The sequence below is a fragment of the Pseudomonas chlororaphis genome (assembly GCF_001921865.1).
In the GTDB taxonomy this organism is placed as follows: Bacteria; Pseudomonadota; Gammaproteobacteria; order Pseudomonadales; family Pseudomonadaceae; genus Aquipseudomonas; species Aquipseudomonas chlororaphis_D.
In genome coordinates, this window is sequence record NZ_MSCT01000025.1 from 56,565 (window position 1) to 111,546 (window position 54,982).

At 64.7% G+C, this 54,982-nt stretch carries 56 protein-coding genes (2 of these 56 only partly in view); 26 read left to right on the forward strand and 30 right to left on the reverse strand.

Going from position 1 to position 54,982, the window contains the following annotated elements; all coding sequences use genetic code 11:
* From BTN82_RS29725 to BTN82_RS29755, 7 genes are all read left to right on the forward strand, one after another.
* A protein-coding gene (locus tag BTN82_RS29725) for a heavy metal translocating P-type ATPase (RefSeq protein ID WP_075122565.1) crosses the window boundary here: on the forward strand, positions 1–419 show its 3' portion. It extends 1,951 nt beyond the left edge of the window; the window shows 419 of its 2,370 coding nt (coding positions 1,952–2,370); its start codon lies off the left edge, out of view; it ends in the stop codon at positions 417–419.
* A 16-nt stretch (positions 420–435) separates the two neighbouring features.
* A complete protein-coding gene (locus BTN82_RS29730; RefSeq protein ID WP_075122566.1) occupies positions 436–1,299 on the forward strand; it encodes a LysR family transcriptional regulator in 864 nt (287 codons plus the stop codon).
* Between the two features lie 290 nt (positions 1,300–1,589).
* Positions 1,590–2,666 (forward strand): putative 2-aminoethylphosphonate ABC transporter ATP-binding protein, encoded by a 1,077-nt coding sequence (locus BTN82_RS29735; protein ID WP_075122567.1) that lies wholly within the window; start codon positions 1,590–1,592, stop codon positions 2,664–2,666.
* Position 2,667: 1 nt separating this feature from the next.
* Complete coding sequence (locus BTN82_RS29740; protein ID WP_075122568.1) at positions 2,668–4,392, forward strand: putative 2-aminoethylphosphonate ABC transporter permease subunit; 1,725 nt, start codon at positions 2,668–2,670, stop codon at positions 4,390–4,392.
* Positions 4,393–4,435: 43 nt separating this feature from the next.
* Positions 4,436–5,461 (forward strand): putative 2-aminoethylphosphonate ABC transporter substrate-binding protein, encoded by a 1,026-nt coding sequence (locus BTN82_RS29745; RefSeq protein ID WP_075122569.1) that lies wholly within the window; start codon positions 4,436–4,438, stop codon positions 5,459–5,461.
* Between the two features lie 108 nt (positions 5,462–5,569).
* On the forward strand, positions 5,570–6,703 hold the full coding sequence (locus tag BTN82_RS29750; protein WP_075122570.1) for a TIGR03364 family FAD-dependent oxidoreductase: 1,134 nt from the start codon (positions 5,570–5,572) through the stop codon (positions 6,701–6,703).
* Positions 6,703–7,257 (forward strand): phosphonate degradation HD-domain oxygenase, encoded by a 555-nt coding sequence (locus tag BTN82_RS29755; protein ID WP_075122571.1) that lies wholly within the window; start codon positions 6,703–6,705, stop codon positions 7,255–7,257. The genes BTN82_RS29750 and BTN82_RS29755 overlap by 1 nt, the downstream gene beginning before the upstream one ends.
* Before the next feature lie 98 nt (positions 7,258–7,355).
* Here the strand turns inward: BTN82_RS29755 and BTN82_RS29760 are convergent, their stop codons facing one another.
* Both BTN82_RS29760 and BTN82_RS29765 read right to left on the reverse strand, forming a co-directional pair.
* Positions 7,356–8,744, reverse strand: a complete 1,389-nt coding sequence (locus BTN82_RS29760; protein WP_075122572.1) for a GTPase/DUF3482 domain-containing protein — start codon at positions 8,742–8,744, stop codon at positions 7,356–7,358.
* On the reverse strand, positions 8,737–10,116 hold the full coding sequence (locus tag BTN82_RS29765) for a DUF2868 domain-containing protein (protein WP_075122573.1): 1,380 nt from the start codon (positions 10,114–10,116) through the stop codon (positions 8,737–8,739). The genes BTN82_RS29760 and BTN82_RS29765 overlap by 8 nt, the downstream gene beginning before the upstream one ends.
* Before the next feature lie 96 nt (positions 10,117–10,212).
* Between BTN82_RS29765 and BTN82_RS29770 the strand changes: the two genes are divergently transcribed.
* Positions 10,213–10,725, forward strand: coding sequence for a dihydrofolate reductase (locus tag BTN82_RS29770; protein ID WP_075122574.1), 513 nt, complete (start codon positions 10,213–10,215; stop codon positions 10,723–10,725).
* A 91-nt stretch (positions 10,726–10,816) separates the two neighbouring features.
* On the opposite strand, the gene BTN82_RS29775 is transcribed toward BTN82_RS29770, so the two are convergent.
* Complete coding sequence (locus BTN82_RS29775; RefSeq protein WP_075122575.1) at positions 10,817–12,208, reverse strand: L-cystine transporter; 1,392 nt, start codon at positions 12,206–12,208, stop codon at positions 10,817–10,819.
* A gap of 241 nt (positions 12,209–12,449) precedes the next feature.
* Here BTN82_RS29775 and BTN82_RS29780 point away from each other — a divergent pair, with 241 nt between their 5' ends.
* The 4 genes from BTN82_RS29780 (at position 12,450) to BTN82_RS29795 (ending at position 17,748) form a co-directional block, all read left to right on the forward strand.
* The gene (locus BTN82_RS29780) at positions 12,450–13,505 is read left to right on the forward strand and encodes a phosphorylcholine phosphatase (RefSeq protein WP_075122576.1); all 1,056 of its coding nucleotides are present in this window, start codon (positions 12,450–12,452) and stop codon (positions 13,503–13,505) included.
* 141 nt (positions 13,506–13,646) lie between these two features.
* The gene (locus tag BTN82_RS29785; protein WP_075122577.1) at positions 13,647–14,180 is read left to right on the forward strand and encodes an RNA polymerase sigma factor; all 534 of its coding nucleotides are present in this window, start codon (positions 13,647–13,649) and stop codon (positions 14,178–14,180) included.
* Between the two features lie 29 nt (positions 14,181–14,209).
* Positions 14,210–15,169 (forward strand): FecR family protein, encoded by a 960-nt coding sequence (locus tag BTN82_RS29790; protein WP_075122578.1) that lies wholly within the window; start codon positions 14,210–14,212, stop codon positions 15,167–15,169.
* A 131-nt stretch (positions 15,170–15,300) separates the two neighbouring features.
* Positions 15,301–17,748: a TonB-dependent siderophore receptor gene (locus tag BTN82_RS29795; RefSeq protein WP_075122579.1), complete on the forward strand. Its 2,448-nt coding sequence runs from the start codon at positions 15,301–15,303 to the stop codon at positions 17,746–17,748.
* Positions 17,749–17,808: 60 nt separating this feature from the next.
* Here BTN82_RS29795 and ilvD read toward each other — a convergent pair whose 3' ends face one another.
* The 3 genes from ilvD to BTN82_RS29810 all read right to left on the reverse strand — a co-directional run bounded on the left by ilvD (position 17,809) and on the right by BTN82_RS29810 (position 21,870).
* Positions 17,809–19,650, reverse strand: a complete 1,842-nt coding sequence (gene ilvD / locus BTN82_RS29800; RefSeq protein ID WP_075122580.1) for a dihydroxy-acid dehydratase — start codon at positions 19,648–19,650, stop codon at positions 17,809–17,811.
* A gap of 340 nt (positions 19,651–19,990) precedes the next feature.
* Positions 19,991–20,449 (reverse strand): REP-associated tyrosine transposase, encoded by a 459-nt coding sequence (locus BTN82_RS29805; protein ID WP_075122581.1) that lies wholly within the window; start codon positions 20,447–20,449, stop codon positions 19,991–19,993.
* Positions 20,450–20,673: 224 nt separating this feature from the next.
* On the reverse strand, positions 20,674–21,870 hold the full coding sequence (locus BTN82_RS29810; RefSeq protein WP_075122582.1) for a class I SAM-dependent rRNA methyltransferase: 1,197 nt from the start codon (positions 21,868–21,870) through the stop codon (positions 20,674–20,676).
* Positions 21,871–22,113: 243 nt separating this feature from the next.
* Between BTN82_RS29810 and BTN82_RS29815 the strand changes: the two genes are divergently transcribed.
* Entirely contained in the window at positions 22,114–22,926 is an 813-nt protein-coding gene (locus tag BTN82_RS29815) for an HDOD domain-containing protein (protein WP_186828476.1), read from the forward strand.
* 33 nt (positions 22,927–22,959) lie between these two features.
* On the forward strand, positions 22,960–23,772 hold the full coding sequence (gene mutM, locus BTN82_RS29820) for a bifunctional DNA-formamidopyrimidine glycosylase/DNA-(apurinic or apyrimidinic site) lyase (protein WP_075122584.1): 813 nt from the start codon (positions 22,960–22,962) through the stop codon (positions 23,770–23,772).
* Positions 23,773–23,879: 107 nt separating this feature from the next.
* Here mutM and BTN82_RS29825 read toward each other — a convergent pair whose 3' ends face one another.
* The 5 genes from BTN82_RS29825 to BTN82_RS29845 all read right to left on the reverse strand — a co-directional run bounded on the left by BTN82_RS29825 (position 23,880) and on the right by BTN82_RS29845 (position 28,628).
* The gene (locus BTN82_RS29825; protein ID WP_011064042.1) at positions 23,880–24,131 is read right to left on the reverse strand and encodes a YfhL family 4Fe-4S dicluster ferredoxin; all 252 of its coding nucleotides are present in this window, start codon (positions 24,129–24,131) and stop codon (positions 23,880–23,882) included.
* A gap of 159 nt (positions 24,132–24,290) precedes the next feature.
* Positions 24,291–24,770: a pantetheine-phosphate adenylyltransferase gene (gene coaD, locus BTN82_RS29830; RefSeq protein ID WP_007953414.1), complete on the reverse strand. Its 480-nt coding sequence runs from the start codon at positions 24,768–24,770 to the stop codon at positions 24,291–24,293.
* A gap of 115 nt (positions 24,771–24,885) precedes the next feature.
* Positions 24,886–26,481, reverse strand: a complete 1,596-nt coding sequence (locus BTN82_RS29835; protein WP_075122585.1) for a GMC family oxidoreductase — start codon at positions 26,479–26,481, stop codon at positions 24,886–24,888.
* Between the two features lie 143 nt (positions 26,482–26,624).
* A complete protein-coding gene (locus tag BTN82_RS29840) occupies positions 26,625–27,170 on the reverse strand; it encodes a twin-arginine translocation pathway signal protein (RefSeq protein ID WP_075122586.1) in 546 nt (181 codons plus the stop codon).
* Positions 27,171–27,197: 27 nt separating this feature from the next.
* Entirely contained in the window at positions 27,198–28,628 is a 1,431-nt protein-coding gene (locus BTN82_RS29845) for a coniferyl aldehyde dehydrogenase (protein ID WP_075122587.1), read from the reverse strand.
* A 147-nt stretch (positions 28,629–28,775) separates the two neighbouring features.
* Here BTN82_RS29845 and BTN82_RS29850 point away from each other — a divergent pair, with 147 nt between their 5' ends.
* Positions 28,776–29,450, forward strand: a complete 675-nt coding sequence (locus BTN82_RS29850; protein WP_075122588.1) for a TetR/AcrR family transcriptional regulator — start codon at positions 28,776–28,778, stop codon at positions 29,448–29,450.
* Positions 29,451–29,484: 34 nt separating this feature from the next.
* Positions 29,485–30,339: a sulfurtransferase gene (locus BTN82_RS29855; RefSeq protein ID WP_075122589.1), complete on the forward strand. Its 855-nt coding sequence runs from the start codon at positions 29,485–29,487 to the stop codon at positions 30,337–30,339.
* A 145-nt stretch (positions 30,340–30,484) separates the two neighbouring features.
* On the opposite strand, the gene BTN82_RS29860 is transcribed toward BTN82_RS29855, so the two are convergent.
* The 5 genes from BTN82_RS29860 to BTN82_RS29880 all read right to left on the reverse strand — a co-directional run bounded on the left by BTN82_RS29860 (position 30,485) and on the right by BTN82_RS29880 (position 35,841).
* Positions 30,485–31,318: an AraC family transcriptional regulator gene (locus BTN82_RS29860; protein ID WP_075122590.1), complete on the reverse strand. Its 834-nt coding sequence runs from the start codon at positions 31,316–31,318 to the stop codon at positions 30,485–30,487.
* The gene (locus BTN82_RS29865) at positions 31,315–32,319 is read right to left on the reverse strand and encodes a hydrolase (RefSeq protein ID WP_075122591.1); all 1,005 of its coding nucleotides are present in this window, start codon (positions 32,317–32,319) and stop codon (positions 31,315–31,317) included. Before BTN82_RS29865 ends, BTN82_RS29860 begins: the two co-directional genes overlap by 4 nt.
* Positions 32,320–32,382: 63 nt before the next feature.
* Positions 32,383–33,003 carry a 16S rRNA (guanine(966)-N(2))-methyltransferase RsmD gene (gene rsmD / locus BTN82_RS29870; protein ID WP_075122592.1) on the reverse strand — a complete coding sequence of 207 codons (621 nt, stop codon included), beginning with the start codon at positions 33,001–33,003 and terminating at the stop codon, positions 32,383–32,385.
* A complete protein-coding gene (locus tag BTN82_RS29875; RefSeq protein WP_075122593.1) occupies positions 33,003–34,493 on the reverse strand; it encodes a M16 family metallopeptidase in 1,491 nt (496 codons plus the stop codon). Before BTN82_RS29875 ends, rsmD begins: the two co-directional genes overlap by 1 nt.
* Entirely contained in the window at positions 34,486–35,841 is a 1,356-nt protein-coding gene (locus tag BTN82_RS29880; protein ID WP_075122594.1) for a M16 family metallopeptidase, read from the reverse strand. The genes BTN82_RS29875 and BTN82_RS29880 overlap by 8 nt, the downstream gene beginning before the upstream one ends.
* 358 nt (positions 35,842–36,199) lie before the next feature.
* Here BTN82_RS29880 and ftsY point away from each other — a divergent pair, with 358 nt between their 5' ends.
* The 4 genes from ftsY to rpoH all read left to right on the forward strand — a co-directional run bounded on the left by ftsY (position 36,200) and on the right by rpoH (position 40,428).
* Positions 36,200–37,771 carry a signal recognition particle-docking protein FtsY gene (gene ftsY / locus BTN82_RS29885; protein ID WP_075122595.1) on the forward strand — a complete coding sequence of 524 codons (1,572 nt, stop codon included), beginning with the start codon at positions 36,200–36,202 and terminating at the stop codon, positions 37,769–37,771.
* Entirely contained in the window at positions 37,768–38,439 is a 672-nt protein-coding gene (gene ftsE / locus BTN82_RS29890; protein WP_003229148.1) for a cell division ATP-binding protein FtsE, read from the forward strand. Before ftsY ends, ftsE begins: the two co-directional genes overlap by 4 nt.
* Positions 38,436–39,458: a permease-like cell division protein FtsX gene (ftsX, locus tag BTN82_RS29895; protein WP_075122596.1), complete on the forward strand. Its 1,023-nt coding sequence runs from the start codon at positions 38,436–38,438 to the stop codon at positions 39,456–39,458. The genes ftsE and ftsX overlap by 4 nt, the downstream gene beginning before the upstream one ends.
* A gap of 115 nt (positions 39,459–39,573) precedes the next feature.
* On the forward strand, positions 39,574–40,428 hold the full coding sequence (rpoH, locus tag BTN82_RS29900; RefSeq protein WP_075122597.1) for an RNA polymerase sigma factor RpoH: 855 nt from the start codon (positions 39,574–39,576) through the stop codon (positions 40,426–40,428).
* A 136-nt stretch (positions 40,429–40,564) separates the two neighbouring features.
* Here the strand turns inward: rpoH and mtgA are convergent, their stop codons facing one another.
* The gene (mtgA, locus tag BTN82_RS29905; protein ID WP_075122718.1) at positions 40,565–41,287 is read right to left on the reverse strand and encodes a monofunctional biosynthetic peptidoglycan transglycosylase; all 723 of its coding nucleotides are present in this window, start codon (positions 41,285–41,287) and stop codon (positions 40,565–40,567) included.
* 73 nt (positions 41,288–41,360) lie between these two features.
* On the opposite strand from mtgA, the gene BTN82_RS29910 reads away from it, so the two are divergent.
* From BTN82_RS29910 to trmB, 4 genes are all read left to right on the forward strand, one after another.
* Positions 41,361–41,732: a DUF423 domain-containing protein gene (locus BTN82_RS29910; RefSeq protein ID WP_075122598.1), complete on the forward strand. Its 372-nt coding sequence runs from the start codon at positions 41,361–41,363 to the stop codon at positions 41,730–41,732.
* Between the two features lie 79 nt (positions 41,733–41,811).
* Entirely contained in the window at positions 41,812–42,012 is a 201-nt protein-coding gene (gene thiS, locus BTN82_RS29915; RefSeq protein WP_186828475.1) for a sulfur carrier protein ThiS, read from the forward strand.
* A gap of 127 nt (positions 42,013–42,139) precedes the next feature.
* Complete coding sequence (locus BTN82_RS29920) at positions 42,140–42,934, forward strand: thiazole synthase (RefSeq protein WP_007921204.1); 795 nt, start codon at positions 42,140–42,142, stop codon at positions 42,932–42,934.
* A 9-nt stretch (positions 42,935–42,943) separates the two neighbouring features.
* Positions 42,944–43,669, forward strand: a complete 726-nt coding sequence (trmB, locus tag BTN82_RS29925; protein WP_075122599.1) for a tRNA (guanosine(46)-N7)-methyltransferase TrmB — start codon at positions 42,944–42,946, stop codon at positions 43,667–43,669.
* Positions 43,670–43,815: 146 nt separating this feature from the next.
* Here trmB and BTN82_RS29930 read toward each other — a convergent pair whose 3' ends face one another.
* From BTN82_RS29930 to BTN82_RS29980, 10 genes are all read right to left on the reverse strand, one after another.
* The gene (locus BTN82_RS29930) at positions 43,816–44,139 is read right to left on the reverse strand and encodes a DUF3392 domain-containing protein (protein ID WP_075122600.1); all 324 of its coding nucleotides are present in this window, start codon (positions 44,137–44,139) and stop codon (positions 43,816–43,818) included.
* Between the two features lie 22 nt (positions 44,140–44,161).
* Entirely contained in the window at positions 44,162–45,364 is a 1,203-nt protein-coding gene (hemW, locus tag BTN82_RS29935) for a radical SAM family heme chaperone HemW (RefSeq protein WP_075122601.1), read from the reverse strand.
* Complete coding sequence (gene rdgB / locus BTN82_RS29940) at positions 45,361–45,957, reverse strand: RdgB/HAM1 family non-canonical purine NTP pyrophosphatase (RefSeq protein ID WP_075122602.1); 597 nt, start codon at positions 45,955–45,957, stop codon at positions 45,361–45,363. Before rdgB ends, hemW begins: the two co-directional genes overlap by 4 nt.
* Positions 45,954–46,388: a DUF4426 domain-containing protein gene (locus tag BTN82_RS29945; protein ID WP_075122603.1), complete on the reverse strand. Its 435-nt coding sequence runs from the start codon at positions 46,386–46,388 to the stop codon at positions 45,954–45,956. The genes rdgB and BTN82_RS29945 overlap by 4 nt, the downstream gene beginning before the upstream one ends.
* Positions 46,389–46,415: 27 nt before the next feature.
* Positions 46,416–47,036 carry a methionine biosynthesis protein MetW gene (gene metW, locus BTN82_RS29950; RefSeq protein WP_075122604.1) on the reverse strand — a complete coding sequence of 207 codons (621 nt, stop codon included), beginning with the start codon at positions 47,034–47,036 and terminating at the stop codon, positions 46,416–46,418.
* Positions 47,037–47,046: 10 nt separating this feature from the next.
* The gene (locus tag BTN82_RS29955) at positions 47,047–48,186 is read right to left on the reverse strand and encodes a homoserine O-acetyltransferase (RefSeq protein ID WP_075122605.1); all 1,140 of its coding nucleotides are present in this window, start codon (positions 48,184–48,186) and stop codon (positions 47,047–47,049) included.
* Positions 48,187–48,392: 206 nt separating this feature from the next.
* On the reverse strand, positions 48,393–48,686 hold the full coding sequence (locus BTN82_RS29965) for a DUF167 domain-containing protein (protein ID WP_075122607.1): 294 nt from the start codon (positions 48,684–48,686) through the stop codon (positions 48,393–48,395).
* A gap of 6 nt (positions 48,687–48,692) precedes the next feature.
* The gene (locus tag BTN82_RS29970) at positions 48,693–49,283 is read right to left on the reverse strand and encodes a YggT family protein (RefSeq protein ID WP_075122608.1); all 591 of its coding nucleotides are present in this window, start codon (positions 49,281–49,283) and stop codon (positions 48,693–48,695) included.
* 10 nt (positions 49,284–49,293) lie between these two features.
* Positions 49,294–50,112, reverse strand: a complete 819-nt coding sequence (gene proC / locus BTN82_RS29975; protein WP_075122609.1) for a pyrroline-5-carboxylate reductase — start codon at positions 50,110–50,112, stop codon at positions 49,294–49,296.
* Positions 50,113–50,136: 24 nt separating this feature from the next.
* The gene (locus tag BTN82_RS29980) at positions 50,137–50,853 is read right to left on the reverse strand and encodes a YggS family pyridoxal phosphate-dependent enzyme (protein ID WP_075122610.1); all 717 of its coding nucleotides are present in this window, start codon (positions 50,851–50,853) and stop codon (positions 50,137–50,139) included.
* A 57-nt stretch (positions 50,854–50,910) separates the two neighbouring features.
* Here BTN82_RS29980 and BTN82_RS29985 point away from each other — a divergent pair, with 57 nt between their 5' ends.
* Positions 50,911–51,945 (forward strand): type IV pilus twitching motility protein PilT, encoded by a 1,035-nt coding sequence (locus BTN82_RS29985; RefSeq protein ID WP_075122611.1) that lies wholly within the window; start codon positions 50,911–50,913, stop codon positions 51,943–51,945.
* A 103-nt stretch (positions 51,946–52,048) separates the two neighbouring features.
* Here the strand turns inward: BTN82_RS29985 and BTN82_RS29990 are convergent, their stop codons facing one another.
* Complete coding sequence (locus tag BTN82_RS29990; RefSeq protein WP_075122612.1) at positions 52,049–52,681, reverse strand: C40 family peptidase; 633 nt, start codon at positions 52,679–52,681, stop codon at positions 52,049–52,051.
* Positions 52,682–52,931: 250 nt separating this feature from the next.
* On the opposite strand from BTN82_RS29990, the gene BTN82_RS29995 reads away from it, so the two are divergent.
* The gene (locus BTN82_RS29995; RefSeq protein ID WP_075122613.1) at positions 52,932–53,351 is read left to right on the forward strand and encodes an NINE protein; all 420 of its coding nucleotides are present in this window, start codon (positions 52,932–52,934) and stop codon (positions 53,349–53,351) included.
* Between the two features lie 87 nt (positions 53,352–53,438).
* Here BTN82_RS29995 and BTN82_RS30000 read toward each other — a convergent pair whose 3' ends face one another.
* Together BTN82_RS30000 and BTN82_RS30005 are read right to left on the reverse strand one after the other, a co-directional pair.
* Positions 53,439–54,710 carry a dihydroorotase gene (locus tag BTN82_RS30000; protein WP_075122614.1) on the reverse strand — a complete coding sequence of 424 codons (1,272 nt, stop codon included), beginning with the start codon at positions 54,708–54,710 and terminating at the stop codon, positions 53,439–53,441.
* On the reverse strand, positions 54,707–54,982 hold the end of the coding sequence (locus tag BTN82_RS30005; RefSeq protein ID WP_075122615.1) for an aspartate carbamoyltransferase catalytic subunit. Its footprint extends 729 nt past the window's final position; the window shows 276 of its 1,005 coding nt (coding positions 730–1,005); its start codon lies off the right edge, out of view — the gene reads right to left on this strand; its stop codon occupies positions 54,707–54,709. Before BTN82_RS30005 ends, BTN82_RS30000 begins: the two co-directional genes overlap by 4 nt.

A 54,982-nucleotide genomic window follows, 5' to 3' on the forward strand; every position in this document is an offset into this window, starting at 1 on the left:
AGGTGGGCATCGATCAGGCCCGCGGCGACCTGCTGCCGACCGACAAGCTGCAAGCCATCGAGGACCTGTACGCCCAGGGGCATCGGGTCGGCATGGTCGGCGACGGGATCAACGACGCCCCGGCCCTGGCCCGCGCGGAGATCGGTTTCGCCATGGCGGCAGCCGGTACCGACACCGCCATTGAGACCGCCGATGTTGCCCTGATGGACGACGATCTGCGCAAGATCCCGGCGTTTTTCCGGCTGTCGCGCCAGACCTCGAACATCCTCGTGCAAAATATCGCCCTGGCCCTGGTCATCAAGGCGATCTTTCTTGGGGTAACCTTCTTCGGGTTGGCCACCATGTGGATGGCCGTGTTCGCCGACATGGGCGTCAGCCTGTTGGTGGTCTTCAACGGTTTGCGCCTGTTGCGCAAATAGAGGGTGAGAGGATGCGGTGCTGAGTGCCGAGCTGAAGGCGTTTTACATGGTGGCCCGCCTGGGCAGCATCACCCTGGCGGCGAAAAAGCTCGGCCTGAGCCAGCCCACGGTGACCACCCAGATCCGTCATCTGGAAAGCCAGTACGCGGTCGAGCTGTTCTATCGCGGCGGCCGCCGCCTGAGCGTCAGCGAAGAGGGCGCCCGGTTGCTGCCGATGGTCAAGGCGCTGTTGCAGCAGGAAGCCGATATCGAGTTTTTCCTGCGCAACAGCGGCCAGCTGCAAGGCACCCTGCGGATCGCCGCCACGGCGCCGTATTACATCCTCGACCTGGTGAAGACCTTCCGCGAACGCCTGCCCCAGGTGGAGGTGTCGGTGGAGATCGGCAACTCCCAGCAGGTCCTGGAGTCGCTGGAGGAGTACCGGGTCGATATCGCCGCGTCGTCGCAACTGCTGGAAGATGCGCGGCTGATCCGCCGGGTGCTCGGCAGCGACCCGCTGGTGTTGGCGGTGCATCGCAATCATCCGTTGGCGGCCCTCGACCATGTGCCGTTGAACGCCCTGGCCGGGCACACCCTGCTGATGCGCGAGCCGGGTTCCACCACCCGGCGCCTGACCGAGGAGTTGCTCGCCGGCGCCCGGGTCGGCTTCGGCCCGCTGCTGGAAATCGGCAGCCGCGAGTCGATCCGCGAAGCGGTGCTGCGCAATATCGGCATCAGCATCATTGCCCGCCAGGAAGTGCCTCACGATCCGCAGTTGCGGGTGCTGACCATCGAGAATGCGCCGCAGATCGCCGAGTACCTGTACTGCCTCAAGGAACGCAAGGGCGCGCGCCTGCCGGCGGCCTTTCTCGGTTTGGCCCAGGAAATGGCCCCGGCCTGATCCTCACCTCACCTCTCGTCCTGTAGCTGCTGCCGAGCGCAGCGAGGCTGCGAACGGGTGCGTAGCGCCCGCAGAAGGCCCCCTGCAGTCACCTCGTCAAACGGCGTTGTCAGGCTTGCGGTTGCTGCGCAACCGTTCGCAGCCTCGCGGGCTCGGCAGCGGCTACAAGGTTCTGTGTTCTCTTGAACCCAAATCCGCCAATACCACTATCGGCAGCTTTTGCCTCGTTGCCACAGTAACTACGCATTCGCTCCTTAGGATGGCCTGCATCTGCTTGATGAGGCCTGTCCATGAACAACCCGATCGCAACTGCCCTGAGCAACCCCGGCGCGCCGATGAAAGTGCGCGGCATGCAGAAACGCTTTGGCGCCTTCACCGCCCTGGATAACGTCTCCCTGGACGTGGCGGCCGGCGAGCTGGTGTGCCTGCTCGGCCCGTCGGGCTGCGGCAAGACCACTTTGCTGCGTTGCATCGCCGGCCTCGAACGCCAGGACCAGGGCGAGTTGTTCCTGGGCGCCCGTGACGTCTCTCACCTGGCGCCCCAGGCCCGGGACTACGGCATTCTGTTCCAGTCCTATGCGCTGTTCCCCAACCTCAGCGTCGAAGCCAACATCGCCTATGGCCTGGCCGGCAGCGGTCGCGACGAAGTGCGCCAGCGCGTGGCGCAGATGCTGGAACTGGTGGGCCTGACCGGCAGCGAAAAGAAATACCCCGGCCAGCTTTCAGGCGGCCAGCAGCAGCGCGTGGCCCTGGCGCGTGCCCTGGCCCCGGCGCCATCCCTGCTGTTGCTCGACGAACCGATGTCGGCGCTCGATGCCCGGGTCCGCGAGCACCTGTGCACCGAGTTGCGCCAGCTGCAGCGGCGCCTGGGCATCACCACCCTGATGGTCACGCACAATCAGGACGAGGCCATGCTGATGGCCGACCGCATCGCGGTGATGAACAACGGCAAGGTCGAGCAGTACGCCACGCCCCAGGAAATCTACGATCGTCCGGCGACTCCGTTCGTCGCCGAATTCGTCGGCCAGGGCAACTGGTTGCCGTTCCGCCGCAGCAGCGACAGCCATGCCCAGGTCGGCGGGATGAACGTGCGGCTGGCGGCCGACTCCGGCAAGGCCGCGGCGGGCCGGCTGTTCTGCCGCCCGGAAGCCATCAGCGTCAACCCGCCGGTGCACGAGGAAAACCTGTTCCCGGCCAAGGTTCGGGAAATCACCTTTCTCGGCAACCGCTGCCGCATGAGCTTCGAGCTCAACGAACTGCCCGGCCATCCGCTGCTGGCCGAACTGGCCCCGGAAGCCATGCCGCGCCTGGGCGCCCAGGACATCTGGGTCGCCCTGCCGCCGCGCAGCCTGCAGGTGTTTGCCTGATATGGCCGTTGACCTGACCCTGCCGCTACCCGCGAAACGGGCGCGCCAGGCGGCCCGCGCGCAAATCGGCGACCGCCTCTTCGTGCTCGGCGGCAAACTGCTCTTGCTGGTGTTGCTGGGCCTGGCGGTGCTGCTGCCGCTGCTGGCGATCTTCTGGCGCGGCTTCAGCGGCGAAGCCGGGCAGGGCGGCGGCCTGGCCGCGGCTCGCGAACTGCTGGCCAGCGCCAACTTCCACTGGCTTTTGGGCAACAGCCTGAAAGTCTCCCTCAGCGTCGCCGCCATCGTGGTGCCGCTGGCTTACCTGTTCGCCTATGCCCTGCAACGCACGCTGATTCCCGGCAAGGCGATCTGGCGCGGCCTGTCGCTGCTGCCGCTGATGGCGCCGTCGATGCTGCCGGGGATCGCCCTGGTCTATCTGTTCGGCAACCAGGGCCTGCTGCGCGGGCTGCTCTCGGACAATATCTACGGCTTCTGGGGGATTGTGCTGGGCGAGGTGATCTACACCTTTCCCCACGCCCTGATGATCCTGCTGTCGGCCCTGTCCCTGGCCGACGCACGGTTGTTCGACGCCGCGTCGAGCATGGGCGCGAGCCCCGCCAAGGCCTTTCGCAGCATCACCTGGCCGGCCACGCGGCAGGCGGTGTTCGCCGCGTTCTGCCTGGTGTTCACCCTGACCATCACTGACTTCGGCGTGCCGGTGGTGGTGGGCGGCGACTATCAGGTGCTGGCGCTGGAAGCCTACAAGGCGGTGGTCGGCCAGCAGCAGTTCGGCCGCGGCGCCCTGATCGGCATGGTGCTGTTGCTGCCGGCATTGTTCAGCTTTGGCGTCGACGCCTGGCTGCGCCGTCGTCACGGCGACTCCATGAGCGGTCGCGCCCAGGTGTTCCAGCCAGCGCCTTCGCGGCTGCGGGACAACTGTTACCTGGCGATCGTGCTGCTGATCTGCGCGGCGCTGCTGCTGGTGTTCGGCATGGCGGTGTTCTCCTCGCTGGTCAAGTTCTGGCCGTACAACCTCTCGCTGTCGCTCAATCACTACCAGTTCAACGACACCGCCGGCGGCGGCTGGCTGGCCTATCGCAACAGCCTGACCATGGCCCTGTGCACGGCGCTGATCGGCAGCGTGCTGATCTTCACCGGCGCCTACCTGATGGAGAAGACCCACACCCAGCGCGGCCTCAACCTGGCGCTGCGCATGCTCAGCTTCGTGCCGATGGCGGTGCCGGGGCTGGTGTTGGGCCTGGGTTATGTCTTTTTCTTCAACCTCGGTGGCAACCCGCTGCATGTGTTCTACGGCAGCATGACCCTGCTGGTGGTGTGCACCATCGCCCACTACCTGACCACCGCGCAGATGACCGCCACCACCGCGCTGCGCCAGCTCGACGCCGAATTCGAGGCCGCCGCGCTGTCGCTCAAGGCACCGCTGTACCGGCATTACCTGCGGGTCACCGTGCCGATCTGCCTGCCGGCCCTGCTGGACATCGTGCGCTACCTGTTCGTCTCGGCCATGACCACCGTCTCGGCGGCGATCTTTCTCTACAGCCCCGACACCATCCTCGCGGCGGTGGCGGTGCTGAACATGGACGACGCCGGCAACGTCGGCGGCGCGGCGGCCATGTCGACCTTGATCCTCTTCACCTCGGCGGGCGTGTCGCTGCTCCTGGCCTGGACCTCGCGCGGCTTGCTGCGCCGTTCCCAGGCCTGGCGCCAGACCGCGCCCGGCCACTGAATCTGCCCAACCCACACCTTCACCTCAGAAAAGGAACCGCACCATGTTCAAGCCCCTGGCCGTTGCCGCTGCCGTGCTCACTGCTTTCAGCATGAACGCCTTCGCTGCGAAGACCGAACTGACCGTCTACACCGCCCTCGAAGCCGAGCAGCTCAAGAGCTACAAGCAGGCTTTCGAAGCCGCCAACCCGGACGTGGAAATCAAGTGGGTGCGCGACTCCACCGGGATCATCACCGCCAAGCTGCTGGCGGAAAAAGCCCGGCCGCAGGCGGACGCGGTGTGGGGCCTGGCCGCTTCCAGCCTGGCGATCCTCGACCAGCAGGGCATGCTGCAAAGCTACGCGCCGAAGGATTTGGGCAAGATCGGCGGCAACTACCGCGACGCCGCCAACCCGCCGGCTTGGGTCGGCATGGACGTGTGGGCCGCGACCATCTGCTTCAACACCGTCGAGGCCGAAAAGCAGGGCCTGACCAAGCCGGTGAGCTGGCAGGACCTGACCAAGCCTGAGTACAAGGGCAAGATCGTCATGCCGAACCCGGCCTCGTCCGGCACCGGTTTCCTCGACGTCAGCGCCTGGTTGCAGACCTTCGGCGAGAAGCAGGGCTGGCAGTACATGGACGATTTGCACCAGAACATCGGCCAGTACGTCCACTCCGGCTCCAAGCCGTGCAAGCTGGCGGCGGCCGGCGAGTTCCCGATCGGCATCTCCTTCGAGTACCCGGCCGTGCAGCTCAAGCGCCAGGGCGCGCCGCTGGACATCGTGCTGCCGAAGGAAGGCCTGGGCTGGGAAATCGAAGCCACCGCCGTCATCAAGGGCACCCCCCATGAAGAAGCCGCGAAGAAACTCGCCGACTTCTCCGCCAGCCCCGCGGCCATGGAGCTGTACAAGGAGAACTTCGCGGTCCTGGCCCAGCCGGGCATCGCCAAGCCGCAGACCGAACTGCCGGCCGACTACGAGCAGCGCCTGATCAAGAACGACTTCGCCTGGGCCTCGAAGAACCGCGACGAGATCCTCGCCGAGTGGCGCAAGCGCTATGACGGCAAGTCCGAGAAAGTCGTCGCCAAGTAACCAATAGACCGCTATCGCGAGCACGCTCGCTCCAACAAGGGACAACCCTGTAGGAGCGAGCGTGCTCGCGATCGACCTCGCAGAGGTCATCTCTCAAGGACCACACCCATGAGCAACCACAACGACCTGCTGATCGTCGGCGCCGGCATCCTCGGGCTGTCCCACGCCTATGCTGCCGCCAAGCGCGGTTTGCGGGTCAGGGTTTTCGAGCGCAGCGCCACGCCCCTGGGCGCGTCGGTGCGCAATTTCGGCCAAGCCCTGGTGACTGGCCAGCCGCCCGGGGTCATGCTCGACCTGGCCCGGGCCAGCCGCGGCATCTGGGGCGACTGGGCGGAACTCGCCGGCTTGCCCCTCAAGCGCAACGGTTCCTACCTGTTTGCCCGCACCGAGGCCGAGGAACACGTGCTGCAGGCCTTCTGCGCCGGTCGCGCGCAGGAGCATGGTTACCGCGTCGAACTGCTGCGCGGCGCGGCGCTGAACGACCTGTACGGCGGGCGCTTTCGCCATCACCGCGCGGCGCTGCATGGCCTGGACGACCAGCAGCTGTATTCCCGGGAAGCCATCCCGCAGCTGATCGACTACCTGCGCCGCGACCTTGGGGTGGCGTTCCATTTTTCCACCCTGGTGCGCGATATCGAGCCCGGCCGCTTGCACAGCACTGCCGGCAGCTTCGCCGCGGCACAGATCCTGGTCTGTTCCGGCCACGACTACCAGACCCTGCTGGCCGAGCCGATCGCCGCGCTCGACCCGCAGATCTGCCGCCTGCAAATGCTCCGCGTCCGGCCCGAGGCGCCGCTGGACCTGCAACATGCACTGCTCACCGGCCTGAGCTGCGTGCACTACGGCGCTTTTGCCGACCTGCCCGAAGCGGCGGCGGTGCAGGCGCAGATCCTGCGGGACACGCCGCACCTGCACGAAAACGGCATTCACCTGCTGATCAGCCCGACGCCTTATGGCGAACTGATCATCGGTGATTCCCACCATTACGGCAGCGACCCGTCGCCGTTCAATGCCGAGCAGGTGGATAACTGGATGCTCGAGCTGGCCGAGCACACCCTGGGCTGCAAGGTGCAGGTGGTCGAGCGCTGGCAGGGGGTCTACGGCGCTCGCGGGCCGGGGCCGTTCTCGTTCCTGCAACCGGCTGCCGGGGTCAGCGTAGCCCTGATGCATACCGGGGTGGGCATGAGCGTCGGGCCGGCCATGGCCGAGGGCAATATCGCCCGTTTGCTGGAGGAAGCCTGATGGCACCTGAACAGCGGATCGCCGAAGTGTTCGGCCTGTACGAACGCTTTGGCGACAGCGACTACATCGGCGAGCCGGTGTCGCAGATCGAACACATGTCCCAGGCCGCGCAATTGGCGATGGCCGAGGGGTTCGACGACGAAGTGGTGCTGGCGGCGTTCTTCCACGATATCGGGCATATCTGCGAGAAGGACCCGCAGAGCATGGGCGGTTTCGGCACGGTCAGCCATGAGCGGCTGGGCGCCGACTACCTGCGCCGCGCCGGCTTCAGCGAGCGCCTGGCGCGGTTGGTGGAGTATCACGTGCAGGCCAAGCGTTACCTGACCTTCAAGGAGCCGGGCTACTACCAGCGCCTGAGCGAAGCCAGCCGCCTCACCCTGGAATACCAGGGCGGGATGATGAGCGCCGAGGAGGCCCATGCCTTCGAGCAGGACCCACTGTGCGCGGTGAGCCTGCGTTTGCGCCACTGGGACGAACAGGCCAAGGAGTTGCGGGTGCCGGTGCTGGACTTGCAGGTGCTCAAGGACAAGGCGGCGCGGCTGCTGAACGCCTGATCTGAATCCTGTAGTGCTTGGGAAATGGCTATCGCGAGCACGCTCGCTCCTACGGACAGCACGTCCCCTGTAGGAGCGAGCTTGCTCGCGATGGCGTCCTAACGGTCGAGCGCCACGCTCTGCGCCAACACCTCGATCTGCTCCTGGCGCTCGGCCTGGCTCAGGCGCGGCGCCGGGTTGAGCGACGACCACTGCGGATGGGCGCGGGCCTTGTTCAGCGCTTCCGGCAGCTTGCCTTCGCGCCAGGTCTGGTCCTGGGGCGTGGCCAGCTGGATGCTGTCCAGCGCCGCGTGGCCGCGTACGTTCAGCGCCTGCACCAGCTGTCGTTGGCGCAGGGCCAACAGACGCAGCACGCTGTCGTCCACGGTCAGCTCGCGCTGACCCTTGATCTTGCCCAGCAGGCGGCCGCCGTAGCTGCGCGCGGTTTGCAAGGCGCCGCCGGCGATGGCCCCGGCCAGCGCCGCCGCGCCCAGGGTCAGGCCGCCCACCAGCAGATCGACGCCGGCCCCGGCCGCGGCGCCGGCGGCGATCCCGCCGCCGACCCGGACCCCGAGCTGCTTGAGGGTTTCCGGGTTGAACAGGTCGTCGCCCCAGCGCCCGTCGAGCAGCGGCAGATCGCTGGCGGCGGCGTCCTGCGGGCGGAAGGCGTAGAGCTTGAGCAGCGCCTCGACGCAGCGCTGTTCGCGTTGGCGCACGGCTTTGCGCAATTCGCCGATGGCTTGTTGTTCCTGGGCGGCATCGCTCGCCACGCTACGCCGGCAGGCGGCGCAATCGATCAGCAGTTCGGCGATCAGCCGCGCGGCGCTTTGCTGGCGGGCCAGGCGTTGCGCCTGCTGGTCGGCGATCAGCCGTTCCAGTTGCGGCCGCGAGCTTTCCAACAGCAGCGCCAGGCTTTCATACAGCCGTCGCTCGCCGTCCTCCGGCGGCGCCACGCTGTCGAAACGCACCAGCGCATGCAGGCCCAGGCGCGCCAGGGCTTCGCGCCAGTCCGGCTCGCGATGGTCGGCGCTGCTGACGAAGTTCAGCACTGGCAGCAGCGGCTTGCCACAGCTGGCCAGGACTTCCAGCTCGTCGCGGTACTTGGCCAGGACCGGCTCGCGGGCATCGACCACGTACAGCCCGGCGTCGCAGGCCAGCAACTGGCGCAGCACCTTGGCTTCCTGCTCGAAACGCTGGCGCGCCTCGCTGCCGTCGAGAAACCGTGCCAGCCGCGCCGGGCCGTCCAGGCGCTCGCCCGGGCGCTCCAGGCGTTCCAGGTAGTCGAGCAGGGCGATAGCGTCTTCCAGGCCGGGGGTGTCGTACAGGTCCAGCAGCGGCTCACCGTCCACCGACAGCCGCGCGCCCTCGACATGGCGGGTGGTGCTGGGACGATGGGACACCTCGCCGAAGCCGACGTCCCGGGTCAGGGTGCGCAGCAGCGAGGTCTTGCCGACGTTGGTGTGGCCGACCACCGCCAGTTTCAACGGCGGTTTGCGAGTCTCAGTCATGCCCGGTCTCCAGCCAGTTGAACGGCGCGCTATCGGCGAACGGCAGTTCCAGTTGTTGCAGGGCCACGTGCCAGTCGCCCAGGCGTTCGGCGTCCAGCGCCTGGCCCGGCGGCGCCTGCAACAGCCAGACCCGGGTGGCCGTGGCGCTGCGCGCCAGCTCGGCGATCAGCGCCAGGCTGCCGCGGTCCGGCGAGCGCCGCGGGTCGCAGGCGATGGCCAGGCGCGCCGGAGGAAAACGGGTCAGTTGCTCCAGCAGGCGGTGCCGCGATTCGCGGCTGTCGAGGATGCCAGCGTCTTTCACCGTGGCCGGCAATGACGGCGGCCAGGGGCGCTGGTCGTCCAGCTCGATGGCCACCAGCAGCGCGCCGTCGCTGTCCTGCGCGCTGATGCCGCCTTCGACGCGGTGCAGCCGTTCGGGCGCGGCATCGTTGATCCCCAGGCGTTCGCTGCTGGGCATCAGCGCTTCGCGCAACTGGCTGTAGCCGGGGAGGTTGAGGTCCAGGCGCAGACGCGCCTGCCCGTGCTTCCAGCGCCAGCGACACAGCAGCATCAGCAACAGGCGCGGCAGCACGCCGTAAATGATCAGCGAACCTACCAGCCAGACGGCCCAGGACTGGCGGACCAGCTCGGTGTTGTAAACGTCCCGGGTGCTGGCGTGGATCATCTCGACCGTCGGCGCGCCGAAACCGATGGCGCGGGGGATGGCGGCGAGGGCGTTGGTCATGGCCACGAAGGCGTCCGCGCCAAGCAGAGTGCTTTCCCAGTAGAACCCGTAGCGCCGGGTGATCAGCAGCATCAACAGGATTGCCACGGCGCTGAGCAGGGCCAGCAGCCACAGGCCGTGGACCAGGGTGCCGATGGCCCAGCGATTGAGTTTGCGCCGTTGCAGCAACAACAGCAGGGCCGGCATCAGTTGCGCGGCCTTGGCGTCGCGGGCGAGTTTTTCGCTGAGCCACAACCACAGGCGGCCGAGGCTGGCGCCGTGTTCGCCGGCGAACAGCAGGCCCAGGGCCCAGCTCAGCAGCAGGATGAGGTTGAGGCCCAGCAGGCTGCCCAGGGCCCAGAACACATTGACCGGCGCCTGCCCGTCGCCCAGGGCGGCGAAGGCCAGGCCGGCGCCGCTGACGATGGCCAGCAGCGCCAGCAACAATAGCGCCAGGCGCGCGCCCTGGACCCAGTGGCGCAGGGCGGCGACCAGGCCGTCGCGTTCGGCCAGCCACAGCGCGCGGTAATGGATGCGGTTCGCCAGGTCGCCGCCGGCGGTGCGGGCCAGGCGATTGGCTTCCTGGTCCTCCAGGGGGCCGGCGTGTTCCTCGCGCAGGCGCACGGCTTCGGTGAGCCAGAGTTTTTCCAGTGGGGTCAGGTCGCTCACGCGTCATTCCGTTGCTTAAATGAGCGCTGAGCATAACCGCTGTGATGCCGATCGGGGTACGTTGCGGGGCGCCGAGCCTCTGGTATCCTCGCCGGCATGAAAAAAACTCTCCCTCTCAGCCTGATCGCGGCCCTCGGTGAAAACCGCGTGATCGGCGTCGACAACAGCATGCCCTGGCACCTGCCGGGGGATTTCAAATACTTCAAGGCCACGACCCTGGGCAAGCCGATCATCATGGGGCGCAAGACCTGGGATTCGCTGGGGCGGCCGCTGCCGGGCCGGTTGAATATCGTGGTCAGCCGCCAGGCCGACCTGCGCCTGGAAGGCGCCGAGGTGTATCCGTCGCTGGAAGCCGCGGTGGTCCGCGCCGAGCAGTGGGCACTGGAGCAGGGCGTCGACGAATTGATGTTGATCGGTGGCGCGCAGTTGTATGCGCAAGGCCTGGAACAGGCCGATCGGCTGTACCTGACCCGCGTGGCGTTGAGCCCGGAAGGGGATGCGTGGTTTCCGGAGTTCGATCAGCAGCGGTGGACGCTGGTATCGAACGTGCCGAACCCGGCGGAAGGCGACAAGCCGGCCTACAGCTTCGAAGTCTGGGAGAAGCGTTAAAAGCATCGCGGGCAAGCTCCGCTCCTACAGAAGACACCTTCATCTGTAGGAGCGGAGCTTGCTCGCGATAGCGTTCTAAAGGTCGCAGCCCTTAAGCCTGCGCCAGCTCCGCATGCTCGTCGGCATCGAGCTTCTCTTTATCGGTCTGCTGCATGATCTGGCTGGTGATCGCCCCGGCGGTCATCGAGCCGCTGACGTTCAGCGCGGTACGGCCCATGTCGATCAGCGGCTCCACCGAAATCAGCAACGCCACCAGGGATACCGGCAAGCCCATGGCCGGCAGCACGATCAGCGCGGCGAAGGTCGCGCCGCCGCCGACACCGGCCACGCCGGCCGAACTCAGGGTGACGATCGCCACCAGGGTCGCGATCCACAGCGGGTCCAGCGGGTTGATGCCCACGGTCGGGGCAACCATGACCGCGAGCATGGCCGGGTACAGGCCGGCACAGCCGTTCTGGCCGATGGTCGCGCCGAACGAAGCGGCGAAGCTGGCGATGGACTGCGGGATGCCCAGGCGGCTGGTTTGCGCCTCGATGCTCAGCGGGATGGTCGCGGCGCTGGAGCGGCTGGTGAAGGCAAAGGTCAGCACCGGCCAGACCTTGCGGAAGAAGCGCAGCGGGTTGATCCCGGCCAGCGACACCAGCAGGCCGTGGACCACGAACATCAGGCCCAGGCCGATGTACGACACCACCACGAAACTGCCGAGCTTGATGATGTCCTGCAGGTTGGAACCGGCGACCACCTTGGTCATCAGCGCCAGCACGCCGTAAGGCGTCAGCTTCATCACCAGGCGCACCAGGCGGGTCACCCAGGCTTGCAGGGTGTCGATGGCGTTGACCACTTTCTGGCCTTTTTCCACATCGTCCTTGAGCAGTTGCAGGGCGGCGATGCCCAGGAAGGCGGCGAAGATCACCACGCTGATGATCGAGGTCGGCTTGGCCCGGGCCAGGTCGGCGAACGGGTTCTGCGGAATGAACGACAGCAGCAGCTGCGGGATATTCAGGTCGGCGACCTTGCCCGCGTAGTCGCTCTGGATCACTTGCAGGCGCGCCATTTCCTGGGTGCCGGCCACCAGGCCTTCGGCGGTCAGGCCGAACAGGTTGGTCAGGGCAATGCCGATCACCGCGGCGATGGCGGTGGTGAACAGCAGGGTGCCGATGGTCAGGAAGCTGATCTTGCCCAGGGACGAGGCATTGTGCAGGCGGGCCACGGCGCTGAGGATCGAGGCGAACACCAGCGGGATCACGATCATCTGCAGCAGTTGCACATAACCGTTGCCCACCAGGTCGAACCAACCGATGGAGGTTTTCAGGACAGGGTTGCCGGCACCGTAGATGCTGTGCAGGGCAACGCCGAAGACCACGCCGAGCACCAGCGCCAGCAGGACCTTCTTGGCCAGGCTCCAGGTGGTGTGACGGGTTTGTGCCAGGCCCAGCAGCAAGGCCAGGAACACCAGCAGATTGAGGATCAGCGGCAGGTTCATTGAGGCTCCGATAAGACTTGTGCCAATCGCGTATGGCGGCGATTGCGAACCGGCAAGCCTAACAGCTTGAAATCTATTGAATTAATATCAAAAACGCATTGAGACTGTCGTTTTTGGAATAAGCGATTGACGCTCAGGCACATGCCGGTGGCGGAATCAGGACGCGATCGGTCGCGCACAGGCGAAAGTTGTCACAACGATTTGTTAGCGTCGGTCTCTTTATGTCAGGGAGAAAACGCCGATGAAACTCGCTCCGAAATTTCTGCTTGCCGCACTCTGCCTGGGCCTTGCCGGCCAGGTTTTCGCCACCGACTTGAAGCACTGGCCCGCGGACCAGGCCAAGCAACTGGACGCGATGATCGCGGCCAATGCCAACAAGGGTAACTACGCGGTGTTCGACATGGACAACACCAGTTACCGCTACGACCTGGAAGAGTCGCTGCTGCCGTTCATGGAGAACAAGGGCCTGATCACCCGCGAGACCCTCGACCCGTCCCTGAAACTGATGCCGTTCAAGGACACCGCCGAGCACAAGGAAAGCCTCTTCAGCTACTACTACCGCCTCTGCGAAGTCGACGACATGGTCTGCTACCCCTGGGTGGCGCAGGTGTTCTCAGGCTTCACCCTCAAGGAACTCAAGGGTTATGTCGACGAGCTGATGGCCTCGGGCAAGCCGGTGCCGGTCACCTATTACGAAGGCGACGTGGTCAAGAACAGCGAGGTCAATCCGCCGAAAGTCTTCACCGGCCAGACCGAGCTGTACAACAAGCTGATGGAGAACGGCATCGAGGTCTACGTGATGACCGCCGCCTCCGAAGAGCTGGTACGCATGGTCGCCGCCGATCCGAAGTACGGCTACAACGTCAAGCCGCAGAACGTGATCGGCGTGACCACCCTGCTCAAGGACCGCAAGACCGGCGAGCTGACCACCGCGCGCAAGCAGATCAGCGCCGGCAAGTATGACGAGAAGGCCAACCTCGGCCTGGAACTGACTCCTTACCTGTGGACCCCGGCGACCTGGATGGCCGGCAAGCACGCGGCGATCCTGACCTACATCGACGAGTGGAAAAAACCGGTGCTGGTGGGCGGCGACACCCCGACCAGCGACGGCTACATGCTGTTCCACGATGTCGACGTGGCCAAGGGCGGCATCCACCTGTGGATCAACCGCAAGGACAAGTACATGACCCAGCTCAACGGCATGATGGCCAAGCACGCCGCGGCCCAGGCCAAGGAAGGGCTGCCTGTGACTGCGGATAAAAACTGGGTGATCGTCAAGCCGGAAGATATCCAGTAAGACCGGGTCTGCCCGCGGGAGCCGGTTCGCTGGCGCCCGCGGGCAGGTTCGTCGGTAAAAATAGATATCAATTGCGAACAAATCTCATTATTTGCTAGCGTGCGCGCTTCCTGAACGTCCTGTTCTTCTAAAGGTAGTGTCGTGCCCTCCTGGAATTCGCAGATCGCGCGCCTGTTCGCGGAGCAGAAGAAAGCCCTCGAAGCCTTCGTCATCCGCCGTACCGGCAGCGCCCAGGTGGCGGCAGACCTGACCCAGGAATCCTTCCTGCGCCTGGCGCGCCTGGATTCCGGCGAGAAGATCGACAACCTCCCCGCATTCCTCTTCACCATCGCCAGCAACCTGGTGCGCGACCATCAGCGCCAGGCCATCCGCCGCGAGCGCCTGGACGCGGGCGAGCCCAGCGAAGAACTGCCTTGCGCCAACCCCGGAGCCGACGAGCAATTGGCCGCCTATCAGCAGGAACAGCTGATGCAGGATGCGATCCGCGCGCTACCCGATGCGACTCGGCAGATCTTCCTGCTCTATCATGTCGACGAATGTTCCTACCGCGAGATCGGCGAGCGCCTGTCGATCAGCCCGCGCAGTGTGGAATACCAATTGCGCCGGGCCTTGATCGACTGCCGTGCCTACATCACGGCGCGCCTGGCCGGCGATAGACAAGGACGTCGGCCATGAATCCCACGTCTGCTGCTGTGGACCCCCTGATGAGCCAAGCTGTACCGACCTTTGAAGAGCTGTTCGCCGAAGCGTCCGGCTGGTATTTCCGCCTCCAGGCCGATGATGTGACGCCCGCAGAAATGGAGGCCTTTGCACAGTGGTTGGGGCAGGGCAGTGCCCAGGACGAAGCCTGGCAGGAAGTGCAGGCGATGCTCGGTGGCTTGCGGGAACCGGCGCGAGTGGTGCGTCGCGCCGAACAAGCCGCCTGGCGCCGACCGGCGCGGCGTTGGCGGCCCTGGGCCTGTGCCGCGGCGGTGCTGCTGGCGGTCGGGCTGACCCTGCACGGCGGGCCGTGGCTGGATCGCCTGCGCGCCGACTATGCCACTGGCACCGGGGAGTCGCGGAGCATCGAGCTGGCCGACGGCTCCCACCTGCAACTCAACACCGACAGTGCGATACAGGTGCGCATGAGCGCCGGCGAACGGCAGATCCGCCTGCTGCGCGGCGAGGGGTTTTTCCAGGTGGTCAGGGACCCGGCGCGGCCGTTCATCGTGCGCTCCGGCGATGGCTGGGTGAAGGTGGTCGGCACCCAGTTCAGCGTCGCCCGGCGTGACGAGCAGACGCGGGTGCAGGTAGCCCAGGGCAAGGTCGAGGTCAATGCGGGCAGCGGTGCGCCGGTGTACCTGGAGCCGGGGCGGGCCGTAGAGTTCCAGGGCCAGCGGCTGGCCGAACCCCATGGCTTCGACCCTGCCAGCGGGTTTGCCTGGCGTCAGCGGCAACTGGTGTTTCGCCAGCAGCCGCTGTCGCAAGTGGTCAGCGAATTGAACCGCTACTGGCCCGGCAAGACCTTGGTGCTCGGCGAGGCGTTGCGCAACCGCGTGGTGTCCGGCGTATTTGAAATCGACAAGCCGGAGGCGGTGATCAAGGCGCTGGAATACACCCTCAATCTGCGCGCGGAGCATTACACCCCGTACTTGCTGGTGCTGCGCGAAGGCAAGGCGTCCTAGGACGCCATCTTTTTTAAAATCTTTCAGGGTTTCTCCGCAGGCGGTCGTCCTTGATCACTGAGGCGCAAATAATAAGCACTCTCAAATAGTGCGGCGCCCGATCACTGACTTTGTACTGGGGAGCTCCATCCATGGCACACCGATTTGCTGCGCGGCCCTTGCTGGCCTTGGCTATTTCCTTGGCCGGCGGCACCGCGCCGCTTTACCTGCAGGCGGCCGAAGCCACCCAGGCGCAGACCTATCGTTTCGATATCCCGGCACAATCCCTGGATGGCGCGTTGGCGGGGTTTTCGGCGGTGACGCGGATTCAGGTGCTGGTCTCCGGCGAGCTGACCCAGGGCCTCGCTTCGCCCGGTGTCAGCGGCAACCTGGGCCAGCGCGAAGCCCTGGCCCTGCTGCTGGGCGGTACCGGGCTGAGCGCAGCCTTTATCAATGCCGACACCGTGACCCTGGAAAAGCGCGTGGCTTCGCGTCCGGCGCTGGAAGTCGGCGCCACCACCATCAGTTCGGAACGCCTGAGCGCGACCACCGAAGGCAGCGGCTCCTACACCACCGGAGCGGTCACCCTGGCCCGGGGCGAGCAGAAGCTCAAGGATATTCCGCAATCGGTCAGTGTCATGACCCGCAAGCAGATGGACGACCAGAACACCACCAAACTCTCCGAAGTGGTGAAGCGCACCCCGGGCCTGACGGCGACCAAATCCCCGGGGCCCGGCATGTTCATCTTCTCCCGGGGGTTCGAGATTGGCACCTTGCAGTACGACGGCGTGCCGATCCCGCGTAATACCTACACGCTGGGCAGCTACCTCACCGAAAACATGGCGATCTACGACCGCGTGGAAACCCTGCGCGGTCCCGCCGCCCTGCTGCAAGGCGCCAACAGCCCCGGCGGCACCATGAACCTGGTGCGCAAGCGCGGCGGCGCGGCGCCGGCGGTGACCATCACCGCCAAGGCCGGCTCCTGGGACCACTACGGCACGCAAGTCGATGCCGGTGGCCCGCTGAATGCCGAGGGCACCTTGCGTGGCCGCTTCGTGGCGGACTACGACACCAGCAATTCCTTCGTCGACTACGCCGGCAGCTGGAACCAGACGATCTACGCTGCCGTCGACTATGACTTCACCCCGGATACCACCGTCGGCGTGGGCGTCAGCAACCAGAAGGGCCATGCCCGGCCCAACTTCATGTCGTTGCCGCGCTACGCCAATGGCGACGATATCGGCCTGCCGCGCTCGACCTTCGTCGGCGCCAGCTGGAACCGCAGCGTCAATAACCAGACCCAGGTGTTCGCCGACCTGGAGCACCGCTTCAACGACGACTGGAAGTTGAAGGCGGCCCTGGTGTACATGGACGAACACAACGATGCGACCTACCAGGCGACCTGGGACGAAGTCCCCAATCCGGGCACGACCGGCAATATCCGCTATGTGGATTGGGTCACTGACTTCAACACCAAGAGCCGGGGCGTGGACGTCTATGTCGACGGCAAGTTCGAAGGCTTGGGGTTCCAGCAGGAACTGGTGCTGGGCGCCAACTACTCCAAACTCACCACCAATGACCTGTGGGCGCGGGATGCCACGGACGGCGCGGATATCTTCAATATCGACCATCACCGTCCGCAACGGGACAAGTACCAGTTGTTCCAGGAAGGCTCCGGCTCCCAGAGCTGGTATGACATTCGCCAGAAGGGCATTTACGGCACCTGGCGGGTGAAGGTGCTGGACCCGCTGACCCTGATCGTGGGCGCCCGCACCAGTTGGTATGACTATTCCTATCGCGATCGGAGCGGCTTCCAGGGGGTGTACGGCGATCTCTCCGAAAGCACCACGCAAACCACCGGCCGGGTCACGCCGTACGCCGGCCTGGTGTATGCCCTCGATGACCAATGGTCGGCCTACGCCAGCTACGCCGATGCCTTCGAACCGCAGACCAACCTGACCACTTCCGGCGGCTTGCTCAAGCCCATCGAAGGCAAGAACTACGAGCTGGGCATCAAGGGCGAACTGGCGGATGGCCGGCTCAATACCTCTTTTGCGATCTTCCGCTACGACCAGGAAAACCGCGGGGTACAGGACCTGCAAGGGCCGATGAACTGTGGCGGTTGGTACTGCTCCGTGGCGTCGGGCAAGGTCCGCAGCCAGGGGTTCGAAGCCACCTTGAGCGGTGAAGTGCTGACGGGGTTGCAACTGGTGTCCAGCTATACCTACAACACCACCAAGTTCCTCAAGGACGACACCTACGAAGGCAAGGTCTTCAGTACCTGGACACCCAAGCACCAGCTCAAGGTCTGGGGTGATTACCAGTTGCCGGGCGACTGGCAAAAAGTCAGCGTCGGTGCCGGCGTGACCGCGCAAAGCAGTACCGAAGCCTACGACCGCAACTTCAGCGTGCCGGGCAATGCTCTCTGGGATTCGCGCGTGGCCTACAAGATCAACCAGGAGTTCACCGTGGCGGCGAACCTGAACAACATGTTCGACAAGAAGTACTACATCCCTGCCTACAACGCGACGTGGGGCAGCAACTACTACGGCGATCCGCGCAACGTGATGTTCACCCTGACCTATACGCCGCAGTTCTGATTCATCCAGGCAAAAAATACCCCGCGCCTGGCGGGGTATTTTCATTTCAGCGGCTGAGGATCACAGGCCGTCGAGCAGCGCCTTGTTGCGCACCGCGCCCTTGTCGGCGCTGGTGGCCAGCAGGGCGTAGGCTTTCAGCGCGGTGGTCACCTTGCGTGGGCGTTTTTCCACGGGCTTCCAGCCTTTCTTGTCTTGCTCTACGCGGCGGGCCGCCAGTTCTTCGTCGCTGACCAGCAGGTTGATCGAACGGTTGGGGATGTCGATCAGCACCTTGTCGCCGTCCTGCACCAGGCCGATGGCACCGCCGGCGGCGGCTTCCGGCGAGGCGTGGCCGATGGACAGGCCCGAAGTCCCGCCGGAGAAGCGGCCGTCGGTCAGCAGGGCGCAGGCTTTGCCCAGGCCCTTGGACTTCAGGTAGGAGGTCGGGTACAGCATTTCCTGCATGCCCGGGCCGCCTTTCGGGCCTTCGTAGCGAATGATGACGATGTCGCCTTCCTTCACTTCGTCGGCAAGGATGCCGCGTACTGCACTGTCCTGGCTCTCGAAGATCTTCGCGTTGCCTTCGAAGACGTGGATCGACTCGTCGACGCCGGCGGTCTTCACCACGCAGCCGTCCAGGGCAATGTTGCCGTACAGCACGGCCAGGCCGCCTTCTTTCGAGTAGGCGTGCTCGAAGCTGCGGATGCAGCCGTTTTCACGGTCGTCGTCCAGCGTCGGCCAGCGGGTCGACTGGCTGAACGCGGTCTGGGTCGGGATGCCGGCCGGGCCAGCCTTGAAGAAGTGGTGCACCGCTTCATCCGTGGTCTGGGTGATGTCCCACTTGGCGATGGCTTCCTCCATGCTGCGGCTGTGCACGGTCGGCAGGTCGGTGTGCAACAGGCCGCCGCGGGCCAGCGAACCGAGGATGCTGAAGATGCCGCCGGCGCGGTGCACGTCTTCCATGTGGTACTTCTGGATGTTCGGCGCGACCTTGCACAGCTGCGGCACGCTGCGAGACAGGCGGTCGATATCGCGCAGGTCGAAATCGATCTCGGCTTCCTGGGCGGCGGCCAGCAAGTGCAGGATGGTGTTGGTCGAACCGCCCATGGCGATGTCGAGCATCATGGCGTTCTCGAACGCCTTGAAGTTGGCGATGTTGCGCGGCAGCACCGACTCATCGTTCTCGCCGTAGTAGCGCTTGCACAGCTCGACGATGGTCCGGCCGGCCTGCAGGAACAGCTGTTCGCGGTCGCTGTGGGTGGCCAGGGTCGAGCCGTTGCCCGGCAAAGCGAGGCCGAGGGCTTCGGTCAGGCAGTTCATCGAGTTGGCGGTGAACATGCCGGAGCACGAACCGCAGGTTGGGCAGGCGCTGCGCTCGTACTCGGCGACTTTCTCGTCAGAAGCGCTGGAGTCGGCGGCGATCACCATGGCGTCGACCAGGTCGAGGCCGTGGGAAGCGAGCTTGGTCTTGCCGGCTTCCATCGGGCCGCCGGACACGAAGATCACCGGGATGTTCAGGCGCAGGGCGGCCATCAGCATGCCGGGGGTGATCTTGTCGCAGTTGGAGATGCAGACGATGGCGTCGGCGCAGTGGGCGTTGACCATGTACTCCACGGAGTCGGCGATGATCTCGCGGCTCGGCAGCGAATACAGCATGCCGTCGTGGCCCATGGCGATGCCGTCGTCCACGGCGATGGTGTTGAATTCCTTGGCCACGCCGCCGGCGCGTTCGATTTCGCGGGCGACCAGCTGGCCCAGGTCCTTGAGGTGCACGTGGCCCGGGACGAATTGGGTGAAGGAGTTGGCAATGGCGATGATCGGCTTCTTGAAGTCGTCATCTTTCATCCCCGTGGCGCGCCACAGTGCACGGGCGCCGGCCATGTTGCGGCCGTGGGTGGATGTTTTCGAGCGGTAATCAGGCATGGAGCACTCCGGGCGGCTAATCAGGTGACAAATGGGGAGTGAGCTTCTATTGACCTCGGGAACACTCAGAAATGGCCGTGTGTCCGAAAGCTGCCGATAACGCCGCGGGATCGCCGCGTGCCTCAGCCTGAGCTCATAAACCCGCCGGGGGATGACTGGCGATGAATCTCGCGATTCTACACCGCTGGCGCCAGGAAGGAATGCCGCGAATGACGGGCAGCACGAACACACAACCCCTGTAGGAGCGAGCTTGCTCGCGATAGCGGTACAGGGTGCGCCGCTGGATTTCAGCCTGGCGGCTGATCGCGAGCAAGCTCGCTCCTACAGGTTGATCGGTGCATCAGAACCAGATGGCATCCCAGAGCGGATAGTCGCCGATGCGCTGGGCCAGGCCTGCCCGCAACGGGTTGGCGATGAGGTAGCGGGCCATGGTTTTCAAATCCTCTTCGCGGCGCAAGGCACGGTCGAAGTAGCCTTTTTGCCAGACAGGTTCCGAGCTCTCCCGGGCCCGGTTGATGGCTCTGGCGCTGCGGGATTTGGTGCCTTGCATCAGCCGGGGCAAATCGCCGTTGTGCAGTTCGACCAGCCAGTGAAAGTAGTCGGGCATGACCACCCAGGCCAGTGAATTTGCTGCGTCCGTTTGTTGAGCGTGCCTGAATTCCTTGACCAGCAGACGGCCAATGCGCCAGTCGTGAAAGATCGGTTCGCGGTTTCGGGTGACAGCCGTGAGCAGGTAGATACGGCCCGGTTCCGCGTAGCGGCCAAGGCGCAGGCGGTGGGCATGGGGCAGGCTGGACATTCCGTTGTCCTCCTCGGTGGATGGAAGAGCAACGGTAAGTGCTGTGCAGAAGGTTGTCGTAGCGACAATGGGACGGGATGTAACTGTAGGAGCAGCCGGTCGACGTTCGATTGCTCGCGAAAAAAATATCAGGCACCGCGATCAGGCAGGGTGCACGCGTCATCGTTGACGTTTTTCGCGAGCAAGCTCGCTCCTACAGGGTTTTGTGTCGCGTTGTGTAGCGGTTAGCTATTAGGCAGCAACCGGCAGGTGATGCTCTTGATGTAGCGGGTTTCCGGGATGGCCGGGTGTACCGGGTGGTCCGGGCCCTGGCCGCCGCGTTCCAGCAGCTGGATATTGCGGTCCAGGTGACGGGCGCTGGTGAGCAGGATGTTCTGCAGGTCGTCTTCGGGCAGGTGCATCGAGCACGATGCGCTGACCAGGATGCCGTCCTTGGTCAGCAGGCGCATGGCCTGCTCGTTCAGGCGACGGTAGGCGCCTTCGCCGTTCTTCAGGTCTTTCTTGCGTTTGATGAAGGCGGGTGGGTCGGCCACGATCACGTCGAAACGCTCTTCGGCGGCCTTGAGTTCCTTCAGGGCCTCGAACACGTCGCCTTCGACACAGGTGACTTTCTCGGCGATGCCGTTGAGCGCGGCGTTACGCTCGACACCGTCGAGGGCAAAGCCCGAGGCATCGACGCAGAACACTTCGCTGGCGCCGAAGGCACCGGCCTGCACGCCCCAGCCGCCGATGTAGCTGAACAGGTCCAGCACGCGCTTGCCTTTGACATACGGCGCCAGGCGAGCGCGGTTCATGCGGTGGTCGTAGAACCAGCCGGTCTTCTGGCCTTCCATGACCGGCGCTTCGAACTTCACGCCGTTCTCTTCCAGGGCGACCCATTCCGGCACCAGGCCGAACACGGTCTCGACATAACGCTCGAGGCCTTCGGCGTCGCGCGCGGCTGAATCGTTCTTGAACAGGATGCCGCTTGGCTTGAGGACCTGGACCAGGGCGGCGATCACGTCGGCCTTGTGCTGTTCCATGGTCGCCGACGCCAATTGCACCACGAGGATGTCGCCGAAACGGTCGACCACCAGGCCTGGCAGCAGGTCGGAGTCGCCGTAGACCAGGCGATAGAACGGCTTGTCGAAGAGGCGCTCGCGCAGCGACAGGGCCACGTTCAGGCGGTGCACCAGCAGCGACTTGTCCAGCGCCAGCTTGGCGTCGCGCGACAACAGGCGGGCGCAGATCAGGTTGTTCGGGCTCATGGCGACGATGCCCAGCGGCTTGCCGCCGGCGGCTTCCAGCACTGCCTGGTCGCCTGCCTTGAAGCCGTGGAGTGGGGTGGCGGCTACATCGATTTCGTTGCTGTAGACCCACAGGTGGCCGGCGCGCAGGCGGCGATCGGCATTGGCTTTGAGGCGCAGGCTTGGCAGGGACATGACGTCGCTCCGAAAAAAAAGAGCGGGAGTATAACGTGTTGCGATCCTCCCGAGGCCGGCGAGTGGATATGCGGCGACAGGGCGAACCACGGGGGATGGGCGGTGGGGCACTGTTATAAAGTTCCTTTTCACTGGCCATGGGCGCCGCGTTAAGGGTTAGAATCGCCGCCTGACCCAGAGTGTGTACTTATGTCCCAAGAGCTTTCCGCCGAACAGATCCAGCAAGCCCTGCAAGGCATCAGCGTGCCGCCCCAACCGCAAATCATGGTGGATTTGCAGATGGAGCAGTACATGCCCGACCCGGACCTGGAAGTGATCGCGCGGCTGATCGCCCAGGACCCGGGGCTCTCCGGGGCCCTGCTGAAAATCGTCAACTCGCCGTACTACGGGCTGAGCAACAAGATCGCCTCGATCCAGCGCGCGGTGAACCTGCTGGGCAGCCGCTCGATCATCAACCTGATCAACGCGCAGTCGATCAAGGGCGAAATGAGCGACGAAACCATCGTCACCCTCAACCGTTTCTGGGACACCGCCCAGGACGTGGCGATGACCTGCCTGACCCTGGCCAAGCGCACCGGCTCGCAAGCGGTCGACGAAGCCTATGCCCTGGGGCTGTTCCACGATTGCGGCGTGCCGCTGATGCTCAAGCGCTTTCCCGATTACATGGCGGTGCTGGAAGAGGCCTATGGCAGCGCCGGCCCCGAAAGCCGTGTGGTGGATACGGAAAACCGCGCGTTCAACACCAACCATGCGGTGGTCGGTTATTACACGGCCAAGTCCTGGCGCCTGCCGGAGCATGTGACCAACGCCATCGCCAACCACCACAATGCCCTGGCGATCTTCAGCGACGAGTCGTCGCGCAACAGCCAGCTGAAGAACCTGCTGGCGATCCTGAAAATGGCCGAGCATATCTGCGCGTCTTATCGGGTCCTGGGCAACCAGGCCGAAGACCACGAATGGAATAGCATTGGCCACCTGATCCTCGATTATGTCGGCCTGTCCGACTACGACTTCGAGAACCTCAAGGAAACCGTGCGCGAACTGGGCGCGCGCTGAATCCCGGCCCTATAGAGAGCACACGAGGCGCAGATGCCTGAATTACCGGAAGTCGAAACCACCCGGCGCGGTATCGCGCCGCACCTGGAAGGCCAGCGCGTCAGCCGCGTGATCGTGCGCGACCGGCGCCTGCGCTGGCCGATTCCGGAGGACCTCGATGTGCGCCTGTCCGGGCAGCAGATCGTCAAGGTCGAGCGCCGCGCCAAGTACCTGCTGATCAATGCCGAGGTCGGCACGTTGATCAGCCACCTGGGCATGTCGGGCAACCTGCGCCTGGTGGAGGTCGGCCTGCCGGCGGCCAAGCACGAGCATGTCGATATCGAGCTGGAGTCCGGGCTGGCCCTGCGCTACACCGACCCGCGGCGTTTCGGCGCGATGCTCTGGAGTCTCGACCCGCTCAACCACGAACTGCTGGTCCGCCTGGGGCCGGAGCCTTTGACCGACCTGTTCGACGGCGAGCGCCTGTATCAGCTGTCGCGGGGGCGCTCGATGGCGGTCAAGCCGTTCATCATGGACAACGCGGTGGTGGTGGGGGTGGGCAATATCTATGCGACCGAAGCGCTGTTCGCCGCCGGCATCGACCCGCGTCGCGAAGCCAAGGGGATTTCCCGGGCGCGCTACCTGAAGCTGGCCATCGAGATCAAACGCATCCTGGCCGCGGCCATCGAGCGCGGCGGCACCACCCTGCGCGACTTTATCGGCGGCGACGGGCAGCCGGGATATTTCCAGCAGGAACTGTTCGTCTACGGGCGTGGCGGGGAACACTGCAAGGTCTGCGGCAGCGGGCTGCGGGAGGTCAAGCTGGGGCAGCGGGCGAGCGTTTTCTGCCCTAAGTGCCAGGGCTGAAAAGCATCGCGAGCAAGCTCGCTCCTACAAGGACGGCGTTGTACCTGTCGGTGTAGGAGCGAGCTTGCTCGCGATAGCGTCTGTACCGACGCCGCAAAACCATCGATTTACGCCTTGCCGGTGATCTTCCGGTACTTGGCCATCAACTCTTCTTCGGTTTCCGGGCGGGCTTCGTCCAGCGGGATGCAATCCACCGGGCAGACTTGCTGGCATTGCGGCTCGTCATAGTGGCCGACGCACTGGGTGCACAGGTTCGGGTCGATCACGTAGATCTCTTCGCCTTGAGAGATCGCGGCGTTCGGGCACTCGGGTTCGCAGACGTCGCAGTTGATGCAATCGTCGGTGATGATCAGGGACATGGGGCACTCCGGCCGGGGCGGCGGGCCCAGGCATTTGAAAAACCAAGGGCGCAATTGTGCCGTATTGACGAGCGCAGTGCACGCGGGCTCGATGGGAGGGGCGTTTGCGGGGCTTGTTGCGCGGGAGCTGGCGCAGGCCTGGCCAGCTCCCTCGAGGGGTTATTTCTTGAAGCGCAGGGTCAGGGCCTCGGCCACGGCCGGGTGCACGAACTTGCTGATATCGCCGCCCAGCGCCGCGATTTCCCGGACCAGGGTCGAGGAAATGAACGAGTAGCGCTCGGATGGCGTGAGGAACAGGCTTTCCACGTCCGGCGCCAACTGGCGGTTCATGTTGGCCAGCTGGAACTCGTATTCGAAGTCCGAAACCGCCCGCAGCCCCCGCAGGAACACATTGGCGTTCTGCTCCTTGGCGAAATGCGCCAGCAGCGTGGAGAAACCGACGACTTCAACGTTCGGCAGGTGCTTGGTGACCTCGCGAGCCAGTTCCACACGCTGTTCCAGGGGGAAAAGCGGGTTTTTCTTCGGGCTGGCGGCGACGGCGATGATCACATGATCGAACAGGCGCGAGGCGCGCTCGACCAGATCGCCATGGCCCTTGGTAATAGGGTCGAAGGTACCTGGGTACAACACTCGGTTCATCGCGTCGTCCTGGCGGGAATCCGTTGGGGAGTCGGATGGTATCGCAGCCTTTCCGGTGGGCCAAGTCGCCTGTAACGGAAGAAAGCCCTATAGACGACGAAAATAAGCGACTTTTTCATCCGGTTTTCAGCCGTTCGGCCAGGGCCGTGGCCAGTTGCGCGGTCAGGCCGTAGACCGACAATTGCGGATTGGCGCCAATGCTGGTGGGGAACAGCGAGCCGTCGTGGACCGACAGGTTGGTCAGTTGGTGATGGCGGCCCAGGCTGTCGGTGACGGCGTTCCTGGGGTCTTCGCCCATGGCGCAACCGCCCATCACATGGGCGCTGCCCAGGCGGGTGCGGTACAGCTCCAGGCTCAAGCCGTCGATCAGCGTCCGCGCCTCGCCCAGGGTTTTCACGTAGCGGGCATCGCTGTGCAGCGGCATCACCGCCTTGGCGCCGCCGGCGAACTGGATCTGCGCCATGCTGTGGAATGCCCGGCGCACGCCATCCCAGGCGTAGTCCGACACCTGATAGTCGAGCACGGGCGAGCCGTCGCCGCGCAGCTCCACGCTGCCGCCGGGGCTGTCGGGGTGAAAACCGTCGCGCAGCAGCGCGAGCATGGCGTGGGTGTGGGGCAGTTGCTGCATGTCCAGGGCGCTCTGCGGGCCGAAACCGCCGAGCAGGGTGGCGGCCAGCGCCGGTTGCAGCGGCGGCACTTCCAGCTTGTAGGACATTTTGCCGGTGGTGCCGTCCTGCCATTGGAAATGGTCGGAGTAGATCGACTGCGGCGCGCCGTAGAACGGGTTGATCACCTGGTCGAACTGCCCGGCGGAGAAATTCACCAGATGCAGGAAGGTGCGTTTGCCCAGGCGCTTGTGCGGGTCGGCCGCGTCGGAGCGCAGTAGCAGGGCCGGGCTGTTGATCCCGCCGCCGGCCAGCACGTAGTGCCGCGCCCTGACCTGGATGGTGCGCCCGGTGGGCGCCACGCAGCGCGGGTCCATGGCCAGGCATTGCAGGCTCTCGACCCGGTCGCCCTTGATCCGCAGGCGCTCGGCGCGGGCCAGGTACAACAGCTCGCCGCCTTTCTCCAGAGTCGCGGGAATGGTGGTGACCATCATCGATTGCTTGGCGTTGGTCGGGCAGCCCATGCCGCAATAGCCGAGGTTCCAGCAGCCGCGCACGTTGCGCGGGATCACGTGCCAGCTGTAGCCGAGTTTTTCGCAGCCGATGCGGATCACGTCGTTGTTGGCGTTGGGCGGCATGATCCACGGCGCGACGCCCAGGCGCTGTTCCATCTTCGCGAACCAGGGCGCCATCTCGGCCGGGCTGTGGCCCTTGACGTCGTGCTCGCGGGCCCAGTGTTCGAGGGTCGGGTCGGGCGTGCGGAAGCTGGAAGTCCAGTTGATCAGGGTGGTGCCGCCGACCGCGCGGCCTTGCAGGATGGTGATGGCGCCGTCCTTGCTCATGCGGCCGATGCCTTCCTGGTAGAGGCTGGCGTAGGCCTGGTCCTCGAGCATCTTGAAGTCGTCACTGGTCTTGAGCGGGCCTTCCTCGATCAGCAGCACCTTGTAGCCGGCGGCGCTGAGGATCTCGGCGGTGGTGCCGCCGCCCGCGCCGCTGCCGATGATCGCGACATCCGCTTCGAGGGTCAGGTCCTGCTGCAATTGTGAACCGTCGTAGGTTTTCCAGCCGCGGGCCAGGCCTTCGCGAAACAGATCGGGTACGGGCATATCAGGCGCTCTCTTGTTATGGATGTTGTGGCCGCCACCGTTCCTGTTGCGATCGGCTCCGCAGGAGACGCGCTCCTGAGGTCCTTGGCAGGTCCTTCGGACCTTATCGCAGCCTTCGGCAGCGGCTACAGAGTGAACAGTCTTCAGATTTTGGGTGGGCCGGGATAGCCGCAATGGGCCCAGGAGTCGGGGCATTTGTACCAGGCCATCATCACCAGTTGCAGCAGCGACGCGTGGCCCATGCGCAGCAGGCTGAGGGCGCTGTTCTGCCAGCGTTGGAGAAAATGCCGGATGTCCTCGGCGCTGGCATTTTCCCAACTGCCCCAGATGCCGGTCAGCGGACCGCGGGTGATGCCCATGCCCAGCACGTCGAACAACTGGCGGGTGAGCTTGAGCATTTCCGGCGACAGGTGATCGAGGCCGCGGTCCAGGCTGTTCAGGGTGGCGTCGACGGCGGCCGGCAGTTGCCCGGCGGCCACAGCGCCGTCGAGCATCACCGGGATCAGCGCCCGCAGAAACGGCAGGTCGCTGCTGCGCAGCACGACGAAGCCGCTGGCCGCGCTGCCGGACGAGCAGCCGCTGAGGCTGGCGCCGATGCCGGCAGTAGTCAGGAACGCGCTAGCGCACAGGCCGATTTTCAACAGCCCTCGGCGCGACAGGGCGGGTGCTACAGGCAGGCTGGGGTTCATTGTTGTTATTACCCGGCAATGGTCTGGTTAACGGATGAACAATTTCTGGATCAGTTTCTGGATCGGCTTGCCGTAGGGCGGGTAGATCAGGCGCGCGGCATTCAGGCGTTGCTTGCTCAGCACGCCCTTGGCCTTGCTGAAGGTCAGGAAGCCCTCGTGGCCGTGGTAATGGCCCATGCCCGAAGGGCCGACGCCGCCGAACGGCATGTCGTCCTGGGCCACGTGCAGCAGGGTGTCGTTGAGGCACACGCCGCCCGAGTGGGTTTCGTTGAGTACCCGGTTCTGCTCGGCCTTGTCGTAGCCGAAGTAGTAGAGCGCCAGGGGCCGCGGGCGCTGGTTGATGTAGGCGAAGGCCTGGTCGAGCCCGGTGTAGGGCACGATCGGTAGGATCGGGCCGAAAATCTCGTCCTGCATCACGATCATGTCGTCGCTGACATTGAGCATCAGGCTGTGGCCCATGCGCCGCTCCTGGTTTTCCTCGAACAGCGGGATCAGCAGCGCGCCCTTGCTGGTGGCGTCGCTGATATAGCTGTTCAGGCGCGCCAGCTGCCGCTGGTTGATGATCGCGGTGTAGTCGGGGTTGTCGACCAAGGTCGGGAAGAAACCGCGGACCACCTGGCGATAGGCGTCGACGAAGGCGCCGACCCGGTGTTCCGGGACCAGCACGTAGTCCGGGGCGACGCAGGTCTGGCCGGCATTCATGGTCTTGCCGAAGGCGATGCGCTCGGCGGCGTCCTTGAGCGGCACATCTTCGGAAACGATGGCCGGCGACTTGCCGCCCAGTTCCAGGGTCACCGGGGTCAGGTTTTCCGCCGCGGCGCGCATCACATGCTTGCCGATGCTGGTGGCGCCGGTGAACAGCAGGTGGTCGAAAGGCAGTTTCGAGAAGGCCATGCCCACTTCGGCTTCGCCCAGCACCACGGCCACCAGGTCTTCGGGGAACACCTTGGCCAGCAGGCGCTTGAGCAGCAGGCCGGTGGCGGGCGTGGATTCGCTGAGCTTGAGCAGCACCCGGTTGCCGGCGGCGAGCGCACCCACCAGCGGACCGATGGCCAGGTACAGCGGGTAGTTCCACGGCACGATCACCCCGACCACGCCCAGCGGCTGATAGACGACCTTGGCCGAGGCCGGCTGGAAGGCCGCGCCGACCTTGCGCCGCGAAGGTTTCATCCAGCCCTTGAGGTGTTTGCTGGCGTAATGGATGCCGTGCAGGCTGGGCATGATTTCCGCGAGCAGGGTTTCGTCGGCGCTGCGATGGCTGAAATCCTGGCTGATGGCGTCGACCAGGGCCTGGCGTTCGCTGGCCAGCAGTTCGCGCAGGCTCTTGAGCCATTGCTGGCGCTGGGCGGCCGGCGGCATGGGGTTGGCGGCGAAGGCCTGGCGCTGGGCGGCGAACAGGCTGTGCAGCTCGTCCAACTGTTGGTGGGCTTCCGGCAAGTAGGCGATTTCGGCAGACATGGGCAGCTCCGGTTTTTATTGGGGTGGGCGATTTTTAGAGTTTATGCTCTAAAATGTCAAATGACTTCCCGGGCCGGCTCTGATTTATCCCGTCGATGATAGGTCGTAAGATGCCGGGCAACGCCTTCTCGATTAAAGCCCACGCTCATGGCCCCACGCATAAAAACCCGCGAACGTATCGTCCAGAACAGCCTGGAGCTGTTCAACCAGCAAGGCGAGCGCAGTGTCAGCACCAACCACATTGCCGCCCACATGGAGATTTCGCCGGGCAACCTGTATTACCACTTCCCCAACAAGCAGGCGATCATCGCCGTGCTGTTCTGCGAATACGAGGCCCTGGTCGACAGCTTCCTGCGCCTGCCCCCGGACCGCGCCGTGACAGTGGAAGACAAGCGCTATTACCTGCAAGCGGTGTTGTCCGCCATGTGGCGCTATCGCTTCCTGCACCGCGACCTGGAACACCTGCTCGACAGCGACGCCGAGATGGCCGCGCGTTACCGGCGCTTCTCCCAGCGTTGCCTGATCCACGGCACGGCCATCTACACGGGGTTCGTCGAGGCCGGCATCCTCAAGATGGACAAGGTGCAGATCGAATCCCTGACCCTCAATGCCTGGATCATCCTCACGTCCTGGGTACGTTTCTTGTGCACCACTCGGGAAAACGCCACGCACCTGAGCGAAGAGGCCGTCAAACGCGGTGTGTATCAGGTGCTGGTGCTGGAAGCCGGGTTTGTCACCGATTCGGCGCGGGAGGCGGTCAGCGCGCTGTTCGACGAGTTTTACGTACCCCTGGGGCAAGCCCTGGAAGAAGTGCAGGCCTAGATCCCTTCAACCCCCTCGATTACCGGAGTCCGTCATGCCCATCGCGCAACTGATCAGCCCACCGCAATTGGCCGCTCGCCTGGAGCAGCCCGGGTTGGTGATTCTCGATTGTCGTTTTGCCCTGGAAGACCCGGATTACGGTCAGCGCAGCTATTCGGAGGGGCATCTGGCCGGCGCGCATTTCGCCGATCTGGAGCGCGACCTCAGCGGCCCGGTGGTCAAGGGCGTGACCGGCCGCCACCCGCTGCCGTCGCCGTCGGCGCTGATCGCGCGCCTGCAAGCCTGGGGCATCGACGCCGACAGTGACGTTGTGCTGTACGACGACGGCCCCGGCGCCTTTGCCGCCCGGGCCTGGTGGCTGCTGGCCTGGCTGGGCAAGCGCGACGGGGTGTTTATCCTCGATGGCGGCCTGAAAGCCTGGCACGCGGCAGGCCTGCCGTTGAGCCTGGATGCGCCGTCCGGCGTACCGGGGAATTTCACCGGACAGCCCGACCCAGCCTTGCTGTTGAGCGCCGAAGCGTTGCAAAAACGCCTTGGCCAGCCCGCGTTGACCCTGCTCGACGCACGCGCCCAGCCGCGCTTTCGCGGCGAAGTGGAGCCGATCGACCCGGTGGCCGGGCATATTCCCGGCGCGCAATGCGCAGCCTTTACCGACAACCTGGGCAGCGACGGCCGTTTCCTGCCGGCCGAGCAGCTCAGGCAGCGTTTTGCCGCGAAGCTGGGCACGCGTTCTCCCGCCGATCTGGTGGCGTACTGCGGTTCGGGCGTGACGGCCTGCCATAACCTGTTCGCCCTGTGTCTGGCCGGTTACCCCCTGGCCAGCCTGTATGCCGGCTCCTGGAGCGAATGGATCACCGATCCGCAACGCGCGGTGGCCACGGGCGACTGAGCCACGCCACCCGTCGTGACTCGTTGCAACTGTAGGAGCGAAGCTTGCTCGCGATCCGGTCTTCCAGACGCCGCGTACGGCCTGACGGACAGCGTTGCCGGGGGATTTTTCGCGAGCAAGCTTCGCTCCTACAGGAGGAGAGGCTTCAGCGTGACTGCCGGGCGCTGCGGTAGGCCGCCGGCCCCACGCCATAGACCTGCTTGAACTGCCGGCTCAGGTGGCTCTGGTCGGCGAAGCCCAGTTGGGTCGCCACTTCCAGCGGCAGGCAGCCGTCGCGCAGCAGGGCCCGGGCCTGGGCGATGCGTTGTTGCATCAGCCAGGTGTGCGGCGGCATGCCGGTGGCGCGGCGGAACACCCGGGCGAAATGAAAAGGCGAAAGGTTCACCGCCGCGGCCAGTTCTTCCAGGGACGGCGGGGCGGCCAGCTGTTCTTGCAACAGCTCCTTGGCGAGGAGAATCGCCCGGTGTTCCCGCCCGGGTTCGCCCGGTGCCTTGACCCCGGCATGGCGCCGCAGCAGCAGGAGCATCATTTCCCGCCACAGGGTCTGTTGTTGCAGGGCGGTGGCCGGACTCTCCAGCAACTGGTGCAACTGGCAGAAACCGCTGACCAGGTCCGGGTCGCGATACAGCGTGGCGCCGAAGGCCGGCAGGTTGTCGCAAGGCAGTTCCAGCTCGTCGAGCAAGGATAGGATCTGCCTGTTATCCGGATAGAACGCGCGGTACAACCAGCCGTCCTCGGTACCCTTGTGCCCGGTGTGCAGCTCGTCCGGGTTGATCAGCACCAGGGTGCCGCGCCCTGCCAGGTGCTCGGCGCCGCGGTAACGATAGCGCTGGGCGCCGGCCATGATCATGCCGATCACATAACCGTCATGCACGTGGGGCACGAAGCGATGCTCGATATACCGCGCGGCCAGCAACTCGACGCCGGCCAGGGGCGCGGTTTGCCAGAAACGGATCGACTCGCCCCGGTCGTCGTTCATCGCTGCTCGCCTTCCTGCCCGGACAACCACTGCGGGATACGGCGCTCCAGGTAGTAACCCGGGGTCTTCATCGAGCCCTCGACAAACCCTACGTGCCCGCCCTTGGCCTGCAACTCGAAATGGGTGCTGCTGGACAGCTCGCCGGCCTCCGGCAGGCTGTGGGGGAACACGAACGGATCGTCCGCGGCCTGGATAATCAGGGTCGGCGTACGGATTTCCCCGAGAAAATAGCGGCTTGAGGCGCGCCGGTAGTAGTCCTGGGCGTCGGCGAAACCGTTCAGCGGCGCGGTGACCCGGCCGTCGAAGTCCCAGAAAGTGCGCATCTTCTCCAGCGGGCCGAGCCGCTCCAGCACGGCCAGGCCTTCATGGCGCCCGTCGTGCTGGAACTGGCGCTGCTTGTCCTTGATATAAGCCAGCATCTCGCGCATGAAATGCGCCTGGTAGACCTTGGAAAAGCCCTGGCCGATACGGTCGGCGCACTGGTCCAGGCGAAACGGCACCGAGACCGCGACCGCGCCCTGCAATTGGCTGGCGCTGCCGCTTTCCCCCAGGTGCTTGAGCAAGACATTGCCGCCCAGGGAGTAACCCACGGCGAACAAGGGCGCCAGTGGGCGCTGGCGGCGCAGGTGGTCGATGGCGGCGGCCAGGTCTTCGCTGGCGCCCGAGTGGTAGCTGCGCGGCAGCAGGTTGGGTTCGCCCGAGCAGCCGCGCCAGTTCAGCGCCACGCTGGCCCAGCCGCGGTTCGCCAGGGCTTTTTGCAGACCGGCCACATAAGGCGAATTGGAGGAGCCGGTCAGGCCGTGCAGCACCAGCACCAGGGGGGCGGTAGCGGTGTGCGGGCCGTGCCAGTCGAGGTCGAGAAAGTCGCCGTCGTCGAGCCACAGGCGTTCGCGCTGGCGGTCGAGGTGCGTGGTCTTGCGCCACAGCGGGCCCCACAGGGTCTGCAGGTGCGGGTTGCCGAGGCCGAAGGCGGGAATGAAACGATCTGGCGAAGTAGGCACGGTGATTCTCGTCGCAGCGGTGCGTATCCCCGGTGGGCTACGCACTTTGTTCAGGCCGCTCGCTTAGCCGGCGATCTCTGCCATACGTTGCCACAACGAGTAGTACACCTGCCCGGATTTCTGCTCCCGGTGCAGGCGCCAGTTGGCCGGCAGGCCCAGAGTCGAAGGCGCGGTCTCGCTTTCGGTGTAGACCCAGGCGTCGTCGGCCAGCCAGCCGCGCTCTTCCAGCAGGGCGCAGGCGCTGGGCAGCAGGTTCTGATGGAACGGCGGGTCGAGGAAGACCAGGTCGAAGCGGTTGGCCGGCTGGGTTTCCAGGTAACGCAGGGCGTCGGCGGTCTGCACCTGGCCGACGGTGCAGCGCAGGGTGCCCAGGTGTTCGCGCAGGCGCGACACGGCCAGGTTGCTGGCATCCAGCGCCTGGCCCATGGCGGCGCCGCGGGACAGGGCTTCGAGAAACAGCGCGCCGCTGCCGGCGAACAGGTCCAGCACCTTGGCTCCTGGAACGTAGGGCGCCAGCCAGTTGAACAGGGTTTCGCGCACCCGGTCCGGCGTCGGGCGCAGGCCCGGCACATCGGGGAAGCTCAGGCGGCGGCTGCGCCATTCGCCGCCGATGATGCGCAACTGACCCACGCCGTTGTGCGTATTGTGGGCGGGTTTCTTGCTGTGGCGCGATGGGCTGGCCATTAGTGCTCCGGAACCCCGAGCGGCTGCTCGGCGGGTTTGTCAGTAGGGGCCGGCAACGGCTTTTGCGGCACGGTCGGACCGGCGGTGACGATCACCATCTTGTCCGTGCTCAGGTGTTTGTTCAGCACGTCGCGGACCTGTTCCACGGTCAGGTTCTGGGACTGCTGCATGAAGTCTTCAAGATAGCTCAGCGGCAGGTCGTAGAAGCCGATGGCGCCCAACTGGCCGACGATATCCGCGTTGCTGGCGGTGGCCAGCGGGAAGCTGCCAGCCAGCTCGCGCTTGGCGTCGTCGAGTTCTTTCTGGGTCGGCCCGGTCTTGAGGTAGTCGGCCAGCACGTCCTGCACCAGCTTGAGCGTGCCCTGGCTCATTTCGGCGCGGGTTTGCAGGCTGATCATGAACGGACCGCGGACCTGCATCGGGCTGAAGCCGGAGGAAACGCCGTAGGTCAGGCCGCGCTTCTCGCGCACTTCGCTCATCAGCCGGGTGCCGAAACCGCCGCCGCCGAGGATCTGGTTGCCCAGGGACAGCGCGGCGTAATCCGGGTCGTCGCGGTCGATGCCCAGTTGCGCCAGCAGCAGGGTGGTCTGGCTGGACGGGTACTCGATATGGCCGATGCTGGCCTGGGGCTCGCTTGGCTGGGGGATTTTCGCCAGCGCCGGGCCTTTTGGCAGGGCGGCGGAGACCTGGGCGGCAATCGCCTCGGCTTCGCTGCGCGAGAGGTCGCCCACCAGCGCGATCACCACGTTGCCGGCGGCATAGGCCTTGGCGTGGAACGCCCGCAGTTGGGCCAGGCTGATCGGCGGTACGCTCTGCGCGTTGCCGTCGGCGGAGTGGGCATAAGGGTGGTTGCCGTACAGGCGCTTCATCAGCTCCAGGCTCGCCAGCTTGCCGGGGCTCTGTTTCTCGTATTCGAAACCGGCGAGCATCTGGTTCTTGATGCGCTTCAGGGAGTCGGCGGGGAACGTCGGCTGGCCGATGACTTCGGTGAACAGTCGCAGGGCCGGCTCGCGTTTATCCGCGGCGCTCAGGCTGCGCAGCGAGACGATGGCCATGTCCTTGTAGGCACCGTTGCCGAAGTCGGCGCCCAGGCCCTCGAAACCTTCGGCGATCGCCCCGACATCCTTGCCGGCCACGCCTTCGTTGAGCATGGCGTTGGTCAACTGCGCCAGGCCCGGCGCGTCGCCGTCCTGGCTGCTGCCGGCGGCGAATGTCAGGCGCATGTCGAACATCGGCAACTCATGGGCCTCGACGAACAGCACCTTGGCGCCTTCGGCGGTGTTCCAGGTCTTGATATCGAGGCTGCGGTGGCCCGGGGCCTTGCCGTCGAGTTCGGCCAGGGACTGCAGTTTCTGGCTGCTCTTGGCGTTCTCCAGGGCCTGGCTGGCGTCGGAGTCGCCCGCGCGCAGCAGATAAAGGCCGGCCGCGACGATCAGGGCCACGAGTGCCAGGCCAAGCAGGACCGGGCTGGCGCCTTTGCGCTTACTCATGAGCGGACTCCTCAGGCAATACATGGGCAACGCTCAGGCGTTCGCGAGTGAAATAAGTACGGGCGGCCTTCTGGATGTCTTCAGGGGTCACGCTTTGCAATTCGGCAAGCTCGGTGTCCATGAGTTTCCAGGACAGACCGACGGTCTCCAGTTGGCCGATGGCGGTGGCCTGGCTGGTGATGGAGTCGCGCTCGTAGACCAGGCCGGCGATCACCTGGGCGCGCACGCGTTCCAGTTCCTCGGCGGTCGGCGGAGCGGCTTTCAGCTCCTCGAGCAGGCGCCACAGGCCGGCTTCGGCCTGGGCGACGGTTTTTTTCTTCTGGCTGTTGGGGATTGCCGAAAGCAGGAACAGGCTGTCACCCCGGGTGTAGGCGTCGAAACTCGACGCGCCGCCGGAAACCAGTTCTTCGCCGCGTTCCAGGCGCGTCGGGATGCGGGCGCTGTAGCCGCCGTCGAGCAGCGCGGCGATCAGGCGCAGGGCGTGCACCGAATGCTTGTCTTCGGCCGTGGCGATGCTCGGCACGTTGAAGGCCAGCATCACGCTCGGCAGCTGGGTCTTCACTCGCAGGGTGAGCTGTCGCTCGCCAGGTTCGGCCAGTTCCAGGGGGATCTTCGCCGCCGGCACGGCGCGCTGGGGAATGGCGCCGAAATAACGCTGGGCCAGGGTTTTCACTTCGTCCGGGGTGACGTCGCCGACCACCACCAGGGTGGCGTTGTTCGGCACGTACCAGGATTCGTACCAGTGGCGCAGTTCCTCGACCTTCATCCGATTGAGGTCGGCCATCCAGCCGATGGTCGGCGTGTGGTAGCCACTGGCCGGGTAGGCCATCGCCTTGAAGCGCTCGAAAGCCTTGGACATCGGCTTGTCGTCGGTGCGCAGGCGGCGCTCCTCCTTGATCACTTCGATTTCGCGGCTGAACTCGTCCGGCGGCAGGCGCAGGCTGGCCATGCGGTCGGCTTCCAGCTCGAAGGCCACGCCCAGGCGGTCGCGAGCCAGCACCTGGTAATAGGCGGTGTAGTCGTCGCTGGTGAAGGCGTTTTCTTCGGCGCCCAGGTCGCGCAGGATCAGCGAGGCTTCGCCGGGGCCGACCTTTTCGCTGCCCTTGAACATCATGTGTTCCAGGGCGTGGGACAAGCCGGTCTGGCCCGGGGTTTCATAGCTGGAGCCGACTTTGTACCAGATCTGGGAGACCACGACCGGGGCCCGATGGTCTTCCCGGACCACGACCTTGAGGCCGTTGTCGAGGGTGAATTCGTGGGTGGGTTGTGGATCGGCAGCCAGGGCTGAAAGGGGCAGACAAACCGTACTGAGCAGCAGGCCTGCGGCATGGCGGGCTAGAGCATTCATTCGTTTTTTAAACCTGTTGGGCTGCCCGCTGGTCTTAGCCTGCGCGGGCGAGGAGATGCTAGGATACTGATCCGTTTTACTGGCGGCCACGCCTATCAGGCCTTCGCAGATCAGAGTGTGCTTGAGCAGGTTGTATGGGTTTCCGGCAAGAAGTCTGGATTTACCAGCTAAACTTCGACTTTTCGCCGATTTTGCCGTTTCAGTCCTTTAGTAAAATCGATCTTTAGAGGTGCCGTTGGGCACTTCGACAAAATGTTGCGCGTGAACAAGCCAGCGGAAACGCAGTCTGTTCTGCATCGAATATTTATTTGCCGAGGCGCCTCAATGGCGCATCGCTACCTTGAGATAGCCGTCCTCCATGTTTGGTTCCAACGACGACAAGAAGACCCCAGCTGCGGCTGGCGAGAAGAAAGGCCTGTTCGGATGGCTGCGCAAAAAGCCGCAGGAAACCGTTGTCGAGCAGCCGTCAGTACCGGTTGAGCCTGCCCCGGCTCCTCTCGTGGAAGCGGCGCCGACCGCTGAAGTCGCGGCTCCCGTGGTATTGCCGATCGCCGAGCCGGTCCTGCAACCCCTGGTCGAACCGGCGCCCGAGCCGACCCCCGTTGCCGTGGCGGCTGCGCAGGCCGAACACAAGCCCTGGTTGACCCTGCCGGTGGCGGAAGAGCCAGTGGCCCTGGTCGAAGACGAACAAGCCCCGCACGTCACCCCGCCGATTCCGGCTGCGACCGATGTGCAGCAAGCCGCCAAGCTTTTGACCGCCGAGCCGGTACGCCACAGCGAAGCCCCCGAGGCCCAGGCGCTGCCCGAAGAAGATGACGTGCCGCAACCGGTGATTGCGGCCTTCGTGGAACCTGAGCCGGTCCGGGCACCTGAACCCGCGCCTGTTGTCGCAGCTCCAGTTGCTCCAGTTGCTCCAGTTGCTCCAGTTGCTCCAGTCGAGGTGGTCGAGGCGGTCGAGGCGCCTGCCGTCGTCGAAGCGCCCCGCGCCGAAGACAACAAAGTCGGTTTCTTCGCCCGCCTCAAGCAGGGCCTGTCCAAGACCAGCGCCAGCATCGGCGAAGGCATGGCCAGTCTGTTCCTGGGCAAGAAGACCATCGACGACGAGTTGCTGGAAGACATCGAAACCCGCCTGTTGACCGCCGACGTGGGCGTGGAAGCCACCGCGGTGATTATTCAGAACCTGACCCAGAAGGTTGCGCGCAAGCAGCTGACCGACGTCGACGCGCTGTACAAGTCGCTGCAGGCCGAGCTGGCGAGCATGCTCAAGCCCGTGGAGCAGCCGCTGCAGATCGCTTCGCAGACCAAGCCGTTCGTGATTCTGGTGGTCGGCGTCAACGGCGCCGGCAAGACCACCACCATCGGCAAGCTGGCCAAGAAGCTGCAGCTCGAAGGCAAGAAAGTCATGCTGGCCGCGGGCGACACCTTCCGCGCCGCCGCCGTGGAGCAGTTGCAGGTCTGGGGCGAGCGCAACAAGATCCCGGTGATCGCCCAGCACACTGGCGCCGATTCGGCCTCGGTGATCTTCGATGCCGTGCAGGCCGCCAAGGCCCGTGGCATCGACGTGCTGATCGCTGACACCGCCGGTCGCCTGCACACCAAAGACAACCTGATGGAAGAGCTGAAGAAGGTTCGCCGGGTGATCGGCAAGCTCGACGCCGACGCGCCGCACGAAGTGCTGCTGGTGCTCGATGCCGGCACTGGCCAGAACGCCATCAACCAGGCCAAGCAGTTCAACCAGACGGTCGAGTTGACCGGCCTGGCCCTGACCAAGCTCGACGGCACCGCCAAGGGCGGGGTGATCTTCGCCCTGGCCAAGCAGTTCGGCCTGCCGATCCGCTACATCGGCGTCGGCGAAGGCATCGACGACCTGCGTACCTTTGAGGCCGAACCCTTTGTCCAGGCACTGTTTGCCGAGCGGGAGCGTTCATGATTCGTTTCGAACAGGTCGGTAAGCGTTACCCGAACGGCCATGTCGGCCTGCACGAGCTGAGCTTTCGCGTGCGTCGCGGCGAGTTCCTGTTCGTCACCGGGCATTCCGGCGCCGGCAAGTCCACGCTGCTGCGGTTGCTGCTGGCCATGGAGCGCCCGACCAGCGGCAAGCTGCTGTTGGCCGGCCAGGACCTGAGCACCATCAGCAACGCGCAGATCCCGTTTCTGCGGCGGCAGATCGGCGTGGTGTTCCAGAACCACCAACTGCTGTTCGATCGCACCGTGTTCAACAATGTTGCCTTGCCGCTACAGATTCTCGGCCTGTCCAAGGCTGAAATCGCCAAGCGCGTGGACTCGGCCCTGGAGCGCGTGGCGCTCTCGGACAAGACCGACCTCTACCCGGGCGACCTGTCCACCGGCCAGCAACAGCGTGTCGGCATTGCTCGCGCCATCGTGCACCGTCCGGCCTTGCTGCTGGCGGACGAACCCACCGGTAACCTCGACCCGCGTCTGGCGGCGGAAATCATGGGCGTATTCGAAGACATCAACCGTTTGGGCACCAGCGTGCTGATCGCCAGCCACGACCTGGCGCTGATTGCGCGCATGCGCCACCGCATGCTGACCCTGCAGCGCGGCCGATTGATCGGCGACGGGGAGGCTGGCGTATGAGTGCGACCCGCAGCCCTAAAGTGGCCGAACGCGTGGCTCCGAAGGCTTCCGAGCAGCCGCCGCCGAAGAAAAAACGCGACGAAGACGACGGCCCGGATTTCGGCACCCTGTTGCACGCCTGGATCGAAAACCACCGTGCCAGCCTGCTGGACAGCCTGCGCCGCCTGGGCAAGCAGCCGATCGGCAGCTTCTTCACTTGCCTGGTGATGGCCGTGGCCCTGAGTTTGCCGATGGGTTTGTCGCTGCTGCTCAGTAATGTCGAACGCCTGGGCGGCTCCTGGCAGCGGGCGGCGCAGATCTCCCTCTATCTGGAACTCAACGCCAGCGCTACCGAGGGCGAGAGCCTGAGCGAGCAGATCAAGGCCATGCCGGGTGTGGCGGACGCCGAGTTCATCAGCAAGGACAAGGCCCTGGACGAGTTCCAGCAGCAGTCCGGGCTGGGCGAGGCACTCAAGGAGTTGCCGCAGAATCCGCTGCCGGGCGTGGTCCTGGTCACGCCGAACGAAGTGGACAAGGCTACCCTGGAAGCCTTGCGCCAGCGCCTGGCAGAAATGCCCAAGGTGCAGCAAGCGCAACTGGACCTAGTGTGGGTTGAGCGTCTGGCGGCGATCCTCAAGCTGGGCGACCGGTTTGTCTTCGGCCTGACGGTGCTGCTGGTTTCTGCATTACTTTTGGTGATAGGCAATACCATTCGTCTTCATATTGAAAACCGCCGCACAGAGATAGAAGTGATTAAACTCGTCGGCGGCACGGACAGTTATGTACGGCGTCCCTTCCTTTATATGGGCGCCTTGTATGGCTTCGGTGCGGGGATTCTGTCCTGGGGCGTCCTGGCGTTCGGCCTCAACTGGCTGAACGATGCGGTAGTGGGGCTGGCCGGCTTGTACGGCAGCGATTTCGCCCTGGCCGGGGTGCCGGTTGCCGATGGTCTGTCGCTCTTGCTTGGCGCGGTGTTGTTGGGGTATATCGGTGCGTGGATTGCGGTCGCCCGCCACTTGCGGGAGCTGGCGCCGAAATAGTGTCTTTTTGCTTGTATTGACCTTTCGTTATTTTTGGGAACTTGTTTTGCGGTTCCCGGTCAATTTTCAGCAGTGCTGAATAAGCACGAGTTATGTGAGTCGGAGGTTTTTTCGTATGACCACTTCTTTGCAACCTGCATATGCCTTGGTCCCGGGTGCGAACCTGGAGGCCTATGTGCACACGGTGAACAGCATTCCATTGCTGACGCCCGAGCAGGAGCGTGAACTGGCCGAGAGTCTCTACTATGAGCAGGATCTTGAGGCGGCTCGGCAGATGGTGCTCGCCCACCTGCGTTTTGTCGTACATATCGCCCGTAGCTATTCCGGCTACGGTCTGGCCCAGGCCGACCTGATCCAGGAAGGCAATGTCGGGTTGATGAAGGCTGTAAAACGTTTCAACCCGGAAATGGGCGTGCGTCTGGTTTCGTTCGCCGTGCACTGGATCAAGGCGGAAATCCACGAGTTCATCCTGCGCAACTGGCGCATTGTGAAAGTCGCGACCACCAAGGCCCAGCGCAAGCTGTTCTTCAACCTGCGCAGCCAGAAAAAACGCCTGGCCTGGTTGAACAACGAGGAAGTCCACCGCGTGGCCGAAAGCCTCGGCGTGGAGCCACGCGAAGTGCGCGAGATGGAAAGCCGCCTGACCGGCCATGACATGGCCTTCGACCCAGCCGCCGAAGCGGATGACGACAGCGCGTTCCAATCGCCGGCCAACTACCTGGAAGACCACCGGTACGATCCGGCGCGTCAACTGGAAGACGCCGACTGGACCGACAACTCCACCAGCAGCCTGCACGAGGCCCTGGAAGTGTTGGACGACCGCAGCCGCGACATCCTCTATCAGCGCTGGCTGGCGGAAGAGAAAGCCACGCTGCACGACCTGGCGCAGAAGTACAACGTCTCGGCCGAGCGTATCCGTCAGCTCGAGAAGAGCGCGATGAACAAGCTCAAGCTGTCGATTGCGGCCTGATACACCGCGCAATAAAAAACGCCCCGATCTCTTGATCGGGGCGTTTTTGTTTGGGAGCTCCATCGCGAGCAAGCTCGCTCCTACAAAGAGTGTGCAATACCTGTAGGAGCGAGCTTGCTCGCGAAAAGAGTGCGGATCACTGCGCCCACAGCGCCTTGCGCGAATCGTTCAGGCCGATCAGGTAACTGTCCCCGCCCAACTGGCTCATCTGCCGACGGATCCAGCCGGCCCGCTGCGCGACGTAAACGCTGGGGTGGCTGGCGCTCCAGACCCGCGGGTTGGGCAGGACCGCGGCCAGCAGGCTGGCCTGTTGCCGCGACAGCGCGCCGGCGCTGACGCCGAAGTGATGCCGCGCCGCGGCCTCGGCGCCGAATACGCCTTCGTCCCACTCGACGCTGTTGAGATAGACCTCGAGAATTCGCTGCTTGGGCCAGAAGATCTCGATCAGGCCGGTGAACCAGGCCTCCAGCCCTTTGCGCAGCCAACTGCGTCCGGACCACAGGAACAGGTTTTTCGCCACCTGCTGGCTCAAGGTGCTGGCGCCGCGAATCGAGCCGCCGCGCTCGTTATGGGCGAAGGCGGCCTGGATCGCGCCGATGTCGAAGCCCCAATGCTCGGGGAACTTCTGGTCTTCGCCGGCGATGACCGCCACCTTCAGGTCGTCGGAGATTTCGTCCCAGGGTTTCCAGCTGCGCTGCAGGTCGATGGGCTCGCCGTCTATCCAGGATTCGACCTTGCGTTCGACCATCAGGGCCGTGCCCGGAGGCGGCACGATGCGAAACAGCAGCACCAGCAAGACGCTGCCGACCACGAACCAGAGCAGGGCTTTAGAGAAACGACGGAAAAGTAAACGCAGCATAGAGATGGCTTGGCCGAACCCGTTGAGCGGGCCATTATACAGACCCGCCCGACGATTCTGACTGGAGTTCCTCATGCTGCGTGGCTTCCTGATGCTGGCCGCCTTTTTCGGTTTTACCGGCGTTGCCCTGGGGGCATTCGCCGCCCACGGCCTGAAAAATCGCCTGAGCGCCGAATACCTGGCAATTTTCCATACCGGCGTCACCTACCAGTTGGTGCACACCCTGGCGCTGCTGGGCGTGGCGTTGCTGGCCACGCAAATTCCCGGCCGCCTGGTGACCTGGGCCGGCGCTTCGTTTGCCCTCGGTATCCTGCTGTTTTCCGGCAGCCTCTATGTGCTGACCCTGAGCGGTATCGGCAAGCTGGGCATCATCACGCCCATCGGCGGCCTGGCCTTTCTCGTCGGTTGGTTGTGCCTGGGGCTCGCCGCCTGGCGGTTGAGCTGACCGCTTGACGCTTGTAGCTGACCTTTAGGTCATGATCGGGCTAGAATGCTGGCCCCTAAAAATGATGGCGGCATCCGGCATGCGCATTCAGTTGAACGGCGAATCCTTTGAACTGCCCGACGGCGAGACCGTCGCGGCCCTGCTGACCCGTCTGGACCTGACCGGACGCCGGATCGCGGTCGAGCTCAACCTGGATATCGTTCCACGCAGCCAACATGCCGAGACCGCCCTCAGCGAAGGCGATCAGGTCGAAGTTGTCCACGCCATCGGCGGCGGCTAGGCACTGGCCTCAAGCGCGCTGCCGATCATCGCCGCAGCGCCCAGGTCCGGCCCCGGACCAAGGCCCGCCAGTACCTCGGGCCCGATAAAGAATTCTGCAAGAACCTCACCCCAACAGAGGATTTCCGATGAGCAACGTTCGTAGTGACAAGCCTTTCGTCCTGGCCGGTCGGACGTACCAATCGCGTTTGCTGGTAGGTACCGGCAAGTACCGTGATATGGAAGAAACCCGCCTGGCCATCGAGGCCTCGGGCGCCGAGATCGTCACCGTCGCCGTGCGCCGGACCAATATCGGCCAGAACCCGGGCGAACCGAACCTGCTGGATATCCTGCCGCCGGATCGCTACACCATCCTGCCGAACACCGCCGGTTGCTACGACGCGGTCGAGGCCGTGCGCACCTGCCGCCTGGCCCGCGAGCTGCTCGACGGCCACAACCTGGTGAAACTGGAAGTGCTGGCCGACCAGAAAACCCTGTTCCCCAACGTGCTGGAAACTCTCAAGGCCGCCGAAGTGCTGGTCAAGGAAGGTTTCGACGTGATGGTGTACACCAGCGACGACCCGATCATTGCTCGCCAACTGGCGGAAATGGGCTGCATCGCGGTCATGCCGCTGGCCGGCCTGATCGGTACTGGCCTTGGGATCTGCAACCCGTACAACCTGCAGATCATCCTTGAAGAAGCCAAGGTCCCGGTGTTGGTGGATGCCGGTGTCGGCACCGCCTCCGACGCCACCATCGCCATGGAACTGGGCTGCGAGGCGGTGCTGATGAACTCGGCCATCGCTCACGCGCAACAACCGGTGCTGATGGCCGAAGCCATGAAGCACGCCATTGTCGCAGGCCGCCTGGCGTACCTCGCCGGCCGCATGCCGAAGAAACTCTATGCCAGCGCCTCCTCGCCGCTGGATGGTCTGATCAAGTAAGAGCCATTGATGACTGAATCGAACGACACGCCGCTCCAGCCGGAAGCGGGCGACGAGCGCCAACACCGCCGTATCAAGAGTTTCGTGATGCGCGCCGGGCGCATGACCGAAGGCCAGCAGCGCGGCCTGGACCAGGGCACGCCGCTGTACGTGCTGCCCCTGGCCGACGCACCGGTGGATTACGACCAGGTGTTCGGCCGCTCGGCGCCGCGCTCCCTGGAAATCGGCTTCGGCATGGGGCATTCGCTGCTGGAAATGGCCGCGGCCGCGCCGGAGCAGGATTTCATCGGTGTGGAAGTGCACCGTCCGGGTGTCGGCGCGCTGCTCAACGGCGTGCTGACCCAGGGCCTGACCAACCTGCGGGTCTACGATTGCGACGCGATCGAAGTGCTCAACCGCTGCATCGCCGATAACAGCCTGGACCGCCTGATGCTGTTTTTCCCCGATCCGTGGCACAAGAGCCGGCACCACAAGCGGCGTATCGTCCAGGCGTCCTTCGCCGAGCTGGTGCGCAGCAAGCTGAAGGTCGGCGGCATTCTGCACATGGCCACCGACTGGGAGCCGTACGCCGAGTACATGCTGGAAGTGATGAATGTCGCACCGGGTTACCGCAACCTGGCCGAAGACGGCCAATGCGTGCCGCGCCCAGCCGAACGGCCGATCACCAAGTTCGAGCGCCGCGGCGAGCGTCTCGGCCATGGCGTGTGGGACCTGAAGTTCGAAAAGCAGGCTTGAGCTGTAGCGAGCTTGTTTACGATCAACCGTCAGGCTGAAAGATAGCGGTAGTCGTTAAACCGCTATCGCGAGCAAGCTTCGCTCCTACAGGGAATTCGCAGGTCTGTAGGAGCGAGCTTGCTCGCGATTGGCCATTAAGGCCGGGATCAGCGGCGGTCGGCGACCACGCCGATCAGCACCAGCACCACCAGCAGCACGGGCGCCAGGCTGTAGTTGTTGAACTGGCTCAGCCCGCGGACGATCCACGGCGTGGCATAGATCAGCGCAGCGCCGCTGCCGATCATGCACAGCAACGCCATCATCGGTACGCGCAAGGCGCCGGCGAGGTTGCCCAGGCGTGCTTCGACCCAGCCTTTGATATCTGCGCCGAACAGCACCAGCAGGCAGCCCACCAGGGCCAGGGAGATTTCCGAAAGGTTGCTGCGGCTCCAGCGGGACACGGTGGCGAGCAGGTCGAGTATCAAATCCATGCGTTTTCCCTTAGGGCTGAAATCAGCTCAGAAATTTCTGCAGCAAGTCGTTGAGGAAGAGCTGTCCGCGCGCGGTGGCGGCCAGGCGTGACGGTTCGACCTGCAACAGGCCGCTTTGTTCGGCCTCGCGGCGACCTTCGGCGAGGCTGTCCAGGGGCAGCCCGGTGCGCTGCGGATACAGTCGCGCCTCGACGCCTTCGGTCAGGCGCAGGGCGTTCATCAGGAACTCGAACGGCAGCTCATCGTTAGTCAGGGCCTTTTCGCCGGCCTTGAAGCTTTTCGCCGGGTTGAGGTAGTCCTTGGGCAGGCGGGTCTTCCAGGTGCGCAGGATGCGCCCGTCCGGATGGCTGAGCTTGCCGTGGGCGCCGGCGCCGATACCGATGAAGTCGCCGAAACTCCAGTAGTTGAGGTTATGCCGCGCCGCGCGGCCGGGCTGGGCGTAGGCCGAGACTTCGTACTGGGCGTAACCGTGTTCGGCCAGCAGGGCCTGGCCGGCTTCCTGGATGTCCCACAGGGTGTCGTCTTCCGGCAGCGTCGGCGGCTGGTTCCAGAACACCGTATTGGGTTCCAGGGTCAGCTGGTACCAGGACAGGTGAGTCGGCTTCATTGCGATGGCCTGGCGCAGGTCGCCCAGGGCATCGTCCAGGGACTGATCCGGCAGGCCGTGCATCAGGTCCAGGTTGAAGTTGTCGAACCCGGCCTGGCGCGCCATGCCGGCGGCGCGCACGGCTTCGTCGCCGTTGTGGATGCGGCCCAGGGCCTTGAGTTTGTCTTCCTGGAAGCTCTGGATGCCGATCGACAAGCGATTGATGCCCAGGGCGCGATAGGCCGTGAATTTTTCCTGCTCGAAGGTCCCGGGGTTGGCTTCCAGGGTGATCTCGATGTCGGCGGCGAACGGGATGCGTTGCTCCACGCCCGCGAGCAGCCGGCCCAGGGCCAGGGCGCTGAACAGGCTCGGGGTGCCGCCGCCGAAGAAGATCGAGCTCAGCTCGCGGCCGTAGACGGCGGGCAGGTCCTGGTCGAGGTCGGCCAGCAGGGCGTCGACGTACTCCTCTTCCGGCAGCGTCGGGCTGGCGGCGTGGGAGTTGAAGTCGCAGTAAGGGCATTTGCGCACACACCACGGGATGTGGATGTACAACGCCAGGGGCGGCAACTGGGGCAGGGCCGCCCGGGGCGTTTGCGCGCCGCCGAGAATCAGCGGCGACGCGGACGAATCGATGGTCATTGCAGGCCCAGGCGTTGTCGCAAGATGGCCATGGCGCGGGCGCGATGGCTGAGTTGGTTCTTTTGCGCCGGGTCCAGCTCGGCGCTGGAGCACTCGCGCTCCGGCACCCAGAACAGCGGGTCGTAGCCGAAACCGTGCTCGCCGCTGGCCGCCGTGAGAATGCGCCCGTGCCACAGGCCTTCGCAGAGGATCGGCAGCGGGTCGTCGGCATGCCGCACCAGGGCCAGCACGCAGACGAACTGCGCGCCGCGCTCGGCTTCAGGCACGTCCTTCAGGGCCTCCAGCAGCTTGGCGTTGTTCGCCGCGTCGCCCTGGCCGTCGGCATAACGCGCCGAGTAAATGCCCGGCGCGCCGCCGAGGAAGTCCACCGCCAGGCCCGAGTCGTCGGCCAGGGCCGGCAGGCCGGAAATGCGCGCCGCGTTACGCGCCTTGAGGATGGCGTTCTCGACGAACGACAGGCCGGTTTCTTCCGGTTCGACGCTGCTGAACTCGCCGATCGAGCGCAGTTGCACCGAGCCGCCGAGCATGGCCTGGAGCTCTTTGAGTTTGCCGGCGTTATGGCTGGCCAGTACGAGTTGGGTAAAAGTCATCATTCGCCGGGGAAAAGCTCTTGGTTGAAATTGATGGTGTTGATCGCGTCGCCGGTCTGCACCTTGATCTCGAAGGTGCGGGTTTCCTGCTGTTCCACCGGGTATTGGGCGATGTAGTAGACCGCGCCCTGTTCGGTGATCTGCTTGAATTTCAGCGGCACGGAATTGCTGGTCAGGTCCTTGACGGTGCCGGTGACCTGGGCGACCAGCGGCTTGCCGGCCTTGAGCACGGACACGTTGATCACGCCCTGGTTCTTGCTGCGCACCAGCTCCGCGGCCTTGGCGATATCCGGTTGCAGGAAGGTGGAGTTGAAGGTGTTGTAGTGCACGGTCACGTCACCGAACACTTCCTGGCGCTCGCCCTTGATGGCGTCGGCGGCCATCGCCGATGCGCCGAGGCACGCTGCCAATAGAAAAGTAACCAAGCGACCCATGATCGTTCTCCTTGCTGTAAACCTGGTTTATACCGCGATCTGGTGGTCTTGCAGGCCGGGGCTGCTGACGCGGTAGATGCCGATCTCACCTAACAGATTAGGCCATAGCTTGCTGGCCCACCCGTGGCGGTGCTGTTGATCCACTGCAAGGCGATCGATGACCTTGGCTTCACGTTCGCGGCAAAGCTCTTCAAAGTCCTCGAAGGTGCAGAAGTGGATGTTCGGTGTGTTGTACCAGGTGTACGGCAGGAATTCGGAGACCGGCATGCGGCCCTTGCTGGCCAGGTACCAGCGGCAGCGCCAGTGGCCGAAGTTGGGGAACGTGATGATGCACTGGCGACCGACCCGGAGCATTTCGTCGAGGATCCGGTCCGGGTAGTGCACGGCTTGCAGGGCCTGGGTCATGACCACGATGTCGAAGCTGTTGCTGGCGAAGTTGCCCAGGCCCTTGTCCAGGTCCTGTTCGATGACGTTGATGCCCTTGGCCACGCACTCGGCGATGTTGTCCGCGTCGTTTTCCAGGCCGTAGCCGGTGACTTGCTTGTGGTCGCGCAGCCAGGTCAGCAGTTCGCCGTCGCCGCAGCCGAGGTCGAGCACGCGGCTGCCGGCGGGGATCCACTCCTGGATGATTTCCAGATCGGCTCTCATGACGGGGTCCTCACAGCGAAATTCGGTTCATGTAGTTGCCGAACGCCTGCAAGTAACGCGGGATCGGAATCAGGAAGGCGTCGTGGCCCTGGGGGGCGTCGATTTCCAGGTAGCTGACGTCCTTGCGCGCGGCCATCAGGGCGTCCACCAGCTCCCGCGAACGGGCCGGGGAGAAACGCCAGTCGGTGGTGAAGGACATCACGCAGAACTTGGCCGTGGCCCCTTCGAAGGTTTTCGCCAGGTTATTGTCGAAGTTCGCCGCCGGATCGAAGTAGTCCAGCGCCTTGGTCATCAGCAGGTAGGTGTTGGCGTCGAAACGCCCGGAGAACTCCTCGCCCTGGTAACGCAGGTAGCTTTCGACCTGGAACTCGACGCTGTGGAAGTCGTAGTTGAGCTTCTCGCTCTTCAGGCCGCGGCCGAATTTCTCGCCCATGGAGTCGTCGGACAGGTAGGTGATGTGCCCGACCATCCGCGCCAGCATCAGCCCGCGCTTGGGGATCACGCCCTGTTCCTGGAACGAACCGCCGTGGAATTCGGGGTCGGTGAGGATGGCCTGGCGCGCCACTTCGTTGAAGGCGATGTTCTGCGCCGACAGTTTGGGCGCCGAGGCGATGGCCAGGCAATGACGTACCCGGTCGGGGTAGGTGATAGTCCATTGCAGGGCCTGCATGCCGCCCAGGCTGCCGCCGATTACCGCGGCCCACTGGTGGATGCCGAGGCGCTCGGCCAGGCGGGCCTGGCTGTGCACCCAGTCTTCCACGGTCAGCACCGGGAAATCGGCGCCGAACGGTTTGCCGGTGTCCGGGTTGATGCTGCTCGGGCCGGTGGAGCCGTTGCAGCCGCCGAGGTTGTTCAGGCTGACGACGAAGAACTTGCTGGTGTCGATCGGTTTGCCCGGGCCGATGCAGCTGTCCCACCAACCTGGCTTGCGGTCGTCGGCGCTGTGGTAGCCGGCGGCGTGGTGGTGGCCGGACAGGGCGTGGCAGATCAGCACGGCGTTGCTCGCCGTGGCGTTCAACTGGCCATAGGTTTCGTAGATCAGATCGTAGGCTGGCAGGGAGCGGCCGCAGGCCAGGGCCAGGGGCTCGCTGAAATGCGCCACTTGCGGCGTCACCAGACCAACGGAATCGGCGGGAAAGGCAGTTGGCATCGACCCTGCTCTCGTTTAAATGAGGCGTAAGTCTAAAGACCGCTGCCCCCAGCGGCAAGCAAAGGCCAGCGTGGGTTGCCTCAATCGTTGTAGCCGCTGCCGAAGGCTGCGATCGACCGCGAAGCGGGCGCTGCTTTTGAGGGCCCCGGAAGGCCCTGCGGGCCTTGGCGCAGCCTTCGGCAGCGGCTACAAAGAGCGGCGGCGCATCAGGTCGGACGCACCAAGCCGGGCAGATCCGGGAGCTTCTTCGGCGCGCCGATCCGCACCCGTTTCTGCCGGTTCAGCTCGCCGCTGATCAGGCTCACCTGGCTCTTGGATACGCCAAAAGCCTTGGCCAGGAACGCCATCAGGTAGGCGTTGGCCTTGCCTTCGACCGGCGGTGCGGTGAGGCGGATCTTCAGGCGCTCGCCATGCAGCCCGGCGAAGTCATCGCTACGGGCCGCGGGTTGCAGGTGGCACTCCAGGACCAGGTCGTCGCCGTCCCAGCGAAAGTAGCTCATGACGGGTCAGATCAGCAGGCGCAGGATGTCCGGCATCATGGTCATTGCCGCCAGGTTATTGATCACCAGCATGTCGATCAGCTTGAGCACCATGAACGCGAGGATCGGCGAGATATCCAGGCCGCCCATGCTCGGCAGGATGCGGCGGAACGGCGCCAGGGCCGGTTCGCAGATCTGGTTGACCAGCTCGGCGCCCGGGTTATGGCTGCCCGGGGCGACCCAGGAGAGGATCACGCTGATGATCAGGGCGAAGAAGAAAATCTTCAGGAACAGCGCGGTTACGCCGATGATCGACCAGATCAGCAGTTGCACCGGGTTGCCAGTGGTGCCGTAGGTCAGCAGCAGGGTCAGGGCCATCAGCAGCAGTTGCACGACGATCGCCAGGACCAGCGACGACATGTCCAGGCCGAACACGCTCGGGATGATTCGGCGCATCGGCTTGAGCAGCGGCTGGGTGGCGCGCACGGCGAACTGGCACAGCGGGTTGTAGAAGTCGGCGCGCACCAGTTGCAGCACGAAGCGCAGCAGCACGATCAGCAGGTAGAGGCTGCCCAGGGTTTGCAGCACGTACACCGCCGCAGTGTTCAATCCAATCATCATTGGCTCCTTATTGGCCCAGTTGTTCGGCCATTTCGGCCGAGCGGTGCGCTGCGGCACCCAATGCTTTTTCCACCAGGGCTTCAAAGCCGCTGGCCTGGAACGATTTGATCGCCGCTTCCGTGGTGCCGGCCGGCGAAGTCACACGGCGGCGCAGTTCGGCGGCGTCGACATCGCTGGCCACCGCCATCTGCGCGGCGCCCAGCGCGGTCTGCAGGGTCAGTTGCGCGGCGGTTTCCCGCGGCAAGCCGAGCTTCTCGCCGGCGGCGGTCATGGCTTCGATCAGCAGGAAGAAGTACGCCGGGCCGCTGCCGGAGACGGCGGTCACCGCATCCAGCTGCTGCTCCTGTTCCAGCCACAGGACGATGCCCACGGCCGACAGCAGTTCTTCGGCCTGCTGGCGTTGCTCCGCGTTCACCGCGGCAGTGGCGTACAGGCCGCTGGCACCCTGGCGCAGCAGGGCCGGGGTGTTGGGCATGCAACGCACGATCGGCTGCTCGCCGAGCCACTTGTTCATGCTGGCGCAGGTGATGCCGGCGGCGATGGACACCACCAACTGGTGCGGTTTCAGGCTGGGGCGCAGGGCTTCGCACACGGCCTTCATGGCCTGTGGCTTGACCGCCAGCACCACCACGTCGGCGCCGTCGATGGCCTCGGCGTTGTCGGCGAACAGTTCAATGCCGTGCTCGGCCCGGACCTTGGCCCGGGTTTCGGCGCCCGGATCGCTGGCGCGGATCCGGCTGGCCTCCAGGCCCTTGGCGCGCAGGCCGCCGATCAAGCTGGCAGCCATGTTGCCGGCGCCGATAAAGGCGATACGAGTCTTGCTCATGACAGGTCCTTATAGAGAGGTGAGTCAGCCACGGTCATGGCTGGCCGTCTGGCCATAATCGCGTGCGCCAAACAGCGCGGTACCGATACGTACCCAGGTGGCGCCCTGGGCGATGGCCGCTTCAAGGTCGTGGCTCATGCCCATGGAAAGTGTGTCGGTTGCCAGGTTCAGCTGGTCGCGCAGGGTGTCGTTCAGGCTGCGCACGGCCGCGAAGGCGACGTCCTGGGCGACGCGATCGTCGGTCGGTTCGGGAATCGCCATCAGCCCGCGCAGCTTCAGGCGCGGCAAGGCGCCGATGGCGCTGGCCAGGGCTGGCAGGTCGGCCGGGGCGCAGCCGGACTTGCTGGCTTCGCCGCTGACATTGACCTGGATGCAGATGTTCAGCGGCGGCAGGTCGGCCGGGCGTTGTTCGGACAGGCGTTGGGCGATTTTCAGGCGGTCCACGGAATGTACCCAGTCGAAGTGTTCAGCAATGGAACGGGTCTTGTTCGACTGAATGGGGCCGATGAAGTGCCAACTCAAGGGCAGGTCGGCGAGTTCCTCCTGCTTGCCCAGGGCTTCTTGCAGGTAGTTCTCGCCGAAGTCGCGCAGGCCCGCGGCGTAGGCTTCACGCAGCGCGGCGGCGGGTTTGGTCTTGCTCACGGCCAGCAGCTGGATACTTGTTTCATCACGTTGCGAAGCCTGGGCCGCCGCGCGGATCCGAGCACTAACCAGGGAAATGTTGTCTGCTATCGTGGACATTCGATGTACGCCGGCGGCTCTTGGGTTCGCGGCATTCTACTGGAATTGGGGAGCGCTATGGATATCACCGAGCTGCTGGCCTTCAGCGTCAAACAGGGCGCTTCGGACCTGCACCTCTCGGCCGGTTTGCCGCCGATGATCCGCATCGACGGCGATATTCGCCGGATCAACCTGCCGGTGCTGGAAGCGCAGCAGGTGAATGAGCTGATCCTCGCCAGCATGAGCGAGTCGCAGCGGGCCGAGTTCAAGGTCGCGCTGGAGCTCGACTTTTCCTTCGCGGTGCCGGGCGTGGCGCGCTTTCGGGTCAATGCCTTCAATCATCAGCGCGGCCGCGGCGCGGTGTTTCGCAACATCGCGGACCGGGTGCCGAGCCTGGACGAGCTGGGCATGGGCGAGGTGTTCCGGCGCATCAGCGAGGTGCCGCGCGGGCTGGTGCTGGTGACGGGTCCCACCGGTTCGGGCAAGTCGACCACCCTGGCGGCGATGGTCGATCACCTGAACCGGCATCGGCATCAGCACATCCTAACCATCGAAGACCCCATCGAGTTCATCCACGAGCCGAAGAAGTGCCTGATCAACCAGCGCGAGGTACATCGCGATACCCGCAGCTTCTCCAGCGCGTTGCGCTCGGCCCTGCGCGAAGACCCGGATGTGATCCTGGTCGGCGAGCTGCGCGACCTGGAGACCATTCGCCTGGCGCTGACTGCCGCGGAAACCGGGCACCTGGTGCTCGGCACGCTGCACACCACCTCGGCGGCGAAGACCGTGGACCGGGTGGTGGATGTGTTTCCGGGCGAGGAGAAGGCGATGGTCCGCTCCATGCTCGCGGAATCCCTGCAGGCGGTGATTTCCCAGGCGCTGGTGAAGCGGGTCGGCGGCGGCCGGGTGGCGGCTCACGAGATCATGCTGGGCACCGCGGCGATCCGTAACCTGATCCGCGAGGACAAGGTGGCGCAGATGTACTCAGCGATCCAGACCGGCGGGGCGCTGGGCATGCAGACCCTGGACATGAGCCTGAAGGCGTTGGTGGAGGCGGGGCTGGTCAGCCGGGAGCACGCGCGGGAGCAGGCGCGGACGCCGGAGAGTATTTGAGCTCGGGGATGGGGCGGCAGACGCCATTGCGAGCAAGCTCGCTCCTACAGAAGGTCAATACAAGACCTGTAGGAGCGAGCTTGCTCGCGATAGGGATTGAGGATCAGCGCTGAACGATGCGCAGGGTGTTCTGCTCTTTCGGCAGGACACGCTTGGCCACGACGTAGTTCTTGTCCCAGTACGGCTTCTTCAGGGTGTCGATGGTCACCGACTTGCCGCGCCGTGGTGCATGGATGAAGCGGTCGTTGCCCAGGTAGATGGCAACGTGGTTGACCCGGCGGCTCTTGAGGTTGAAGAACAGCAGGTCGCCCGGCTTGAGGTCCTTGCGCTCGACTTTCTGCCCGTGGCCGCTGGCCATGGCGTTCGAGGTCCGCGGCAGATCGACGGCGGCGACGTCGTTGAAGGCGTATTTCACCAGGCCGCTGCAGTCGAAGCCTTTACTTGGGCTGCTACCGCCCCAACGATAAGGAGTGCCCAGGACGTTGACGGCGCGGCTGAGCACAGTGCTGCTCTGCTTGGCCGCCATTTGCGGCACTTGCTTGCTGCTGACGCTGCTCAGGTGAGTCGGGCGTTTGACCGACTGTTTGTTCTTGCTGCTGTTCTTGCTGATTTGGGTAACGTGGGCTTTTGGAGTGAAGCCGTTCACGTTGGGAAGACGTTGCTCACGATTGGTGGCGTGGGCGGCCAGTGGCATCAATAGGCAAATGGTTAGCCATGTCTTGAAAAATGGACGCATTAGGCAAGGCTCATATGGGTTAGCGCGCAACTTTATAACAGCTTTTTTGTCACTTCTCAGGCCGTTGGTCGATTCAACCTGGGAGTCAAATTCGCTGAAGAGGCGACAATTTGGCGCAATTGTCCGACAGAAGTCAGGCGGTACAAGGGTTTCACGGCAGCGACCTTAACATTTGCCACACGTCGGGCGCCTGTAAAAAAGTCACAAAGAATCAAAGAAAATTTATCTATTGCATGGAACGAGGTACTCAATGAACACCTATCGCCCGGATGGATCGCCCCATGACACCCACAGCAAGGTGATCGGTTACCTGCTGTGGATTTTCGGTTTTACTGGCGCTCACCGCTTCTATTACGGCAAGCCGATTACCGGAACCCTGTGGTTTTTCACCTTCGGGCTGCTGGGGATTGGCTGGCTGATCGACCTGTTCCTGATCCCGGCCATGGACCGCGAGGCCGACCTGCGGTTTACCCCGGGGCCTATCGAGTACAGCGTCGCCTGGATCCTGCTGACCTTTCTCGGGGTCCTGGGCGTGCATCGCATGTATCAAGGCAAATGGCTTAGCGGCCTGCTGTACCTGGTAACGGGCGGGCTGTTCTTCCTGGGGGTCTTGTATGACTTCTGGACGCTGAACGACCAGGTGTCGTTGCGTAACGCGCAGCGGCGTTAAGTTTTAAGATTGTCATCGCGAGCAAGCTCGCTCCTACAGGGCCTGCGTGGTCCTTTGTAGGAGCGAGCTTGCTCGCGATCGAGGTCATCAGCCCTTGTGGCTGATCCGTCCGTCCACCAGGGTGTAGCGCACCGCGCCCGGCAGGCTATGGCCGAGGAACGGGCAGTTCTCGCCTTTGGACAGCCAGTGTTCGCCGGCCACGGTAGACGTAGCCGGGTCGAACAGCACCAGGTCCGCCGCGGCGCCCACCGCCAGCTTGCCGGCCGGCAGGCGCAGGGCGTCGGCCGGGCCGCTGCTCAGGCGCGCGAGCAGGGTTGGCAGGTCGAGCAGGCCGTCTTCCACCAAGGTCATGGCCAGCGGCAGCAACAGCTCGACGCTGCTGATACCGGGCTCGGTGGCCCCGAACGGCGCCAGCTTGGCATCGCGCTCGTGGGGCTGGTGGTGGCTGGAAATGGCCTGGACCACCCCGGACTTCACCGCCTCGCGCAGACCCTCGCGGTCGGCGCGCGAGCGCAGCGGCGGCTGGACGTGATAGAGGCTGGAGAAATCGATCAGCGCATCGTCGGTGAGGATCAGCTGGTACAAGGCGACATCGGCGGTCACCGGCAGGCCACGGGCCTGGGCCTGGGCGATCAGGGCCGCGCCCCGGGCGCTGGTCAGCTGGCTGAAGTGCGCGCGCACGCCGCTTTGTTCCACCAGCAGCAGGTCGCGGGCCAGGGCCACGGTTTCCGCGGTTTCCGGAATGCCCGGCAGGCCGAGGAAACTGGCGGTGGCGCCTTCGTGGGCCAGGCCGCCTTCGGCCAGGTCGCGGTCCTGGGAGTGGAAAATCACCGTCAGGTCGAAGGTCGCCGCGTATTCCAGCGCCCGGCACAGGGTGCGGGTATTGCGGAAGCTTTCCAGGCCGTTGCCGAAGGCCACGCAACCGGCGTCGCGCAGGGCGATCAGCTCGGCCAGCTGTTCGCCGTCCAGGCCTTTGCTCAGGGCGCCGATCGGGAACACCTTGGTGTTGCCGGCTTCGCGGGCGCGGTCGAGGATCAGCTCGGCCACCGCCGAGGTGTCCAGCACCGGCTTGGTGCGGGGCGGGCAGCACAGGCTGGTGACGCCGCCGGCCGCGGCCGCGCGGGTTTCGCTGGCGATGGTGCCTTTGCGGCTGTAGCCCGGCTCGCGCAGGGAGACGTTCAGGTCCACCAGTCCGGGGGCGGCCACCAGGCCTTTGGCGTCGATGCTTTCAACCGCGCTGAAACCGGCCGGGGCGGCGCCGATGGCGACGATCTTGCCGGCTTCCAGGTGGATATCGCTGACGTGATCCAGGCCGCTGCTTGGATCGATGACACGGGCGCCGAGAATGCTGAGCTTCACTGGGCGTTCTCCTGCTCGAATTGTCGCTGGGCGGTCTGCCCGCTCATGGCCATGGACAGTACGGCCATGCGTACCGCGATGCCGTAGGTCACCTGGTTGAGGATCACCGAATGCGGGCCGTCGGCCACTGCCGATTCGATCTCCACGCCGCGGTTGATCGGCCCCGGGTGCATGACGATGGCGTCCGGCTTGGCGCCGGCCAGGCGCGCGGTGGTCAGGCCGAACAGGCGGTAGAACTCGCCTTCGCTGGGCAGCAGGCCGCCCTGCATGCG

Coding starts and splice junctions, on each gene's coding strand:
- BTN82_RS29735 (WP_075122567.1), top strand. CDS start 1,590: ATGAACAACCCGATCGCAACTGCCCTGAGCAACCCCGGCGCGCCGATG.
- BTN82_RS29740 (WP_075122568.1), top strand. CDS start 2,668: ATGGCCGTTGACCTGACCCTGCCGCTACCCGCGAAACGGGCGCGCCAG.
- BTN82_RS29745 (WP_075122569.1), top strand. CDS start 4,436: ATGTTCAAGCCCCTGGCCGTTGCCGCTGCCGTGCTCACTGCTTTCAGC.
- BTN82_RS29750 (WP_075122570.1), top strand. CDS start 5,570: ATGAGCAACCACAACGACCTGCTGATCGTCGGCGCCGGCATCCTCGGG.
- BTN82_RS29755 (WP_075122571.1), top strand. CDS start 6,703: ATGGCACCTGAACAGCGGATCGCCGAAGTGTTCGGCCTGTACGAACGC.
- BTN82_RS29760 (WP_075122572.1), bottom strand. CDS start 8,744: ATGACTGAGACTCGCAAACCGCCGTTGAAACTGGCGGTGGTCGGCCAC.
- BTN82_RS29770 (WP_075122574.1), top strand. CDS start 10,213: ATGAAAAAAACTCTCCCTCTCAGCCTGATCGCGGCCCTCGGTGAAAAC.
- BTN82_RS29775 (WP_075122575.1), bottom strand. CDS start 12,208: ATGAACCTGCCGCTGATCCTCAATCTGCTGGTGTTCCTGGCCTTGCTG.
- BTN82_RS29780 (WP_075122576.1), top strand. CDS start 12,450: ATGAAACTCGCTCCGAAATTTCTGCTTGCCGCACTCTGCCTGGGCCTT.
- BTN82_RS29790 (WP_075122578.1), top strand. CDS start 14,210: ATGAGCCAAGCTGTACCGACCTTTGAAGAGCTGTTCGCCGAAGCGTCC.
- BTN82_RS29795 (WP_075122579.1), top strand. CDS start 15,301: ATGGCACACCGATTTGCTGCGCGGCCCTTGCTGGCCTTGGCTATTTCC.
- ilvD (WP_075122580.1), bottom strand. CDS start 19,650: ATGCCTGATTACCGCTCGAAAACATCCACCCACGGCCGCAACATGGCC.
- BTN82_RS29805 (WP_075122581.1), bottom strand. CDS start 20,449: ATGTCCAGCCTGCCCCATGCCCACCGCCTGCGCCTTGGCCGCTACGCG.
- BTN82_RS29810 (WP_075122582.1), bottom strand. CDS start 21,870: ATGTCCCTGCCAAGCCTGCGCCTCAAAGCCAATGCCGATCGCCGCCTG.
- mutM (WP_075122584.1), top strand. CDS start 22,960: ATGCCTGAATTACCGGAAGTCGAAACCACCCGGCGCGGTATCGCGCCG.
- BTN82_RS29825 (WP_011064042.1), bottom strand. CDS start 24,131: ATGTCCCTGATCATCACCGACGATTGCATCAACTGCGACGTCTGCGAA.
- coaD (WP_007953414.1), bottom strand. CDS start 24,770: ATGAACCGAGTGTTGTACCCAGGTACCTTCGACCCTATTACCAAGGGC.
- BTN82_RS29835 (WP_075122585.1), bottom strand. CDS start 26,481: ATGCCCGTACCCGATCTGTTTCGCGAAGGCCTGGCCCGCGGCTGGAAA.
- BTN82_RS29840 (WP_075122586.1), bottom strand. CDS start 27,170: ATGAACCCCAGCCTGCCTGTAGCACCCGCCCTGTCGCGCCGAGGGCTG.
- BTN82_RS29845 (WP_075122587.1), bottom strand. CDS start 28,628: ATGTCTGCCGAAATCGCCTACTTGCCGGAAGCCCACCAACAGTTGGAC.
- BTN82_RS29850 (WP_075122588.1), top strand. CDS start 28,776: ATGGCCCCACGCATAAAAACCCGCGAACGTATCGTCCAGAACAGCCTG.
- BTN82_RS29855 (WP_075122589.1), top strand. CDS start 29,485: ATGCCCATCGCGCAACTGATCAGCCCACCGCAATTGGCCGCTCGCCTG.
- BTN82_RS29860 (WP_075122590.1), bottom strand. CDS start 31,318: ATGAACGACGACCGGGGCGAGTCGATCCGTTTCTGGCAAACCGCGCCC.
- rsmD (WP_075122592.1), bottom strand. CDS start 33,003: ATGGCCAGCCCATCGCGCCACAGCAAGAAACCCGCCCACAATACGCAC.
- BTN82_RS29875 (WP_075122593.1), bottom strand. CDS start 34,493: ATGAGTAAGCGCAAAGGCGCCAGCCCGGTCCTGCTTGGCCTGGCACTC.
- BTN82_RS29880 (WP_075122594.1), bottom strand. CDS start 35,841: ATGAATGCTCTAGCCCGCCATGCCGCAGGCCTGCTGCTCAGTACGGTT.
- ftsY (WP_075122595.1), top strand. CDS start 36,200: ATGTTTGGTTCCAACGACGACAAGAAGACCCCAGCTGCGGCTGGCGAG.
- ftsE (WP_003229148.1), top strand. CDS start 37,768: ATGATTCGTTTCGAACAGGTCGGTAAGCGTTACCCGAACGGCCATGTC.
- ftsX (WP_075122596.1), top strand. CDS start 38,436: ATGAGTGCGACCCGCAGCCCTAAAGTGGCCGAACGCGTGGCTCCGAAG.
- rpoH (WP_075122597.1), top strand. CDS start 39,574: ATGACCACTTCTTTGCAACCTGCATATGCCTTGGTCCCGGGTGCGAAC.
- mtgA (WP_075122718.1), bottom strand. CDS start 41,287: ATGCTGCGTTTACTTTTCCGTCGTTTCTCTAAAGCCCTGCTCTGGTTC.
- BTN82_RS29910 (WP_075122598.1), top strand. CDS start 41,361: ATGCTGCGTGGCTTCCTGATGCTGGCCGCCTTTTTCGGTTTTACCGGC.
- thiS (WP_186828475.1), top strand. CDS start 41,812: ATGCGCATTCAGTTGAACGGCGAATCCTTTGAACTGCCCGACGGCGAG.
- BTN82_RS29920 (WP_007921204.1), top strand. CDS start 42,140: ATGAGCAACGTTCGTAGTGACAAGCCTTTCGTCCTGGCCGGTCGGACG.
- trmB (WP_075122599.1), top strand. CDS start 42,944: ATGACTGAATCGAACGACACGCCGCTCCAGCCGGAAGCGGGCGACGAG.
- BTN82_RS29930 (WP_075122600.1), bottom strand. CDS start 44,139: ATGGATTTGATACTCGACCTGCTCGCCACCGTGTCCCGCTGGAGCCGC.
- hemW (WP_075122601.1), bottom strand. CDS start 45,364: ATGACCATCGATTCGTCCGCGTCGCCGCTGATTCTCGGCGGCGCGCAA.
- rdgB (WP_075122602.1), bottom strand. CDS start 45,957: ATGATGACTTTTACCCAACTCGTACTGGCCAGCCATAACGCCGGCAAA.
- BTN82_RS29945 (WP_075122603.1), bottom strand. CDS start 46,388: ATGGGTCGCTTGGTTACTTTTCTATTGGCAGCGTGCCTCGGCGCATCG.
- metW (WP_075122604.1), bottom strand. CDS start 47,036: ATGAGAGCCGATCTGGAAATCATCCAGGAGTGGATCCCCGCCGGCAGC.
- BTN82_RS29955 (WP_075122605.1), bottom strand. CDS start 48,186: ATGCCAACTGCCTTTCCCGCCGATTCCGTTGGTCTGGTGACGCCGCAA.
- BTN82_RS29965 (WP_075122607.1), bottom strand. CDS start 48,686: ATGAGCTACTTTCGCTGGGACGGCGACGACCTGGTCCTGGAGTGCCAC.
- BTN82_RS29970 (WP_075122608.1), bottom strand. CDS start 49,283: ATGATTGGATTGAACACTGCGGCGGTGTACGTGCTGCAAACCCTGGGC.
- proC (WP_075122609.1), bottom strand. CDS start 50,112: ATGAGCAAGACTCGTATCGCCTTTATCGGCGCCGGCAACATGGCTGCC.
- BTN82_RS29980 (WP_075122610.1), bottom strand. CDS start 50,853: ATGTCCACGATAGCAGACAACATTTCCCTGGTTAGTGCTCGGATCCGC.
- BTN82_RS29985 (WP_075122611.1), top strand. CDS start 50,911: ATGGATATCACCGAGCTGCTGGCCTTCAGCGTCAAACAGGGCGCTTCG.
- BTN82_RS29990 (WP_075122612.1), bottom strand. CDS start 52,681: ATGCGTCCATTTTTCAAGACATGGCTAACCATTTGCCTATTGATGCCA.
- BTN82_RS29995 (WP_075122613.1), top strand. CDS start 52,932: ATGAACACCTATCGCCCGGATGGATCGCCCCATGACACCCACAGCAAG.